Consider the following 57671-nt stretch of genomic DNA (forward strand, 5'->3'; position numbering starts at 1 on the left):
CCGCCGTCGCCCTCGACGACCGTGCGGCCGCCGTCGTCGGCAGCCTCGTCCTCGACGATGGTCACGTCGACGGTGCCGTCGCCGGTGGTGTCGAACTGGTAGAGGTCGGCCTTGCCGTCGCCCGTGGTGTCGACCATCCACACATCGGGTCTTCCGTCACCGTTGGTGTCCGCGCTCAGCAGCAGATGCTCTTCGCCCTGGGGCTCACTCGTGTCGTGTGTCATGGCGGCCTCGTGCCCAGGAACGGAACGACCTAACTTTCGGTCCGCGCCGCGGGCCACGCGGCGGGGTACGCCGCGTGGCCCGCGGAGTCCGCGTGTCCGCACCGGGTAGCCACGATTCATGTATCTGATCGATCGACGCGTCGAATCCCGCCGCCGAAAACGTCGAAGATCGGCCCAGAATTCCACCCCACCCCTCCCACCTCGCGCAACGCCACGACGGAGCCCACTCTGAGCTGCGACGATGAACACCCCTAATTGTTAGGAACGTTGACGGTCCCCATGGGCCGTGCTATCCAGATCTGGCACCACCTTGGACTAGACCTGGTTCACACCCGTGAACATGGATCAGAAAGGTCCCCCCACATGAAGATCCGGACCAAGACGCTTGCGACCGCCACCGCGGCCGGCATATCCGTCACACTCGGGCTGCTCGGCGGCAGCGCCCACGCCGCCGATCCGTCACGCGCGCCCGGCGGCAACTTCGACCTGGGCGTCTGGGAGTTGCAGGAGCCGGTCGGCTCCCCCGGCTCGCCCACCACGATCTCCTCGTCCCGGCTCCAGGGCGACAACGGCTTCCAGGACTCGTACTTCTACACCGACACCCGCGACGGCGCGATGACGTTCTGGGCGCCGGAGAAGGGGGTCACCACCCCGAACTCCAACTACGCGCGCTCCGAACTGCGGGAGATGAACCGCAACGGCAGCGCCGCCGACTGGTCGCTCAGCGGCAGCCACAAGCTGTCGGCCACCCTGCGCGTGGTGTCGGTGACGAAGAACGTCTGCGTCGGCCAGATCCACCTCGGCTCCGGCGGATCCTCGACCAAGCCGCTGATCGAGCTGTACTACCACTCCAACGGCGACATCGTCGCGGGCACCGAGAACTCCCCGTCGGGCGGCCAGACCACGCACACCGTCGGCCATGTCTCGATCGGCAAGACGTGGCAGTACACGATCGCGGTCTCCGGCGGCCACACCATCGACCTGACGGTCAACGGAAGCACGACGCACTACGCCATCCCGTCGTCCTTCAACCAGTACAAGCAGTACTTCAAGGCCGGTTCGTACAACCAGTCCTCCTCCAGCAGCACCACCAACGGCGCGCGGGTCGCCTTCTACGGGCTGACCGTGTCGCACAGCTGAACCGGCGGCCGAACGATTCACCCGTCCGGGCGCACATGGCGGACACGCCTCGGGCAAGGCGGTCGTGTGCACGGGGTCGGTCTCATGACCATCGCGCTCGGGAAAGCTGCACGCCGTGCGGTGTGGTGTCCGGCCTGGTCGGGCACCACACCAGAAATCACTTTTCGCAGCCTTCGTCCGCCTCCGGGCCGGCGGGGCGGGACGAGGGACGACGGTGGACGAGCGAAGCGGGATCAGCGATGTGGTCGTGGTCGGCGCCGGGGTGGCCGGGCTCGCCTGCGCGGCGGACCTGGCCGCGGCCGGGCTTTCGGTGCGCGTGCTGGAAGCCTCCGACGCGGTGGGCGGGCGGATGCGGACTGACCGGCGGGACGGTTTCCTCCTCGACCGGGGCTTTCAGGTGTTCAACACCTCCTACCCCCAGGTGAAGCGACGGATCGATCTCCGGGAGCTGCGCCTGCGGCCCTTCAGGGCCGGCTTCCTGCTGCACACCGGTGACGGCAGGAGGCGCTTCGCCGACCCGAGCCGCGCGCCGCGCGAATGCGGGGACCTGCTGCGCGGACGCGTCGCCCCGCCCCGCGACCTGGCCGCCCTCGGGCTGCTGAGCGCCCGTGACATGCTGCTGCCCGCCCGCGTGGTCAAGGGCGGCAGCGACACCACCACCTTGACGGCGCTCGCCGCCGCCGGGCTCTCCGAGGAGACCGTGGACTCGGTGCTGCGGCCGTTCCTGTCCGGGGTGTTCCTCGAGGACGAGCTGGAGACCTCGAGCCGTTTCTTCCACCTCGTGTGGCGCAGCATGCTGCGCGGCACGCTCTGTCTCCCCTCGGACGGGATCGGCGCGGTGCCGCGGCAGCTCGCGCGAGCGCTGCCACCGGGGGCACTGCGGCTGGAGGCCGCGGTCGACGGATGGACGGACGACGGGGTGCGGCTCGCCGACGGCGAGGAGGTCGCCGGACGCTCGGTCGTCGTCGCCACCGGCCCCGCACAGGCCGCGTCCCTGCTGCCCGAACTGGGCGCCGTCGCGACCCGTACGGTGACCACGCACTATCACGCCGTCGACGGATCGCCGCTGGGTGAGGCGTCGCTGCTCGTGGACCGCGCACGCCGGGTCCTCAACAGCTGCGTCCTCACCGATGTCGTCCCCGGTTACAGCGCCGACGGCCGGGCGCTGGTGTCCACGTCCGTGCTCGGTGCCGGGAAACCGGCGGATGTCCTGCCCGCGCTGTCCGAGATGTACGGGACGGACGCGACGGCGTGGGAGCACGTGGCCTCGTACGAGATCGCGGACGCGCTGCCGGCCATGCCGCCGCCTCTGGCGCTCTCGCGGACCGGGCGGCTGGCTCCCGGCCGGTATGTCTGCGGGGACCACCGGGCGACGGGATCGGTGCAGGGCGCACTCGCCTCCGGTGCCCGCACCGCCCGCGAGGTCCTCTCCGATCTGCGGTGAGGCCGGGACGGCCCCCGGGATCTTGAAACGCCGCCGTCGCGGTGGGACCGTGACCGAATGGATCTTGGGCTGAACGGGAAGGCCGCCTTCGTCACCGGCGGAAGTCATGGCATCGGCCTGGCGATCGCGCGGGCGCTGATCGCCGAGGGCGCGTCGGTGGTGGTGTGCGGACGCGACGAGGAACGGCTCGCGGGCTGCGGGGTGCCGGGGGTGCGGGCGGATGTGATGGACCCCGGGCAACTGGGCCGGGCGGTCGACGAGGCGGCCGAGCGGCTCGGCGGCCTCGATCTGCTGGTGGCCAACGCGGGCGGTTCCTTCGGCGGCGGGCTGCTCGATTCGACGCCCGAGGAGTGGGCGGACACCTTCGCGATCAACGCGCTGCACGCCGCGCACGCGATCCGCACCGCGGTGCCGCACTTCGAGCGGCGCGGCGGTGGCAGCGCGCTGATCGTCTCCTCGATCACCGGCTGGAAGCCGGGGCCGCGCTCGTCGTACGCCGCGGCCAAGGCCGCCGAGATCCACCTCGCGGCTGCACTGGCGCAGGAGTTGGGGCCGCGCGGCATCCGCGTCAACGCCCTCAGTCCCGGATCGGTCGAGTTCGAGGGCGGCGGCTGGGCCTGGGTGCGCGAGAACCGACCGGACGAATTCGCCCGGTTCGCCCGGGAGGACTTTCCCCGCGGCAGCCTGGTCACCCTGTCCGAGGTCGCCGACACGGCCGTCTTCGTCCTCTCCGCCAGGGGTGGCGGGATCAGCGGCGCCAACATCTGTGTGGACGCGGCTCAGGACCACCCCAGCTCCGGGAGGTTCTTCCCGGTGTAGCCCCGTACGGCGGAGCGCACCGGGGTCCGCGGGATCTGCCGTCCGTGGGCCTGTATGGGCGCGCTCGGGGAACGAGGACCGGCAGGGGCGGACCGCGTACGACCCGTTGTGACCGGTCCGAACACGACGGGGCGGTGGCGATGCCAGGAATGGTCCGTGGATTCGACCGGTACCAGCGCGAGCACAGCTGGATCGGCCTGCCGCTCGCGGTGGCGTACAAGTTCGCCGAGGACCAGGCCATGTATCTGGCGGCGCTGATCGCGTACTACGGCTTCCTCGCGGTGTTCCCCCTGCTGCTGCTCGTGGTGTCGGTCCTCGGATTCCTGCTGCACAACGACCCGGACTTCCAGGAGCGGGTGGTCAACTCCGCCCTCCACCAGTTCCCGGTGATCGGCGACCAGATCGGCGAGAACATCCGGTCCTTCCACGGCAATTCGCTGGCGGTCGTCACCGGTGTGCTCGGCGGGCTCTACGGCGCCCTCGGCGTGGCGCAGGCAGCGCAGAACGCCCTCCTGAAGGTCTGGGCCGTGCCCCGGCACCGCAGGCCCAATCCGCTCATGTCCCGGCTGCGCTCCCTGCTGGTGCTGGGAGTGTTCGGCGCGGGCCTGGCGGTCACCACCGGTCTGACGGCGCTGGCCGGTGACACCCGGGCTTTCGGTGCCCACCCGGCCGTGCTGCTGCGGGTGGTCGCGACGGTGCTGTCGACCGGGGTCAACACCGGGCTGCTGCTGTTCGCCTACCGCTATTTCAGCGCGGACACCGTGAAGCTCCGTGTGTCGGCCGGCGCGGGCCTCGGCGCCGCCGTGGCCTGGCAGCTCGTGCAGTGGGCGGGCACGTACTACGTCCGGCACGAGCTGCGCGGGGCAACCGCCACGTACGGTCTGTTCGGCATCGTCCTCGGCCTGCTCACCTGGATCTACCTGGGCGCGCTCCTGTTCGTCCTCGCCGCCGAGGTGGCGTCGGTGCGGTCCCGCCACCTGTGGCCGCGCAGCCTGCTCACACCGTTCACCGACAACGTGGTGCTGACCCCCGCGGACCGCGCGGTGTACGTCTCCTACGCCGCCACCGACGTCTTCAAGGGCTTCCAGCACGTCACCGTCCGCTTCGACCCACCCGACAAGAACTCCGATCATTGAGGTCAACTCCGCGGATGCGTACGCACATTCACCCGATGTCTCCTTGCGCGGGACGTGTCTCTTTCCATTGAAAGTGGAGTTTTTTCTTCTCCTGCACGAAACCTTGCGGTCGGGAGGCGCGCTCAGTACCGTACGGTCGCCCCTCATCCCCCACGTCCGCGGGAGCGACCCATGCGCATGCACAGCAGAGTCTTACGGAAGGCGCGGGTCATCCCACGTCTGTCCGCCGCCGTGGCCACCGTGGTCGGCCTTGCCCTGATGTCCGTCGCACCGGCGGCCGCCGCCCCGCACACCCCGGCGGCCGCCGCTCCGGCCGCCGCGAGCGCCGCGGCGGCGGGAGCGACCACGCCGTTCACGACCTACGAGGGCGAGGCCGGGACGCTCGGCGGCGGCGCGAGCACCGTCTCGCTCACCGCGGCCCCCACCACGCAGTTCTCCAGCGCCGCGCTGGAGGCGTCCGGCCACGCGTACGCGCACCTCGGCGGCACGGGCCAGTCGGTGCAGTGGACCAACACGACGGGCCACCCGATCAGCTTCGTCAACGTCCGGGCGAGCATCCCGGACTCGGCGGCGGGCGGCGGCCTCACCGGCACCCTCGACCTGTACGTGAACGGCACCTTCCGGCAGGCGCTGAATCTCAACTCCAAGCAGACCTGGGTCTACGAGGGCAACAACAACTACAACACCAGCGACAATCAGAATCCGGCCGACGGCTCGCCCCGCGTCTTCTTCGACGAGGCGCACACCTTCGTCACCGGCGACCCGATCGCGCCCGGCAGCACCTTCTCGCTGAAGAAGGACTCCGCCAACGGCGCCGCCTTCTACGACATCGACGCCGTCGACGTGGAGAATCCGCCGGCACCTGCCACCCAGCCCACGGGCTCGATCTCCATCACCAGCTGCGGCGCGGTCTCCGACAACGCCCCCACCAACGGCTCGGCGGACGGCCAGGCCGTGGACAGCGGTCCCGCCATCCAGAACTGCATCAATCAGGCGCAGGCCCAGTCCAAGACCCTGTGGATCCCGCAGGGCACCTTCTATGTGAAGGGCACGACCGGGCTGCGCGCCAACGGCATCACGATCGCCGGCGCCGGGCTCTGGTACAGCACCGTCTACCGTGATGTGCCGGTGCCCAACAGCACACCGCTGGCGGCGCTGTTCGAGCTGACCTCCTGCCACGTACAGAATTTCCACATCGACGCCAATGCGGTCAGCCGCAGCACCATCGGCGGCGACGGCGGCGCGATGGACACCACCGGCAGCAACTGGACGGCCGACGGCATCTGGACCCAGCACACCATGTCGGGCTTCTGGGCCTCGGGCACCGGCGGCAAGGTGAGCAACAGCCGGCTCACCTCGGTCTGGGCCGACGGGATCAACGTCAACAACGTCTCGCTCAACGCCGGTACGGGCAACGATCTGACCGTCACCAACAACTTCGTGCGCGGCACCGGCGACGACGCCATCGCCATCAACTCGGTGGACTACAACACCAACGGCGACGGCTCCAGGACGTACTACAACCCGATGACGCACATCACCGTCACCGGCAACACCTCGATCGCCCCCTGGGGCGGCAAGGGCATCGGCATCTACGGCGGCAGCGGCCATCTCGTCAGCGGCAACTACATCAGCGACACCGCCCGCTACATCGGCCTGGGCGCCGGGCGCTTCGGCGTCAACGGCAACGACCTGCTCTCCGCGACGGTCTCGGACAATGTCGTGGTCAGGTCCGGCGGCAACGCCTACAGCCAGGGCCAGCCGGCGCTGCACATCGGCAACGGCGGTGACGGCCAGAACACCGGCACCGTGGACCATGTGACGGTCACCGGCAACACGGTCGCCGACTCGCTCTACGACGCGGTGGGCTTCTCCACCTCCACCAACACCCAATTGCGGAACAACACCTTCACCGACCCGGGGCGCAACGGTGTGGTGATCTCGCCGCCGTTCTACCCCGCGCCCAGCGGCTCCGCCACGATCACCGGCAACACGCTGACCGGCCTGCGCCCGGGCGGCACCTCCTTCGCCAACAATTCCGCAGGCTTCAACGCCTCGGTCAGCGGCAACAGTTGGGAGACGACCACACCGCCGCCGGCCGGCCCCTACGGCGGTACGCCGGCCCCGGTCCCCGGCACCGTGCAGGCCGAGAACTACGACACCGGCGGTCGGGGCTCGGCGTACAACGTCACCTCGGTCAACGGCAACGCCAACTCCTACCGCGCCGACGGCATCGACCTGGAAGCCACCTCCGACACCGGCGGCGGCTACGACCTGGGGTGGACCGCGAGCGGGCAGTGGTTCCGCTACACCGTGACCGTGGCCAGCGCCGGTACATACACGGTGGGGCTGCGGGTGGCCGCACCGGCCGCCGTGGGTGACGCGCTGCGGCTGTCCGACGCGGCGGGCACCGACCTGAGCGGTCCCGTGGGTGTCCCGGCCACCGGCGACTGGCAGTCGTGGGCGACCGTCACCACGACCGTGACGCTGCCCGCGGGGCGGCAGACGCTGACGGTGCGCCAGGACAACGGCGGCTGGAATCTCAACCACCTGGTCTTCGCCGCGTCCGGCGGCACCACCCCGGCCACCGATCTCGCGGCCGGGCGGGCGACCGCCGAGTCCGGCCACACCCAGTCCTACGGCTCGTCGAATGTGACGGACGGCAACCGGGACAGCTACTGGGAGAGCGCCAACAACGCCTTCCCGCAGTGGGTGCAGGTCGATCTCGGTGCCGCGCGCACGGCGTCGCGGGTCGTGCTGAGGCTGCCCGCCGCCTGGGGCGCGCGGAGCCAGACGCTGGCCCTGACCGCGAGCACCGACGGATCGGCCTTCAGCACCCTCAAGGCGTCGGCCGCCTACACCTTCGATCCGGCGAGCGACAACACCGTCTCGCTCACCTTCCCGGCCACCGCCCAGCGGTACTTCCGGATCACGGTCACCGCCAACTCCGGCTGGCCGGCGGGCCAGCTCTCGGACTTCCAGGTCTGGAGCAGCTGAGCCCCGCACACGGGTGCGGCGCGGACCGGGGGTCCGCGCCGCACCCGCGCACGACGTCGTGATCCGGGCGTCACCCCGTGCCGGTCACGCGTCGCGGCGCTCCACGGGCAGGCGTTCCAGCAGGCCGCGAAGGTCGTCGGCGTGCTCCTCCTCCTGCGCCAGCAGTTCCTCGAAGACGCGCCGGGTGGTGGGGTCGCGGTCGCCCAGCCACTGCACGATCTCGGTGTAGGAGGCGATCGCGACCCGCTCGGCCACGAGGTCCTCCTCGATCATCTTCACCAGATCGGCGCTCGCGTCGTACTGCGCGTGGGAACGGCCGGTCAGGGTGTCGGGGTTGAAGTCGGGCTCGCCGCCGAGCTGCACGATGCGGGTGGCGAGCTTGTCCGCGTGCTGCTCCTCCTCCTGGGCGTGCTCCAGGAACTCCGCCGCGACAGGCTCGGAGTACATCCCGGAGGCGGTGAAGTAGTGGCGCTTGTAGCGCAGCGTGCAGACGATCTCCGTGGCCAGTGCCTCGTTGAGGACGGTGAGCACCCGCGGCAGGTCCGCGCCGTACGCGTCGGTCACCGGCCCCTTGCCGATCTCCTGCCGCGCGCGCTCGCGGATGGTTTCGATGTCGGTCAGGAAATCCGCCATGTGGGCTCCTCCATTGCGTCGTGCTCGCACGACATGGGCGGCCGCCGGCCGCCGCTTGCGTCGGTTACTCGGTTACGTGTGCCCACCGCGGCAGGGTCTACGGGTGGGCGACGGCCCGCACCATCCGGACGCAGTAATCGGGCCCGGCGGCGTGTGCCCCGTACTCGACAGGCATGTGTCACCCGGGCAGGACGGCGAGCGATCCGGACAGCACGTCCAGCGACACGCGGTGCGGCGCGTCGGGGGCCGTGGGTACGGTCACCCGCACGTCGGCCGACGTGGCGGACGTGCTCACCGCGTACGTGTCGCCGGCGCCGGCCGGCAGTCGAAGCGCCGTCGACGCGGATGTCATCCGTACGGCGAGCGACGTCGGGGGCGTGGCGAAAGCGATGTCCGCGCTTCCCGACGTCAGCACGAAAGTGGCGCGGGACGGATGGAGCGCACGCGCGGTCAAGCGGTCGGAGGCCGCGTCGACGCTCAGTCGGCCGCCGAGACCTTCGAGGTCCGTTTCACCGGAGGTCTGCCGCAGTCGCAGACCGGTTCGCTCCGGGACGACGAGGGTGAGGTCGCCGTCGCAAGCCCCTGTCGTACGGTCCGCCCCGTCGGCCCGGTCGTCCGTGCCGCACAGCACGGTGAGCGTCCGGAGCCCGTCCGTGTCGGTGACCGCGCCGCGGGTGTGTGGCACACCGCCGTCGGTACGCCGGTACGTGACCGAGATGCGGTCGGCGTCGGGATCGGCGGAGACCCGCACGCGGCCCGAGACGCCGTCGAGCACCACCTGGTCGGGGGCGTCGGCCCGGAACGCGGCTGTGGCGCCCGCGACGGCGGGCGCCACACTCTTCGGCGGATCGTCCCGGCCGGGGCGCGCGGCGTCGTGGTCCCGGGCGTGTCCGGTGATCACCAGGGTCACCACCACGGCGACCGCGATCGCCAGGACGGCGGCGGCGACGCCCGTACCGGCTCGCGGACGGCGGCCGGGCGGCGGGGGCTGCTCGCTCTGCTCCATGCCGCCCGCCTGCCCTCCCCGGTCCGTCCGAACCTCTTGCGGGCCGCCGTACCGCCGTACGCGATCGGCGGTGGCGGGACGGGCGGCGTCGCGTCGCTCGGGCGTCAGCGGGCGAGCGTGACCATGATGGTCTTGCCGCTGCCCGGCTCGCTCACCACGGTGAGCGTGCGCGCCAGGCGCTGGATCATCAGCCAGCCGAACCCGCCCGCGGCGCCGCTCCAGTCGGGCGCCCGCCCTTGGGGCAGGGTGTCGCTGGGATCCTCCACCGCGGCGCGGACGGTGTGCGCGGCCGCGCTGAGGCGCAGCTCGCACAGCGCGCCGGCGTGGCGGAACGCGTTGGTGACGAGTTCCGACACCACGATCAGCAGGTTCTGCGCTGTCCGTGCCGTCACCGGCGGGTTGAGCCCTTCGGCGAACTCCGACGCGATGACTCGCGCCTCCGCCGCGCTGGTGGGACGGCAGACGGTCACGGCGGGAGCCGGGCGCTCCGATTCCGAGGTCCCGCCGTCCATCAGGCTCTTCATGTCAATCACCTCCGAGCGGAGATCGCTCGCTCTGCGCGGTCCGGCCAGTGGTCAGCTGCGGCGCAGCATCATGACGACGAGCACGATGACGACGATCAGTACGATGGTGCCGAGGCCGATATACATGAGGTGCTCCGTGTCTGTGGTCGCTGTTTCCTGCCTTCCTCGGTGCGCTTGCCCTGCACGACGTGTTCCACGGCGATTTTTCGTCGGAGGGATGGAGCGGCGTCCGGGGGGAAGACTGGACGGACGCCGCTCGCGGTGACGGTCGGCACGAACGTCAGGACGAGGGGCTTTCGTGCGGTGCCGGGAGGAAGCCGGTGCCGACGAAGTAGCGCACATACGCCGCGATGGTCTCGTCGGAGATCGTCGGTCCGGGGACACCGAGCCGCTCCAGCTCCGCGGCCGTGCGCGACGAGTCGTAGACCGGGTGATGAAGCGCTTCCGGGATCGTCGTGTCACCGGTGCCCACCGCGGCGTCGCCGTCCGCGGCCGACGCGGTGTCCGCGCGCATGCCGAGCAGCAGCTGGGCCGCGTTCCCGGTGTCGGCGCCGATGAGTTCGAGCCACTTCTCCCCCGGGATCCGCGTCAGCTCGAATCCCGATCGGCGCAGCGCGTCGAAGACGGCCGACAGTGCGGGCGCCGCCGGGTTCGTCAGGTGGAAGTCGGTCACGGGCAGCGCCTTTTCCTGCGTGAGGCGGACGACCGCCGCACTGACATGGTCGACGGGCACCCATGACGTGCTGTCGTGGTCCGCCTCCTGGGGGACGGCGCGTGCCTGCACGCAGCCCTTCACGAACTGCCAGAGCAGATCGAGTTCCTGGCAGGCCCCGGTGACGGTGTCGCCGGCGATACGGGCCGGACGGTGCACATGGACGGGGACGCCGTGCCGGCGGGCCGACGCGGCGATCTCCTCGGCCACCCATTTGCTGCGGCCGTACCCGTTGGGCAGATCCCGGCCGGGGCCAGGCCCGGTCGTCTCGGTCACCACACGGGCCTCGCCGGGTGTCGGCGGGAACACGCTGGTCGTGGACACGTAGTGCATGACCCCGTGGGGTGCGTCCGCCACGACGCGGAGCAGCGCATGGGTGCCGAGGACGTTCGCGGCACGCAGTTTCTCGTACGGTGCGACGACGTTGACCTCGGCGCCGTTGTGCAGCACCGTGCCGACCCGGCGGCCGAGCGCGGCGAGATCCGCCTCCGTGAGACCGAGGGACGGCGCGGACAGGTCACCGAGGAGCGGCACGATCCGGTCCATGTACGAGGACCGCCACAGTCCGTAGCGCGTCATCGATGCTCGGACGCGTTCCACGGCACCGTCCGGCGCGGTCGCCCTCACCAGGCACTCCACCGGCTCGTCCGCCGTCTCCAGCAAGTCCCGCAGGAGGAAGGAGCCGAGGAATCCGGTGGCGCCGGTGAGCAGGGTCCGGCCGCCTCGGGGCCCCGCCGACGGTGGCGGAGGGATCCGCCGCCGGACGTCGCCGAGTGACCGTACGTCCTCGGCCGGGTCGATCACCGCGGTCGCGCCGGTTGGCCCACCGCTGCCGGAGGCCGCCGGCGTGTCCAGCAGACGCAGCACGTCGGCGACGGTCGACGCCGTGAACAGGTCGCGGATGGGCGGACGCACCCCGAAGCGGGTCTCGATGCCGCGGGCGAGCCGGACCATGAGCAGGGAGTGGCCGCCGAGGCCGAAGAAGTCGTCGTCCAGGCTGACCGTGGGCACGCCCAGCACGTCGGCGAACAGCTCGCACAAGGACTCTTCGCGCGGTGTGCGCGGGGCGCGCCCGGTGCCGGACGCGCCGGCCGTCGCATCGGGGGCGGGCAGCGCCTTGCGGTCGACCTTCCCGTTGGGCGTCAGCGGCAGCTCGGGGAGTACGAGGACGGCCGACGGCACCATGTGGGTGGGGAGGGTCTCGGCGAGCGACTGCCGCAGCCGGCCGGTGTCCCGCGGGAGCGCGGCGGTGTCCGTCATGGTCACGTAGCCGACGATCCTGCGGTCGCCCGACTGGTCCTCACGCGCCACCGCACACGCGGCACGTACACCCTCCTGGGCCGTCAACGCGGCCTCGATCTCACCGAGTTCGATCCGGAAGCCGCGGACCTTGACCTGTTCGTCGGCCCGGCCCACGTACTCCAGCAGCCCGTTCACATTCCAGCGGACCAGGTCACCGGTCCGGTACATCCGCGAGCCGTCCCCGGCGTACGGATCTGCCACGAAACGACCCGCCGTCAAGGCCGGACGGCCGAGGTACCCGCGGGCCACGCCCGGTCCGGACACATACAGCTCACCGACCACGCCCCGCGGCACCAACCGCAGGCCCCCGTCCAGCACATACAGCCGACTGCCGTCGACCGGCGAACCGATCGGCACGGTATGCACCGTACTGCCCGGCTTTCCGGATGGCAGCTCACCGCTCATCGAGCAGCACACCGTGATCTCCGTCGGACCGTAGCCGTTGAAGACCCGCCGGCCCTCGGCCCACCGCCGCACCAATTCCGGCGACGACGCCTCACCCGCCAACAACACCGTCGCGCCGCGCAACACCGATTCATCGGCAGGCAACGCCCCCAACACCGCGGGCGTCACCGTGAGATGAGTGATGTGCTGTGCGGTCGCCAGCTCCGCGAGGCCCGGTCCCGGGAGCAGCTCCGACGCCTCGGCCAGCACCAGCGTGGCGCCGGAGCACAGTGCCATCGCCGTCTCCCAGAAGGCCGCGTCGAAGCTCTGCGAGGCCATTTGCAGGACGGCGCTACCGGGTCCCACGCCCAGTCGTGCCATCTGGGTGCGTACCAGGTCGGCGGCGCCGCGATGACTGACGACCACGCCTTTGGGACGGCCCGTGGAGCCCGAGGTGTAGATCACATACGCCGGATGATCCACCGAGGCCGCACCCGGCAACGCGCCGACCGCCGTGCTCCAACTTGCCTCGTCGTCCAGCAAGGTGGTGGGCAGATCCGTCCCGGGCAGGCCGATCGCCGCCCCGGTGGTCGTCACCAGATGGGCGGGCCGGGCGTCCTCGACCATGAACTCCAGCCGCGCACGGGGATATGCCGGGTCCAGCGGCAGATACGCCGCGCCCGCCTTGAGCACTCCCAGCACTGCCACCGGCCACTCCACCGATCGTGGCACTGCCAGCGCCACGACCGACTCGGGGCCGACGCCCCGGCCGACCAGGTGCCGCGCCAACGCCGTTGCGCGGGAATCGAGTTCCCCGTAGGTGAGAGTCGCGCCCGTCGTGTCCCGTGCCGCCGGCGCGTCCGGCGCGCGGCTCACCTGTTCGGCGAAGAGCGCGCCGACGGTGCGGGCGGGCGCGTCCTGACGGGGGCTTCGTCCCAGCTCCAGCAGCGTGTCGCGCTCCTCGGGCGAGACCTCGGTGTAGGCGGTGAGCGGTCGGTGCGGATCGGCCACGATCCGGGCCAGCAGTCCGGCCAGCCGGTCGGCGAGGGCGACGACGGTCGCGGCGTCGAAGAGATCGGTCGCGTATTCCAGCGCCAGGTGGACGCCGCCACCTTCTGTGACCGGTCGCTCGGCGAACGAGAAGGTGAGGTCGAAGGTGCTGACACCGCCGTGATGGGTCTTCGGCGTCGCGGTGAGGCCGGGGAGTTCCAGCTGAGCGGCCTGTTGGTTCTGGAGGGCGAGCATGACCTGGAACAGCGGCGACTGGTTCTGCGTCCGGACCGGATTAAGGTCCTCCACCAGACGCTCGAACGGCAGATCCTGATGCCGGTAGGCATCGAGATCGGCCTCCCGCACCCGCCTCAGCAGTTGGGCGAACGTCGGGTCCCCCGACAGATCCGTCCGCAGCACCAACGAATTCACGAAGAACCCGACCACATCGTCCAGAGCGTCATCGGTCCGCCCCGCGATCGGCGTCCCCAACGGGATATCCGTGCCCGCACCATGCTGCGAGAGCAGCACCGCCACCGCCGCCTGCAACACCATGAACAAACTCGTCCCACTGTCCTGCGCCAACACCCGCAGCCCGTCCTGCACCCCGGCACCGAACACCACCGTGTGCAGATCACCCGCATGCGACGCCACCACCGGACGCGGACGGTCCAACGGCAACGCCAACTGCTCCGGCAGCCCCTCCAACGCCCCCCGCCAGTACCGCAGCTCCCCCTCCGCAACACCACCAGGCCCGTCCAGCAACTCCCGCTGCCACACCGCATAGTCGGCGTACTGCACCGGCAGGTCGACCCACTGCGGCGCGCCGCCCGTCACCCGGGCCCGGTACGCCACCGACAGATCCCGCAGAAGCGGGCCCAACGACCAACCGTCCGCCGCAATGTGATGCACCACCACAACCAGCGTGTGCACCACCCCCGACTCACGCACCAACCACACCCGCAACGGCAGATCGGACGCGACATCGAACGGCGTCGCCACGGCGTGTCGCACCTGCCGGTCGACGTCATCCGCGGTGGTGTCGATCAGTCGGATCTCCGGCACGGCCTCTTCGGCCGGAAGGACGACCTGGCAGGGTGCTCCGTCCACTTCGGGGGTGCGGCTGCGCAGGATCTCGTGCCGGGCGACGACGTCGGCCAGGGCCGCCCGCAGCGCGGACACGTCGAGGTGTCCGTCCAGACGGACCACCAGCGGAATGTTGTAGGTGGCGTTGGCGCCCTCCATCTGGTTGAGGAACCACAGGCGTTGCTGGGCGAACGAGAGCGGGACGCGCTCGGCGCGGGGCGCGGGGCGAAGGGGTGGGCGGGCGACGTCGGCCTCGCGGATCACCTCCGACAGCGCTGCCACGGAAGGGTGTTCGAACAGATCACGGACGGCGAGTTCGGCGCCGAGGGCGGTACGGACGCGGCTGACCAGGCGTGTAGCCAGCAGGGAGTGGCCGCCCAGGGCGAAGAAGTCGTCGTCCAGAGTGACCGTCGGCACGCCCAGCACGTCGGCGAACAGTCCGCACAGCGTCTCTTCCTGCGGTGTGCGCGGGGCGCGCCCGGTGCCGGACGCGCCGGCCGTCGCGTCGGGGGCGGGCAGCGCCCTCCGGTCGACCTTCCCGTTCGGCGTCAGCGGCAGCTCCGGCAATGCCACGACGGCCGAGGGCACCATGTGGTCCGGCAGTCTTTCCGCCAGGGCGCGCCGCAGTACGGCATCGGGCGGGGTCCGTCCGTCGTGGTCGGGGACCACGTAGGCGACCAGCCTGCGGTCGCCGGGCCGGTCCTCACGCACCACCGCACACGCGGCACGCACACCCTCCTGGGCCGTCAACGCGGCCTCGATCTCACCGAGTTCGATCCGGAAGCCACGGAGCTTGACCTGCTCGTCGGCCCGGCCCACGTACTCCAACTGCCCATCGGCGTTCCAGCGGACCAGATCACCGGTCCGGTACATCCGCGAGCCGTCCCCGGCGTACGGATCCGCCACGAAACGACTTGCGGTCAGCGCGGCACGCCCCAGATACCCGCGCGCGACACCCCGGCCCGACACGTACAGCTCCCCCACCACACCCCGCGGCACCAGCCGCAGGCCACCGTCCAGCACATACAACCGGCTCCCGTCGACCGGCGAACCGATCGGCACCGTATGCGCCGCAGCACCCGGGCCCCCGACCGACAGCACGCCGCTCATCGAGCAGCACACCGTGATCTCCGTCGGACCGTAACCATTGAAGACCCGCCGGCCCTCCGCCCACCGCCGCACCAATTCCGGCGACGACGCCTCACCCGCCAACAACACCGTCGCGCCGCGCAACACCGACTCATCGGCAGGCAACGCCCCCAACACCGCGGGCGTCACCGTCAGGTGCGTCGTGCCGTACCGGTCGGCTGTCTCGGCGAGGCCGGACTCGGGGAGCAGGTCCGCCGAGTCGGCGAAGGCCAGTGTCGCCCCGCTCAGCAGCGCGCTGGAGATCTCGGAGAACGCGGCGTCGAAGCTCGGGGACGCCATTTGCAGGACGACGCTGCCGGGACCGATCCCCAGGGTGCGGGTCTGCGCGGCGACCAGGTCGCTGATGCCGCGGTGGGTGACGACCACGCCCTTGGGACGGCCCGTGGAGCCCGAGGTGTAGATCACATACGCCGCGTGGTCCGCCGAGGCCGCGCCCGGCAACGCGCCGACCGCCGTGCTCCAACTCGCCTCGTCGTCCAGCAAGGTGGTGGGGAGGTCGACGTCCGGCAGGCGGGACGCGAGCGCACGTGTGGTGATCATGTGCGCCGGCCGGGCGTCGCCGACCATGAATTCCAGCCGCGCCCGTGGATACGCGGGGTCGAGCGGCAGATACGCCGCGCCCGCTCGCAGGACCGCCACTACGGCGACGGCCAGTTCGGCTGTCCGCGGCACCGCGAGTGCCACCACCGATTCGTGACCGACGTCCTGCTCCGCCAGGTGCCGTGCGAGCGCGCGTGCCCGCGTGTCCAGCTCACGGTACGTCAGGGACCGTCCGTCACCGTCGCGCACGGCGACGGCGGCAGGAGTCCGCTCCACCTGTTCCGCGAACAGTTCGCCGAAGGTCCGCTCCGCTGCGTTCCCGAGCGCCCCGCGGCCCTCTTCAAGCAGCGCGGCGTGCTCGTGCGCCGACACCGCCGCGTACTGGCTCAGCGGCCGGTCGGGCCGCGCCACGGCCTCGGAGAGCAGGTGTGCCAGTCGGTCGGTGAGCGCCACGACGGTCGCGCTGTCGAACAGGTCGGTGGAGAACTCCACCGCTGTGTGCAGGCCCTCGTGTCCTGGCAGCTCGGTGAAGGAGAAGGCGAGGTCGAACTTGCTGATGCCGGTGTGCTCCTGGAGCACGGTCACGACGGTGTCCGGCAGATCGAGTGCGGGTGTCCGCTGATTCTGGAGGGCGATCATCACCTGGAACAGCGGCGACTGATTGCGCGCCCGGACCGGGTTCAGGTCCTCCACCAGGCGCTCGAAGGGCAGATCCTGATGCCGGTACGCCTCCAGATCGGCCTCCCGCACCCGCCCCAGCAACTCCACGAACGTCGGGTCCCCCGACAAATCCGTCCGCAGCACCAACGAGTTCACGAAGAACCCGACCACATCGTCCAGAGCGTCATCGGTCCGCCCCGCGATCGGCGTCCCCAACGGGATGTCCGTCCCCGCGCCATGCTGCGAGAGCAACACCGCCACCGCCGCCTGCAACACCATGAACAAACTGGTGCCGGAGGCGCGGGCCAGCTCGTGCAGTCCGTGGTGGAGCGGCCCGGCCAGGACGCGGGTGTGCAGGGCGCCGTCGTGCGAGACGGTCGCCGGCCGGGGACGGTCCGTGGGAAGGGAGATCTCCGCAGGGAGATCGCGCAACGCCTCCCGCCAGTAGGCGAGTTGGTCTTCCGCTGTTCCGGCGGGTCCGTCGAGGAGGTCGCTCTGCCACAGCGCGTAGTCGGCGTACTGCACCGGCAGCCCGGCCCACTGCGGTGCGCCGCCCGCCAGCCGGGCCCGGTACGCCTCCGACAGGTCCCGCAGCAGCGGGCCCAACGACCAGCCGTCCGCGGCGATGTGGTGCACCACCAGGACCAGCGTGTGCCGCGAGGCCGTCTCCTCGAACAGCCACGCGCGCACCGGGAGGTCCACGGACACGTCGAACGGAACCCGCACGGCGTCGTGGACAGCGGTGTCGCTTCCGGGTCCGACCGTCAGCGGCACGTGGACGGACTCCGCCGGAAGGATCTCCTGGTGCGGTGTCCCGTCGGTCTCGGGGTAGCGGGTGCGCAGTGTTTCGTGCCGGGCGACGACGTCATGGAGCGCGGCGCGGAGGGCGTCGACGCGGATCGGACCGTCCAGGCGGAGGGTGACCGGGATGTTGTACGCGGAGCCGGGTCCTTCCAGCCGGTGGAGGAACCACAGGCGCTGCTGGGCGAAGGACAGCGGCAGCCGGTCCGGTCGCGGTCCGGGAACCAGGGCGGACCGCGCGCGGTCCGCGCCGGCGACGACGGCGGCGAGGCCCGCGACGGTGGGCTGTTCGAACAGGTCGCGGACCGCGACTTCGGCGTCGAGGGCCGTACGGATCCGGCCGACCAGGCGGGTTGCCAGCAGGGAGTGGCCGCCCATGGCGAAGAAGTCGTCGTCGATCGTGACCGGTAGGCCGAGGACATCGGCGAACAGGCCGCAGAGGATCTCCTCCTGGGGAGACCGCGGTGACCGCCCGGACGACGCCGTTGAGCCGGTGGCATCGGGGACCGGCAGGGACGCGCGGTCGACCTTGCCGTTGGTGGTCAGCGGCAGCTCGGGCAGGCTCACGAACAGTGAAGGCACCATGTGTTCCGGCAGAGTCCGCCGCAGCGCGGCGCTCCACCGGACGCTGTCGTCGGCGCCGTCGGCCGTGCTGACGTACGCGACCAAGCGCTGGTCACCGGGCTGGTCCTCGCGCAGCATGACGCATACCGTGCGCACCCGCTCCAGGGCGCCCAACGCCGCCTCGATCTCGCCGAGTTCGATCCGGAAACCCCGCAGCTTGACCTGTTCGTCGGCCCGGCCCACGTACTCCAGCACGCCGTCGGCGTTCCAGCGGACGAGATCGCCGGTCCGGTACATCCGCGAGCCGTCCGCGCCGTACGGGTCCGCCACGAAACGACCCGCCGTCAGCGCGGCACGCCCCAGATACCCGCGCGCCACACCGGCGCCTGACACGTACAGCTCCCCCACCACGCCACGCGGCACCAACCGCAAGCCCGCGTCCAGCACGTACACGGCGCTGTTGTCGACCGGGGAGCCGATGGGGACGGCGAGATCGGTGACGGTGTCGCCGGGACGGACGACATGGGCGACGCAACCGACGGTGCACTCGGTGGGACCGTACTCGTTGATGACGGTGGCGGCCGGATTGCGGTCGCGCCATGGTCTCAGCACGCCGCCGAGCAGTTGCTCCCCACCGACGATCAGGTCTCCGTCCAGCGCGGGACGGTCCAGGTGTTCCATCAGGGCCAGGTGGCTCGGGGTCACCTTGAGCAGGGAGAACGGCGGGGCCTCCGGCGAGAGCGGGACGTCCGCGGTGGCGGCGATGGCGTCGAGCGTGACGGCTCCCCCGCTGATCAGCGGTACGAGCACGGAGGTGACGGTCAGGTCGAACGCGATGGAGGAGTGCAGGGACGCGGTGCCCGACGCGCCGGGGTAGGTCGCGCGGGACCAGACCACGTAGTCGACGAGATTGCCGTGGGTGACGCAGACGCCCTTGGGCCGGCCGGTGGAGCCCGAGGTGTAGATCACGTACGCGGTGTGGTCGGCGGACCCGCGCGGGGTGGCCGGCCGCGTCGTGGCGACGCGTGACGGGTCGCCCTCGGGAGCGGCTTCGACTCGCCCGGCGAGGACGCGGGTCGCGGGAACACCGGTGTCCGGCAGGCGGGCCGCCACCTCGTCGCACGTCACGAGGTGGACGGGACGCGCGTCGTCGAGCATGTGGCCCAGCCGGGCCGCGGGATGGTCCGTGTCCAGGGGCAGGTACGCGGCGCCGGACTTCAGGACGGCGAGGACGGCCACCACCAGGTCGATGCCGCGCGGAAGGGCGAGTGCCACGATCCGCTCCGGCTCGGCCCCTTGTGCGCGGAGGTGGGCGGCCAGCTCGTCACTGCGCAGGTCCAGTTCCGTGTACGTCAGGGTCCGCGCGCCCGCCCGGACCGCGACCGCGTCCGGCGTCCGTTCCACCTGGGCGGCGAAGAGCACGGGATAGGTGGCGGCGGGCGGTGGCTGCCTGCGTCCGCGTCCCAGAGCGAGGAGCGCGGTGCGCTCGGACGCGGTGACGGTCTCGATCTCGCCGGCGAGCCGATGGGGGTGCGAGGCGAATGCGGTGAGCAGGGCGGTCATCCGGTCGGCGAGCGCCAGCACGTCGTCGTGCCGGAAGAGGTCGGCGCGGTAGGTGAGCGCCAAGCGGAGACCGCCCGTGGGATCGACGGTGAGGGCCAGCGGGTAATGGGTGGCGTCCGCCCCGCGGAACCCGGTGATGTTCAGATGGGGCAGGCCGTCCGATCTGCCGGGCGCGGCAACGGATTCTCCGGCGGCGTCGGGGCCGTCTGCGCCCATGGTGTCCAACGGGTAGTTCTCGAAGACCGCCAGGGTGTCGAAGAGCACGGCCTGGCCGGTGAGCGTTCTGATGTCGGTGAGTCCGAGGTGCTGGTGCTCCAGCAGGTCCGCCTGTTGCTGCTGGACGCGCGCGCACAGCTCGGCGAGGGACTCGTGAGGGCGGATGGTGACCCGTACCGGGATGGTGTTGATGAACAGGCCGATCATGGACTCGACACCGGGCAGTTCCGGCGGACGGCCGGACACCGTCGTGCCGAAGACGACGTCCCGACGTCCCGTGGCGGCCCCGAGGACCAGGGCCCAAGTGGCCTGGACGACGGAGTTGAGGGTGACGCCGTGCCGCATGGCGGCGGCCCGCAGGAGGCGTGCCGTTTCGGCCGGCAGGGCTGTCACCACGCGCTCGGGGAGGTCGTGTCCGGCCGGTGGGCGTGGACCGGCCAGCAGCGTCGGCGTGTCGAGTCCGTCCAGCGCCTGTCTCCAGGCGGATTCGGCTGCGGCCCGGTCCCGGGTGGTCAGCCAGGCCAGGTAGGACCGGAACGGGGTGACCGGCGGCAGCGGCAGTTCGTCGCCGCCGTGCGCGTACAGCTCCAGCAGTTCCTTGAACAGGATCGGCATCGACCAGCCGTCCCACAGGATGTGATGGCTCGTCAGGACGAGCCGGTGTGTCCGGTCCGGCATGCGTATCAGAGCGAGGCGGAGCAGCGGCGGATCGTCGAGCGCGAAGCGCTGCGTCCGGTCCGCGGTGAGGAAGCGGTCGAGCGCGGCGGTCGCCGCGGCGGCGTCGTGCCCGGAGAAGTCCTCCTCCAGGAAACGCGGCTCGACCTCGGCGGCGATCGCCTGCACGGGTTCGTCCATGTCCTCGTGCAGGAAGCCGGCCCGCAGGTTGGCGTGCCTGCGCAGCAGTGCGGCGGTCGCGGCCCGCAGCCGGCCGCTGTCGACAGGGCCCTCGATGGTGAGGACGACCTGGACGGCATAGACGTCGACGGCGTCGGCGTCGTAGAGCGAGTGGAAGAGCATCCCGGCCTGGAGCGGCGTCAGCGGCAGGACGTCTTCGAGCTGGAAACCGGTCACTTCTTCCCCCATTTGTCGGCCAGCCGGTCGAGCTGGGCCTGATTGATCGTCACCAGCGGTACGTCGGACGGGGTGAAGCCGCCGACGCTGTCGGTCGGGCCCGACGCGACGTGCTCCACGAGGGCGCGCAGCGCCCTGAACCAGCCGTCGGCGACCTCGCGTACGGATTCCTCGGTCAGCAGCTCGGGCACCCAGGTCCACTCGGCGGTCAGCCGCGGTCCGCCCGCGAGATCCTTGGTGTGCGCGTTGAGTTCGAGGACGTGCGCGGCGGGAGCGCCGGGGTCGTGGTGCACGGGGCCCGGCGCGTCGAGGACGGGCTGCCAGTCGTGCGGGGCGCGTGCGTCGTGCTGAGCCGGCGTGCCGGGGCCGCGCGGCTCGCCGGTCGCGGAGGACGCGGCGGTGTGCGTGCCGGAGATCCGCCCGAGGTAGTTGAAGCCGATCTGCGGTACGGTCTCGGCCGCTTGGAGCACCGGTCGGGTCGCGGGGTTGAGGTGCCTCAGCAGCCCGTAGCCGAGACCGCTGTCGGGGACGGCGCGCAGTTGCTCCTTCACCATTTTCACCGCGCGGTCGAGAGTGATGCCGGGCAGCGGTCCGCCGGCCGTGCTGAGCACCGTGCCGGGGTCAAGGCGCACCGGATAGAGGCTGGTGAACCAGCCGACGGTGCGAGCCAGGTCCACGGTCGCGTCGGCGAGCTCCGCGCGCCCGTGACCTTCGACGTGCAGGAGGATTTCGGAGCTCTGCGACACCCCGCGTCGGCCCCGCCACTCGACCACGGCCAATGCGAGGCAGCCGAGCAGCACGTCGTTGACGCCCGCCCGGTACGCCGCCGCGACGGACGACAGCAAGGGCGCGGTCCACCGCTCGGGGAGTTCCACGGTCAGGCTGCGGGTGCGCTCGGCGGTGTGCCGGGCCGGGTCCAGCGGCCCGGTCCCGAGCAGCGGATCGGGTGTGGCGAGAATGCTCTGCCAGTAAGGGAGTTCGCCCGTGCGACGGGGGCTGAGCGCGTCGTCGGTGAGGTGCCGGGCCCAGCGCCGGAAGGAGGTGCCCTCGGGAGGCAGCGGGCGCGAGGTTCCCCGGGCCGACCACGCGGTGGCGAGATCGGCGCCGATCGTGCGCCAGGACACCCCGTCGACGGCGAGGTGGTGGATCACCAGCAGCAGGCGTCCGTCGCGGTCCGGTCCGCCGTCGCACCAGACGGCCCGCAGGAGGCGTCCGTCGCGTACGGACAGCTCCCGCCGGGCGGCCTCAGCGTGCTCGGCCGGCACGGCGGCGGCGGTGGCGTTGTCCAAGGCACAGATGTCGACACGCGTCAGCGCCTCCGCCGCGGAGACGGTCCCCGGCGGGGCCACGTCGAGCGCCGGTCGCCGGGCCGCGAGCGGTGCCGGCAGCGCGGTGACGCGGTCGGCGGCCCCGGCTGCCGCGGGTGCGGTCCTCGCGTACGGTTCGGCCGCGTCGGCCGGCGGCTCCTCCGTGAGGCGCATCCGCAGCGCGCCGTGGGTGTCGAGCAACGACTGGAGGATTTCGGTGAGCTCGCCTTCGGAGAGGCCGGCCGGCGTGCGGAAGGTCATGGCCTGGTTGAAGCCGTCGATCGGTCCCGGCCGCTCCAGCAGCCAGGCGATGATCGGTGTCAGCGGTACGGATCCGGAGGCCTCTTCCGGCTCGTCGTCGGGGGTGTTCGCGACGGGGCGGGCGACCAGTGCGAGCCGTTCCGGTGTGCGGTGGACGAACACGTCCTGGGGTGTGATGTGCAGTTCGGCGCCGCGCACCCGGCTCACGACCTGGATCGACATGATGCTGTCGCCGCCGAGCTGGAAGAAGTCGTCGTCGATGGTGACGGCGGGGACACCGAGGAGGTCGCCGAATGCCTGGCAGAGCGTCTCCTCCTGCGGGGTACGCGGTGCCCGGCCGTCGGTGACGGCCTGCGCCGCCGGATCCGGTGCGGGCAGCAGCCTGCGATCGACCTTCCCGTTGGGCGTCAACGGCAGTTCCGGCACACTCACGAAGGAGGCCGGGACCATGTACTCCGGCAGGACGGCGGACAACGCCGACCTCAGCTCCGGCTCCGCCGGCGCGGCACCGGTCTCCGGAACCACGTAGGCGACGAGTCGCCGGTCGCCGGGCTGGTCCTCGCGCACCATCACATACGCGGCACGCACACCCTCCCGGCCGGTCAACGCCGCCTGGATCTCGCCGAGTTCAATACGGAAGCCGCGCAGCTTGACCTGCTCGTCCGCCCGCCCCACGTACTCCAGCAGCCCGTCCGCGTTCCACCGCACCAGGTCACCCGTCCGGTACATCCGCCCGCCGTCCTCGGCGTACGGATCCGCGACAAAACGGCCCGCCGTCAGCATCGGTCGGCCGAGGTAGCCGCGGGCGACTCCGGCGCCGGACACATACAGCTCCCCCACCACACCCCGCGGCGCCAACCGCAGACGGTTGTCCAGGACATACGCCGCCATCCCGTCCAGTGATCGCCCGATCGGCGGGACACCGCCGCCCTCGTCGTCAGTTCCCGGCACGACCCGTGCCCGGGTCGCGAAAGTGGTCGTCTCGGTCGGACCGTAGACGTGGTGCACCGCGGTGTCCGGGCACGCGGCCGCGACGCGCTGCAGCACACCGCGCGCCGCCGCCTCGCCACCCGTGCACACCATGCGAAGGCCGGCGAAGACTCCGGGGTCCGCCTCGGCCAGGGCATTGAACAGCGCCGTCGTGAGGAACGCCGCGGACAGCTTCTCCCGGTGGACGAGCCGACGCAGCGACGGCGGGTCGAGCAGGCCGGGAGGTGCGGCCACGACGCGCCCGCCGGACAGCAGCGGCACCCACATCTCGAACGTCGAGGCGTCGAAGGCGTACGCCGAGTGCATCAGCACCGACCCCGACACCCCGTCGAACAACCCGTCCCGCGCCAGCGCCAGCACATCGGCGTGCGAGACCGCCACCGCCTTCGGCTCACCCGTCGACCCCGACGTGAACATCACATACGCCAACCGACCACCGCCCGTGACGGCCGGCAGTGGGCAGGCGTTTTCCGCTCCGCCGTCGACGAGCCGGCCTCGCGGGTCGAGTTCCAGCACGGGAAGACCCGCCGCGGACGCCTCACGGATCCATGGGTGCTGCCGCTGGGCCGCGTCGACCAGCAGCACCTTCGCCCCGGCGGCGCGCACCGCTTGCGTCAGGCGCGGCGCGGGCCAGCGCCCGTCCAGCGGCACATACGCACCACCCGCGCGCACCGCCGCCAGCGACGCCACGACCGCCGGCACACCGCGGTCCATCAGTACCGCCGCGCCCGTCTCCGTTTCCACGCCGGCCCGGAGCAGGACCGCGGCGAGCTGTGCGGAAGTAATGTCGAGTTCGCGGTAGGTGAGCGCGCCGTCGGGGCCGGTCACGGCCACGGTGTCCGGATGCCTGTCCACGACCTGCTCGAACGCGGCCGGGATCGAGAGCGGCGGGACCTCGGCGGGCCCGCCCCTGCCGATGGCCAGGAGACCGGCCCGTTCGTGCTCGGTCACCAAGGAGTAGCCACTCAAGGGGAGTTCGGGAGTCACGGCGACCTGGGTGAGCAGGTGGTCGAGCCGGTCGGTGAGAGCGGTGATCGTCGTGGCGTCGAAGAGCTCCGCCGAATACTCCACGGCCAGCTGGAGGCCGCCGCCCTCGGCTGCCGGCACTTCCGTGAAGTAGAAGGTCAGGTCGAACTTGCTGATGCCGTGGTGGCGTTCCACTGTCGTCACCGTGGCGCCCGGCAGGTCGAGGGCGGGAGTGCGGTGGTTCTGGAGGGCGATCATCACCTGGAACAGCGGCGACTGGTTCTGCGTCCGGACCGGGTTCAGGTCCTCCACCAGGCGCTCGAACGGCAGATCCTGATGCCGGTACGCCTCCAGATCCGTCTCCCGCACCCGCTCCAACAGTTCCGCGAACGTCGGGTCCCCTGACAGATCGGTGCGCAGCACCAACGAGTTCACGAAGAACCCGACCACATCGTCCAGGGCGTCATCGGTCCGCCCAGCGATCGGCGTCCCCAACGGAATGTCCGTCCCCGCACCGTGCTGCGACAACAGCACCGCCACCGCCGCCTGCAACACCATGAACAAACTGGTCCCACTGCGCTGCGCCAGCCCGCGCAACGCTCCCTGGAGTGCCGGAGCTGTTCGGGACATGTGGGCACCACCGCGGTGCGCGGTGACGGCGGGACGCGGGCGGTCCCAGGGCAGCGCGATCTGTTCCGGCAGGTCCCGCAACGCCTCGCGCCAGTAGGCGAGTTGTGCGTCGCCGACGCCGTCCGGACCGTCCAGGAGATCGCGCTGCCACAACGTGTAGTCCGCGTACTGCACCGGCAGGTCGGCCCACCGCGCGACCTCGTTCGTCGTCCGCGCGTGGTAGGCCGAGGCCAGGTCGCGCAGCAGCGGTTCCAGGGACCAGCCGTCGGCCGCGATGTGGTGGACCACCAGGACCAGGGTGTGCGCCGATGCCGACTCGCGGAAGAGCCACGCCCGTAACGGCAGGTCCGCCGACACATCGAAGCGGCTGAGCATCGCCTCCCGGATACCGGTGTCGAGCCAGGTGCCGTGGTCCGCCCGCGAGGTGGCCGCGTCGCGCTCGGGCGCCTGACGGATCATCAGTTCCACCGCGGTCTCGTGCGGCGGGCGTATGTCCTGGCGCGGCGAGCCGTCGACGTCCGGGAACACCGTGCGTAGCGACTCGTGCCGCGCGACCACATCCCCGAGGGCCGCCTGGAGCGCGTCGGCGTCCACGGGGCCGTCGATCCGCTGGACCAACGGAATGTTGTAGGTGGCGTTCGCGCCTTCGAAACGGTTGAGGAACCACAGGCGCCGCTGGGCGAAGGACAGCGGGATGTGCTCAGGGCGGTCGTACGGCCGCGGCTGCGGTCGACCGCTTCCGGCACGGTGGAGCACCCGGGCCAGAGCGGCGGGGGTGCGGTGTTCGAAGACGTCGCGAACGGGGAGTTCGACGCCCAGGACCGTACGGAGCCGGCTGACGAGCCGGGTCGCCAGCAGTGAGTGGCCGCCGAGGTGGAAGAAGTCGTCGTCGATGGTGACGGCGGGGACACCGAGGAGGTCGCCGAACGCCTGGCAGAGCGTCTCCTCCTGCGGAGTACGCGGTGCCCGGCCGTCCGTGACGGCCTGCGCCGCCGGATCCGGTGCGGGCAGCAGCCTGCGATCGACCTTCCCGTTGGGCGTCAACGGCAGTTCCGGCACGACGACCAGGGCGGACGGCACCATGTACTCCGGAAGCACCGCGGCCAGGTCCGACCGGATGTCCTGGGGGTCGGGTGCGCCGTCGGCCTCCATGACGAGGTAGCCGACGAGTCGCCGGTCTCCGGGCCGGTCCTCGCGCACCATCACATACGCGGCACGCACACCCTCCCGGCCGGTCAACGCCGCCTGGATCTCGCCGAGTTCAATACGGAAGCCGCGGAGCTTGACCTGCTCGTCCGCCCGGCCCACGTACTCCAACTGCCCATCGGCGTTCCACCGCACCAGATCACCGGTCCGGTACATCCGCCCGCCGTCCCCGGCGTACGGATCCGCGACGAACCGGCCCGCCGTCAGCACCGGACGGCCGAGGTAACCGCGGGCCACACCGGCGCCGGACACGTACAGCTCCCCCACCACACCCCGCGGCACCAACCGCAGACGGTTGTCCAGAACGTACGCCGCCATCCCGTCCAGCGCCCGCCCGATCGGCGGGACACCGCCGCCCTCGTCGTCAGTTCCCGGCACGACCCGTGCCCGGGTCGCGAAGGTGGTCGTCTCGGTGGGCCCGTAGACGTTGTGCAGCGCGGTGTCCGGGCACGCGGCCGCGACGCGCTGCAGTACGCCGGGCGTGGCGGCCTCGCCGCCCGTGCACACCATGCCAAGTCCGGTGAAGACTCCGGGGTCCGCCTCGGCCAGTACGTTGAACAGCGCTGTCGTCAGGAAGGCCGAGGTGAGCTTCTCCTCGGAGATCAGCCGCTTCAAGGTCGATGCTTCCAGGACGCCAGGGGGTGCCACGCGTACGTGTCCGCCGGACAGCAGCGGGGCCCACATCTCGTACGTCGAGGCGTCGAAGGCGTACGCCGAGTGCATCAGCACCGACCCCGACACCCCGTCGAACAACCCGTCCCGCGCCAACGCGATCACATCGGCGTGCGAGACCGCCACCGCCTTCGGCTCACCCGTCGACCCCGACGTGAACATCACATACGCCAACCGCCTGCTACCGACCACCGGGGGAAGGGGGCCCACAGCCTGCGGCGCGCCGTCCGTGACATGCCCGGCACAGTCCAGTTCCAGGACGGGCAGACCCGCGTCGGCGGCTTCCCGGACACAGGGGTGCTGCCGATGGGCGGCGTCGACCAGCAGAGCCCTCACGTCCGCCGCCCGCATCGCCTGCGTGAGCCGCGCGCCCGGCCACCGTCCGTCCAGCGGCACATACGCACCGCCGGCACGCACCGCGGCCAGTGAGGCCACCACGATGGCGGCGCGCCGGTCCATCAGTACGGCGACGCCCGACTCCGGTGTGACGCCCTGCCCGACGAGTGCGGCGGCGAGCCCGGCCGCGGCCGCGTCCAGCTCTCCGTAGGTCAGTGTGGTCGCGTCGTCCCTCACCGCGACGGCGTCCGGTCGCCGGGTGACCTGTTCGCCGAACACGTCGAGGAGCGTCCGGTCCGGGACGGGCAGTGGTCCACCGCGTCCGAGGTCGAGGAGACGGCCGCGCTCCGCGCCGCCGATCGCGTCTAGGGCGCTCAGCGGGCGGTCCGGGTCCGCGACGATCCGTGCGAGGAGATCGCCGAGCCGGCCGGTGAGGGCGGCCACTGTCGCGGCGTCGAAGATCTCCGTGGAGAACTCCACCGCGGTGTTCAGGCCGCCGCCCTCCGCCGCGGAGATCTCCGTGAAGAAGAACGTCAGGTCGAACTTGCTGACTCCGTTGTGCCGTTGGGACACCTCGGCCGCCAGTCCTGGAAGGTCCAGCGAGGCGACCGCGTGGTTCTGGAGGGCGAGCATGACCTGGAACAGCGGCGACTGGTTCTGTGTCCGGACCGGGTTCAGGTCTTCCACCAGGCGCTCGAACGGCAGGTCCTGATGCCGGTACGCCTCCAGATCGGTCTCCCGCACCCGCTCCAACAGTTGGGCGAACGTCGGGTCCCCCGACAGATCCGTCCGCAGCACCAACGAATTCACGAAGAACCCGACGACATCGTCCAGCGCGTCATCGGTCCGCCCAGCGATCGGCGTCCCCAACGGGATATCCGTCCCCGCACCGTGCTGCGACAACAACACCGCCACCGCCGCCTGCAACACCATGAACAAACTCGTCCCGCTGTCCTGCGCCAACGCCCGCAGCCCGTCCTGTACCCCGGCGCCGAACACCACCGTGTGCAGATCACCCGCATGCGAGGCCACCACCGGACGCGGACGGTCCAACGGCAACGCGACCTGCTCCGGCAGCCCCTCCAACGCCTCCCGCCAGTACCGCAGCTCCCCCTCCGCGACACCCTCCGGCCCGTCCAGCAACTCCCGCTGCCACACCGCATAATCCGCGTACTGCACCGGCAGCCCGGCCCGCCCCGGAGCCTCACCCACCAGCCGCGCCCCGTACGCCACCGACAGATCCCGCAACAACGGACCCAACGACCAACCGTCCGCCGCAATGTGATGCACCACCACAACCAGCGTGTGCACCACCCCCGACTCACGCACCAACCACACCCGCAACGGCAGGTCCGCGGATACGTCGAACGGCGTCCCGATCATCCGTCGCACGGCGTCCTCGACGGCGTCGGCGTCGACCGTCACGACGGTGAGCTCGGGTACGGCTTCCTCCGCGGCCACGACGACTTGGCGCGGCATGCCCTCACTGTCGAGGAAGCGCGTCCGCAGGGATTCGTGGCGGGTGACGACGTCCGCCAGGGCCGCGCGGAGGGCCGCGACGTCGAGCGGTCCGTCCAGCCGGACGGTGATCGGGACGTTGTAGGTGGCGTCGCCGCCCTCCATCCGGTTGAGGAACCAGAGTCGCTGCTGCGCGAAGGACAGCGGCAGGGTCTCGGGTCGGGCGACGGGGACGACACCGCCACGTGCGGCGCCCGCCCGGCCGGCGACCTGGGCCAGTTCGGCGACGGTCCTGTGCTGGAAGACATCACGGACCGCCAGTTCCACACCGAGCACCGACCTGACGCGCCCGATTAGTCGCGTGGCGAGCAGGGAATGGCCGCCGAGCCGGAAGAAGTCGTCGTCCACGGTGATCGTGGGCAGGCCGAGCAGTTCGCCGAAGAGGTCGCAGAGTGTCTGCTCGTAGGCGTTGCGGGGGGCGCGGCCGGCAGCCGACAGGTGCGGGGACGGGTCGGGGGCCGGTAGCGCCTTCCGGTCGACCTTGCCGTTCGGCGTGCGGGGAAGCGCGGACAGCCGCACGTACGCGGACGGCACCATGTGGTCCGGCAGGGTCGAGCGCAGCGCCCGGTCCGTCTCCTCCGGTTCGACCGGCCGTCCGTCGTGGTCGGGGACGACGTACGCGACCAGCCTGCGGTCACCGGGCCGGTCCTCACGCACCACCGCACACGCGGCACTCACACCCTCCAGGGCACCCAACGCCGCCTCGACCTCGCCGAGTTCGATCCGGAAACCGCGCAGCTTGACCTGCTCGTCCGCCCGGCCCACGTACTCCAACTGCCCGTCCGCGTTCCAGCGGACCAGATCACCGGTCCGATACATCCGCAAGCCGTCCCCCGCAAACGGATCGGCGACGAACCGGCCTGCCGTGAGCGCCGGACGGCCGAGGTAGCCGCGGGCGACTCCGGCGCCGGACACGTACAGCTCCCCCACCACACCCCGCGGCACCAACCGCAAGCCGCCGTCCAGCACATACAACCGGCTCCCGTCGACCGGCGAACCGATCGGCACCGGGCTGTCGGGGATGTCCTCGGTCAGCGGCCGGCTGATCGTGGCGCAGACCGTTGTCTCCGTCGGTCCGTACGCGTCGTGCAGGATGCGGCCGGGGGCCCACCGCCGGACGAGCTCGGGGGTGGACGCCTCGCCCGCGAGCACGATGCGCACGCCGGCGAGCGCCTCCGCGCCGTACGGTGTCGCACTGAGTACCGAGGGGGTCAGGGTCAGATGTGTGATCCGCTCCTTCGCGGCGAGGTCCACCAGACCGGGTCCCGGCAACAGCTGTGCCGCGTCGACCAGCACCAGCGTGGCACCCGAGCACAGGGCCATCGCCGTCTCCCAGAACGCCGCGTCGAAGCTCTGCGACGCCATCTGGAGCACCCGGCTGCCCGCGCCCACCTCCAGCCGCGCGATCTGCGTGGCCACCAGGGACGCCACACCACGGTGCGTGACCATCACCCCCTTGGGCCGCCCCGTCGAGCCCGAGGTGTAGATCAGGTACGCCGGGTCGTCCGTGCCGCATGCCACCGCTACCGATCCGCTCGGTCGCCCCGGCTCCGGTTCCTCGTCCAGCAGTGTCACCGGCAGGCCGACGTGCGGCAGCCCGGCCAGGAGTCCCGTCGTCGTGATCAGCCGGACCGGACGGGCGTCCTCGACCATGAACTCCAGCCGCGCCCGCGGATATGCGGGGTCCAGCGGCAGATACGCCGCGCCCGCCATCACCACGCCCAGTACGGCGACCGGCCAGTCCACCGACCGTGGCACCGCAAGCGCCACCACCGATCCGCGTCCCACACCGTGGCTGGTCAGCCGGTGCGCGAGCGCGCGCGCCCGCGCGGACAGTTCGGCGTACGTCAGTGACGCGCCCGACGCCTCGCGCACCGCGATCGCGTCCGGTGTCCGCACCGCCTGGTCGCCGAACATGTCGGGGAGTGTTCGCCCGCCGCCTGCCGCCACCGGGCCCGTTCCGAGTGCGAGCACCTCCGCACGGGCGACGGTCGAGAGGCCGTCGAGTGCGACGACCGGTGTGTCGGGGCGTGCCCGGGACAAGGCTGTCAGCAACGCCGCGATCGCGTCGTGGTGGGGCGCGAGGTCCTGTGCCGGGTAGAGGTCGGGGTTCGCGTCGAAGCCGAGCAGCGGCCCGGTGTCCTCGCCGCGTTCCGAGACGAAGTAGCTCAGCTCGTCGACGGGTGCGGTCGAGAGTATGCGCGATGCGGCGGGCGTTCCGCCGAAGGTCAGGTCGTACGTGTACGGCATCACATTGACGACGAGGCTGGTCAGCGGTGCCGCGTCCCCGGTGGCCCGGAGTTCCCGCAGGAGGTGTTCCCGGGAGAACCGCCGGTGCCGCAGGGCGCCGCGCATCTGCTCGGCGACGTCGCCGAGCAGTTCCGTGACGGTCGTGCGCGCGGTGATCGTGACCCGCAGCGGCACGACGGAGGCGGTCATGCCGACCGTGTCGCGCAGCGCGTTGGCGCGGCCCGTCGTGGTCAGACCGAGGGTCACCTGCTCCGTGCCGGTGGCACGGTGGACGTGCAGCGCGACCGCGGCGACGGCGGCAGCCGTCCATGTGGTGCGGCAGGCGCGGCTGAGCGTACGCAGGCCGTCCAGAACGCCGTTGTCGAGGTGACCGCCGGTCAGAGGGCCGGCGGCCGTGACCGCGGGAGGGACGGCGGCACGCTTTCGCCGGGGCAGGAGCGGTTCGGCGACGGTGAGTTGCGGGAATTTCCCGGTCCAGTAGGCGCGGTCGCTGTCGAACTGCGGCGACTGCCCGTACTGGGCGTCGTCCTCGACGAGCCTGCGGAATTCCGGCGGTGCGGCTTCCGCGGGCCCGTCCTTCGGCGAACCGTTGTAGTGCGCGGCCACGCGCTGGTGGAGCAGGGCGATGCTCAACCCGTCGATCACCAGGTGGTGGTAGCGCGCGTACCAGATCCAGTGCGCGTCCGCGATCCTCAGCAGCGCGTGGCGGAAAAGGCTCTCGGGTCTGCCGAGGTCGCTCGGCGTGGCCAGGTCGCCGGCGATGTGTGCCTCCGCGGACGCGCGCGGATCGGACCGGGCGCGCAGGTCGATGACGTCCGGCGGCACCGCACGCGGGGTGAGCGGGCGTTGACGTGGCTCGTCCGCGACAGTGAGGACTTCGACGTGCAGTGCGGCGCACTCCTCGACGGCCGCCGCGACGGCTGCGCGGAACCGCTCTTCGTCGATGGGTCCTGCCAGTTCGAAGCACTCCCCGATGTTGTATTTCGGGCTCTGCGGATCCAGATGCTGGCCGAACCACACGCCACGCTGGGCGTCGGTCAGCGGAAGCGTCCCGGTGATGTTTTCGGGCATGGCGAAGCCACCCATCTGTTCGGCCCGTGGGGCGGGTGAGGAAGGTCGGGCCACTTCGCGCAGAGTGCGGCGGGGGCCCGTGGCAGGAGCGTTCTTACGGTGGTCGGGGCACGGTCGACGCGGCACGGGCCCCGGGTGGCGAGAAAACGCCGATCCGTGCCGGATGTGCCGCGTCGGGGAGAAGCGTCCGTGCCGCAGGTCAGCCGGGTGTGCGGTGGATGTATGTCATCGCGTGTCCGCCGGGCCGCCGACCGCTGTCGCCGGTGTCAGCCGTCGGCGTGTTCCATGGCGGCGACGAGACTGGCCGGCCGCATGTCAGTCCAGTTCTTCTCGACGAAAGTCACGCAGTCGGCGTGCGGACTCTCGGAGAGGGCCACGTCCCAGCCCTTGGGGACCGGGATACCCACCGGCCACATCGAATACTGCCGTTCGTCATTCACGAGAACGAGAAATCTGCCGTCCTCGTCGTCGAAGGGATTCTCCATGCTGATGCCGTCCTCCGTCGCTGCTATGGAAACCATCGGAAGAAATCACTTTCCGGACACGGGGAGTCACAGTACAGGAGTCGTTCGAACGGGAAGGAGAATCAGCCGATTCGCAGAATGTGGCCGATTAGCACCGCTGGCGCCTCCTCGCCGCGATCAGCAGGCATTAGTGATGGCATACAGGGTAAACACGCGCTCCCCGCCGAGGACCGACTCGTCGACATCCTGCGACGACGCGCCTCATCAGCGGCTTTATATTTATTTGAAAGACATACCACTGTGACGCGACGAATATATCCATGGCCACGGCTCAACCTGTCGTCACTTCACCATCGTGCCCGAGTCGGCGACGCCCGGCCGATGGGAGCAAAAGCAGCCAACCTCCCGCGCGATCGCGCCGGATCCGCTCGGCACTTCGCCATTTTCGCCGGGCATATGCCGTCGAACGCATGAATTATTTCCCGCGCGACCGGCCTTCACCTGCGGGAAAAAGCCCTGCTCCGGGCGGGTTACGCACATCGTTCACGGCAGGGATTCCGTGAACGCGCTCGATCGCACCGGGGGCGCACAGGGGGCGCGGATAGCGCATGAATGTCGCGCCCCTCATTATTCGTGACCCGAATCATCGCCCGGCCCGAGCCCGCATATACGCCCGCCGCTCTCATCCTGACCAGGCCGACTACGCACACGTCAGGACCGGCTCCTCCGGCGGATCACGTGCCCGCCGCGCTCCGGCCCCCGTGCGCCGGGGCCGGAGCGCGGCAAGGAGGCCGTCACAGACCGGTGACGGCGCTCGTCGCGCTGATCTCGTGGACGAGGGTGATCTCCCGCCGCTCGCCCGGGGCGAGGTGCTGGACGTAGCGGACGATGCCGTCCGCGTCGATCCCGTCGGGCGCCGGGCGGCAGCGGTCCTGCAGTGTGCGCACCTCGACGGCGGAGACCTCGGAGACGGGCACCCGTTCGCGGATCACGACCTCCCGCGCCGCGCCGTCGCCCGGATCGTCGAGCCGGGAGACGAAGAGCCGGACCTCGCGGGTGATCACCGTGCGCTGGTTTATCCCGGCGAGGCCGGTGGTGTCGCGGTGTTCCTCGGTGTGCCGGACCACGCGGAAGGTGTCCTGGCTGCCGAAGGAGAGCCGGACCTCCTCCCCCGTGCCGGCGAAGGTCATCGTGGCGCGGCCGGTGTAACCGCTGTCGCGCACCAGGTCGACGGGGCCGGCGAGCAGGACGTGGCCCGCGGTGTTGGCGAAGCGCGCGGTAGTCACCACCAGCGGCGACAGTTCGGGCGCGCAACCGTCCTCGGTGGTGCAGTCCGCGGTGAACGCGGACAGGTGGACGCGGTGCGGGCGCCGGTCGGAGGGAATGCTGACCGGGCGGGGCGCGGACAGGACGCGGACGGCGCCGCCGTCGTGCAGACCGGGCAGCGGGCCCGCGGCGCCCCCGGCGTCGGCGGGCGAGTCGCCGCCGACGGTGGCGATGTCCTCCTCGCGCAGGTCGACCTCGACGGTGCGCCGCTCCTCGCTGGTGCGGTCGCGCAGCGTCAGGACGTCGTCCGACAGGGCCGGCGGCGCGGCGGCCAGGGTGGGGCGCGCGGTGGACAGCGACAGGCGTACGCCGTTCCAGTCCTCGCCGGTGTCCTGCCAGACGAAGGCGTCGGTCTCCAGCAGCACGCTGTCGCGTCCGGCGGCGAGGGTCGCGCGGTAGGCGGGGCGCCACAGGGCGCAGGGCACGAGATTGACCACCCGGATCTCGGCGGGTGCGGCCTGCTCGGCCTCCACGACGAGTTCCACGTAGGCGGTGAGTACGGGTGCTTCGTGCTCGGTGGCCGCCAGCGCCCCTCGTGCGGTGCGCAGTTCCTCTTCGAGGTCGTGCATCCGGCGGCGCAGGCGGTGGAGTTCGCCGATGCGGGTCTCGGCGTCCTCGTCCACGCGTTCCAGCCGGTCGGCCCAGCGTTCGGGGTCGGCGTCGCCGGCCCCGGCGCCCTGCACGATGTCGCGGTGCAGATCGGCCTTGGCCTGGCGGACGACGGCGAGGCTGCTCTCCAGCCGCTGGTGGAGCTGACGGGCCTGGAGCATCTCCCGTTCCAGGGAGTCCACTTCGCGGCGCAGCTCGGACGTCTCGGGTCCGGGGCGGCCGGGCGGCGCAGGGGTGTAGACGCGGACGACACGGGCGTCGACGACGCGCGGTCCGCCGGCCGCGTCCGGCTCTTCCCCGGTGTCCGCCGCCCGGATCTCGGCGCGCAGCGACCGGTCGACGGTCAGCGGGGTGACCGGGCCGATCCGCAACCGCTGGACTCCCGCGGTCAGTTGCGCGCTGCCGACGCGTTCGATCTGCGCGCGGTCCTCCAGGCAGGTCACGGCCGTGACGGGGAAGGGGAGCGCGTCCGGCTCCGCGGGGGCGCCGGCGGCACCGGTGTCCGGGGTGGTGGTCATGGCTCACTTCCTCCGGTTTCCGCCGACGACCGACTTGCCCGCGGGGAGGCGGATCTCGAAGCCTCCCGTGAGGGTCGTGGTCCTGCCGGGTGCCAGTTCGACGTGCCAGACGCGCGCGCCGCGGACATAGGTGCCGTCCTGCCCGGTGAGCGGCTCGTCAGGTTCCTTCCAGGCGGGCTTCGCCCGGTGCTCCTCGATGCGGACGTCCTTGTCGGTGGAGACGGGGACGCGTTCGCGCACTTCCAGCACCACCGGGTACGGCAGCCGGTTGGCGACCTCGATCTCCACGGAGTGGTCGAGCACCGTCGTGCCGCCGCGCAGACCCGCGGTGGACTCGCGCATATGGGTGCGCCTGGCGACCTGGACGCTCTCGGCGACCCCGACACCGACGGCCTGCCGCTGTCCGGGGGCGAGCGTGGGCAGGGCCGCGGTGAGGACGAAGTCGCCGTCCACCATGACGTCGGCGGGCCCGGCAAGCAGGGCGTGCGGCGAGGTGTTGGTGATCAGGACGGTGCCGAACACCGCCGTGTCCACGGCCGGGACACACACGTGCACCGACTCGGTCGTGACGGGCACCTCGCCGACCGGCACGATGTGCCAGCCGCCGTCGGCCGTGACGTCCACGGGCGCGGCGGTGTCGAAGCGGTAGTCGAAGGATCCGGCGGAGGTGCGGACGTCGACCGCCTGCGCGGGCCGGGCCAGCCGGGTCACGGATTCGGCCCTGCGCCGGTATTCGGCGACGACCGGCGCGATCCCGGCGGATTCCGGGCGCAGGGTGCCGCGCTCCGCGCCGGCGTCGGGACCGGCGACGGTCAGCCTGCCGTAGTCGAGCAGGTCGGCCGAGGGCGCGGCCGGCGGCGGCACGGAGGGCGCGGAAGCGGCGGCTTTCGGCCGCGCGCCGCCCGGCGCCATCGGCATGGCCCGGCTGCGCATGCGCTCGTGGGCGGGGGCCGCGGGCGCGGCCGCGGCGAGCGGCATCGGCGGCGGCGGCGCGGCGCCCGGCGCGGGCGGCGGCGGTGGTACGGGGCCGCCGGCGAAGGTGTCCTGCGCGAAGGAGCCGCCATAGCCGAAGGACTCCTCGTCCGCGTCGGCCGCGAACCCGCCGACCGCCGCCGCGCCGGCGGCGGGCCACAGCTCCTCGCCCGCGGGCCGCCCGGCGGCGGCGCTGTCGTAACCGGTGAACAACTCGGCAAGCCCTGGCGGCGGTTCGCGCCAGCCCAGGGGGCGTGCCTCGTCCTGGGCCCGGCCGATCCGCAGCGAGCGCAATTCCGGCAGGTCGGAGCGGCGCAGCAGGTCGGCGGTGGACAGCCCCAGGCGGACGCCCGTCCAGTCCTCGCCGGTGCGCTGGGCGACACTGGCCCGGAGCACCAGGGTGCCCCGGCCGCTGTCGCCGTCGAGGCGGAGCTGGTACGTGGGCAGCCAACAGGCGCCGGGGACGTGGTATTCGATGTCGAGGTCGATCCCGGCACCGGTGGGCGCATCCGCGTCTTCCGCGGCTTCCGCCGCGGTCGCGGTCGCGGCCACGGCCGGTGCCTGTGCCTGTGCCTGTGCCGTCAGGGTCACGACGGCTGCCACGACCGGGTCGGTGCGCTCACCGCTGTTCGCGCTCGACAGCCGGTACACCCGGTCGCGCAGGACGTCCACATCGTGGTCGGCGACGGCGAGCCGGTCCTCGGTGGTCCGCAAACGCTCGTGCAGCGTGCCGAGCCGGGCGTCGACGAAGCTCGCCAGGGCGAGGAAGGACTCCACGGGTGCCCAGCGCGGCGGGTCCCCTCGGCGGGGCTGCGGCGGCTCCGCGCGCAGCGCGGCCACTTCCTCGATCTCGCTCTCCAGCCGGGCCTTGCGGTCCTGGAGCCTGGCCTGCTGGTCCTCGGCGTCCTCCAGATCCAGCCGCAGGGCCGGCAGTTGCTCACCGCGGTGCACGGCGGCGCCGACGTCGAGACGTACGTCGGTGACGCGCAGTCCTTCGGGACAGTTCACCACCCGGCCGCGCAGGGACTGTTCGTACAGCGTGGGCGGGAGGCCGCCGATCCGCACGGTGGTCTCGGTGTCGCCGGCCGGTACGGTGATCCGCGCCCTGCGGGTGACGACCGCGCCCGCGGCGTGCACCACGACCGATGTCACCTCCGACGGTGCGGCGGGCGGTGTGTCCGCCCCGCCGGCGTCGTCCCGCGCGACTGTGCCCACTGCGCCCTCCCCCACTGTCGGTCCCGCCGGGATCACCCCGGCCCGGACTCGTCCGTACCCTAGCCGAGCCGCGGTGGGCCCGCCGCCGGACGGTCCGGCGCACCGGGCGGCGGGACGCGGGCCGGGTTGGCGCGGTGCGCGCGGCCGGGGCTTAACCGGCGGTTAAGGGCGCCTTATCGGCTCCTCCGGCCGATCGGCGTCGCCGCAGTTCGGGCACGTCACGGGGGTGCGGGCGGTCTCTTCCGCGGTTGGCCGGGCGGGCGGCCGTGCGTAGCATCGGGGCCCGTCGGCGGCGGCCGTCGTTCCCCTGAGAGCGCTTCCCGCCGCGGCCCCACCCCCGACGCCGTCGGCCGGGCCGCCGCCGACCCGTGTCCGGCGCCCCACCCGGACGCGACCCGTGTCCGACGCCCCTTCGGACGCGCCCCCACACCCCCACAGACAAGGTACGTACGCACATGGCAGCACACCGCGCTCGCAGATGGTCGCTCGGCGGACTGGTCCTGCTGGTCGCCGCCGCGCTCGTGACCGCCGTCCTGGTGTCGACGACCGGGCCCGCGTCGTCGAAGGCGAACGCCGCGACGGGCCGGCAGACCTGGTCCGACGAATTCGACGGCGCCGCCGGCAGCACCCCCGACCCCGCCAAGTGGACGCACGAGACCGGCGGTTCAGGCAACGGCAACCACGAGCTGCAGTACTACACCGACAGCACCTCCAACGCCGCGCTGGACGGCGCCGGTCATCTGGTGATCACCGCCCGGCCGAATTCCGACGCCAATCTGTCCTGCTGGTACGGGCCGTGCAAGTACACCTCGGCCCGGCTCAACACCGCCTCGACCTTCACCCAGGCGTACGGGCACTTCGAGGCCCGGATCAAGATCCCGCGCGGGCAGGGCGTGTGGCCGGCCTTCTGGATGCTGGGCGACAACATCGGCAGCGTCGGCTGGCCGACCAGCGGCGAGCTGGACGTGATGGAGAACATCGGCAAGGAACCGGGCACGGTGCACGGCACGATCCACGGCCCCGGCTACTCCGGCGCGGGCGGTCTCGGCGCCGGTTACACGCTGCCGGGCGGCGCGACCTTCGCCGACGACTTCCACACCTTCGGCGTCGACTGGAGCCCGAGCGCCATCACCTGGTCGGTGGACGGCACGGTCTACGAGACGCGGACCCCGTCGGACGCCGCCGGCCACACCTGGGTGTTCGACCACCCCTTCTTCCTGATCCTCAATCTCGCGGTCGGCGGCGACTGGCCGGGCTCGCCCGACGGGTCCACCTCGCTGCCGCAGACGATGACGGTCGACTACGTACGGGCGTCGGCGTGGGACAGCGGTTCCGGCGAAGGCGGCTCCGGTGGTTCGGGCAGCACCGGTGGCTCCGGCGGTTCCGACCGTGTGGGCGCCATCACCGGCATCGGCGGGATGTGCCTGGACGTGGCGGGCGGCTCGGCGGCCGACCGTACGCCGGTCCAACTGCACAACTGCACCGGCAATGTGGCGCAGCAGTGGACGCTCGGCGCCGACGGCACCGTGCGGGCGCTCGGCAAGTGCCTGGACGTCGACGGTGGTTCGACGGCGGACGGCGCGGTCGTCCAGCTCTACACCTGCAACGGCACCCGGGCGCAGTTGTGGAAGTACACCGCGGCGCACGACCTCACCAACACCGGCGCGGACAAGTGCCTGGACGCCAAGGGCAATTCGGCGGCGGACGGCACCCGGATGCAGATCTGGACGTGCGGCGGCGGCGCCAATCAGAAGTGGAACGCCGGCTGACGCGAGGGCCGGGCCGGGCCCGTACCCGCACCGTCAGACCGACGGCGCGCGGGTACGGGCCCGGCGGCGGTGCAGCGGTCCGCGTTTCGGGGGCGGCGAGGCGAGGCCGAAGCGGACGGCGACGCGGGCGCCGCCCATCGGGCCGCGGTCGATCGTCAGCGCGCCGCGGGTCGCGGTGGCGGCGCGGCGGGCGATGTCCAGGCCGAGGCCGGTGGACGCGGTGCTGGCGCCGCGCACCAGGGCGTCGTCGGGGTCGGCGATGCCGGGGCCGGCGTCCTCGACGGTGAGTGTCACCGACTGGGCGGCGCGCACCAGCCGCAGCGCGAAGGCGGTACCGGGCGCGGTGTGCCGGAAGACATTGCCGACCAGGGCGTCGATGACGGCGGCCAGATCGTCCTCGGGCAGGTCGATCGGGGCGTCCTCCGCGGTGATCTCCACTTGGCAGGGGCGGCCCTGCTGTGCGGCGAGGGTGGTCCAGAATCCGGCGCGGCGCCGGACGATCTCGGTGGCCGCGCTGAGCACCTGATCACGGACCGGGAGGTCGGGGGCGCCCATGTGGCCGACCGCGAGCGGCGTGCGGGCCGCGGTGATGACGGCGTGCAGTTCGGACTCCAGCTGGTCGACCGCGGCGGCCACCGGGGCGGCGTCGGGGCCGGCGCCCATCCGTTCGGTGGCCAGGTGCAGCGCGGTCAGGGGCGTTCTGAGCCGGTGCGAGAGGTCGGCGACCAGTTCCCTTTCGACGGCGAGGAGTTCGAGCATCCGCTCGGCCATCGCGTTGAACGCCTGTCCGGCCTCGCGCAGTTCGGGCGGGCCCATGGGGTCGACCCGCGATTCCAGGTCGCCGCGGCCGAGGGCGTTGGCGGCCGAGGACAGATTGCGCGAGGACCGTACGACGCGCGAGCCGAGGCGGTCGGCGACCAGCACGGAGCCGACGACCAGGCCGACGGCGAGCAGCGCCATCACGGTGAGGGAGGCCGTGACGCCGCGTTCGAGTTCGGACTGCGGGACGAATTCCTCGACGACCGCGACCCGGCCCTGCGGCAGGACCACCGGCTGGAGGTAGACCCAGCCGCCGCCCGGCAGATTCCGGGCCAGTGACTCGCCGTCGCGCTGGGCGCGTCGCAGCAGGTCCGGCGGGGCGTGGCCGGAGCCGATCGACCGGCCGCCGGGCTGGTGGACGGCGAGGTTCCCCGACGGGTCGAGGCCGGCGACGGCCTGCCGTACGGCGGTGGCGTCGTCGGTGAGGGTGAGGACGGGGGCGAGGGCGGCGGCGCGCTGCTCCGCGGCGGTGATCGCCTGGGTGCGGGCCTCGGAGCGCACCAGCAGTCCGAGCGGGATCAGGAAGGACAGCGCCACCATCGAGGTGACGGCCAGGGCGACCCGGGCGAGGGTCCGTCTCACCGCGGGGTCACCAGTTTGATGCCGACGCCGCGTACGGTGCGCAGCAGGCCGGGCGCCGCGGCGCTCTCGCCGAGTTTGCGGCGCAGCGCGGACAGGTGGACGTCTATCGTCTGGTCCTCGACGTACGGGTCGCGCCAGACCTCGGTGAGGATTTGCCGTTTGGAGACGACGGTGTCGGCGTTGGCGGCGAGGAAGGCCAGCAGGTCGAATTCGCGGCGGGTCAGCGGGACTTCGCGGCCCCGCAGATGGACGGTGCGCGGTCCGGGGTCGATGCGCAGCGGGCCGAGGGTCACCGGTTCGCGCAGGGCGGTCGCGCCGGTCCGGTTCTCGTGGCCGGCCGAGCGGCGCAGTACGGCGCCGAGGCGGGCGGTGAGCTGTCCGCCGGAGAACGGTTTGACGAGGTAGTCGTCGGCGCCCGCGTTGAGCAGCCGGATGATCTCGGCCTCGTCGTCCCTCGCGGTGACGATCAGCACCGGGACGCGTGAGATGCCGCGGATCATCCGCAGCGCGTCGCCGCCGTCCAGGTCGGGCAGCCCGAGATCGAGTATCACCGCGTCGAGCGGGCTCCTGGTGGCTTCCCGCAGGCCGCTGAACCCGTCGGCGGCGCTGCGCACTTCGTGCCCGTCCCGGCTCAGTATCCCGATCAGTTCGGCACGTATGCCGGGATCGTCTTCTACGACAAGGACGCTCGCCATGCGGCACACCGTAACGGATCGGCCATGATGGGCCGGTGCCCCGGTCCTTCCGTCATTTTCTGATCTGGCTGTCGTGCACGGTCCTCACCGTCACCGCGGTGTCGCTGACCGTGCGCTTCGTGGTGGGTTCCACGGCGCCGCTGCCGCCGAGCGCGCGGGACGTGGCCGCCGGGATCGTCACCGACTCGCCGAGTTCCGTGGTGATCGGCGCGCCGACGGCGACGCCGAGGCCGCCGACGCACAGCCGCAAGCCCACCGTGTCGCCGTCCGCCACCCGGCCGGCCACGACGGCGCCCGCGGACCGGACCACGACGCCGGCGCCCCCGGCGCCGAGCAGCCACCGGCCGCCGGACTGCTCGGGCGGCGCCGGGACGCACAGCTTCGAGTCGACCGGCGGCCAGGTGTCGGTGCGCTTCGGCGCGGACGCGGTGTGCCTGGTCTCGGCGGTGCCCGCGATCGGCTTCACGACGAGCACGAAGCAGAGCTCCCCCGACACCCTCACGATCACCTTCACCGGCTCGCGGCACCGTTCGGAACTGACGGCCACGGTACGGCCGCAGGCGAAGGAGGTCACCAAGGAAGTGTCCTGGTGAGCGGGGTGGCTCAGCGGAATCTGTGGCTTTCCTTAGGGGAACGTGAAGTTGGGCCGTGAGGGCGGACCCGGTCTTCCGCGGCGCCTAGTGTCGTGCTCGCCGGACCGCTCCTGATCCGCAGGACAGGACCTGGTCCCCCACGACACGTCTCCCCCACTTCGAGGTGCCAGCGATGAGTTCGTCCCGCCGTGCCCACAGCCGCAATTCCGCCCACGGCCAGCACCGGGCGCGGCGCAAGCCGCGGATACGGCTGGCGGTGACCGGAGCGGCGGCCCTGGCCGCGCTCGGTGGCGGCACCGCCTTCGCCTGCTTCGGGGGCCCGCACCAGGCGCCGCCGGCCGCCGGGCACGACGAGGCGGGCGGCACCACCGCGTCGGACGGGCACGGCTGGGGCCGCAGGCCGGCCGGTTTCCGGCCGACCGCGCCCGCCACCGCCTCCTCCACGCACCGCCCGCACCACCCCGGGCAGCACAGCCCGACGCCGACCGCGAAGCCGACCGGAAGCCCCACCGCCGCGCCCACCAAGCCCGCGCCGACCCCGACCGCGACAACCACCAGGCCGGCGCCTCCCGCGACCACCGCCCCGACCGCGCCGAGCAGCGACGACGCGGTGCAGCAGGTGCTCGACCTGATCAACCGCAATCGCGCCGCCCAGGGCCTGGCCCCGTACACACTGCTCGCCGGCCTCAACAAGAGTGCCGCCGCGCACAATCAGGTGATGGCCTCCGGTTGCGGCCTGTCGCACCAGTGCCCGGGCGAGCCGGCCTTCGGCGACCGTGAGACGGCCGCCGGGGTGCACTGGATGTCGGCGGGCGAGAACATCGGCGAGGGCGGCGGCGTCGGCTCGTCCGCGTCGGAGATCGCCAAGAGCGCGGTCGGCCTCACCCAGATGATGCTGGACGAGAAGGCGCCGAACGACGGGCACCGCCGCAACATCCTCAGCAGCGGTTTCACGCACATCGGGATCGATGTCTACCGGGACGCCAACGGCACCGTGTGGATGACCCAGGACTTCGCCAACTGACCGCTTCCGCCCGGCACTTAGCTCTTTGATCCCGCCCGGCGCCGCGTACCCCACCTCCGCGGCGCGTTCCCGACGGCCGGGGCCGACCTCCCCCCGGCCCCGGCCGTCGGATGTCCGGGGGATCGGATGTCCCGGCCCGCACGTACGTGACAGGCGGGCCGCCGTCAGCCGGGCTGCGGGTCCTGCCGCAGGGCCGCCGCCAGCGCGGTCGGGCCGTGGGCGGTGGAGCCGCGGGTGTACGCGGCGGTGTACGCCTGGTCGCCGAGCGCGGCGCGGGCGGTCTCCTCGCACCGCTCGCGGACCAGTTGGAGTTCCGGGGCGCCGCGCTGCGGGTGGCCGACGCTGCGCCAGTAGGCGCCGCCGGTGCCGTAGACGGAGGCGGCCTGTTCGGCGCGGCCCTCGGCGGCCAGGGCGGCGGCCAGCAGGTCGAGGCCGAGGGCGACCCCGAAGGCGTCACCGATCAGCCGCTTGCTCTCCAGCATGGTGCGGGCGTAGCCGACGGCCTCGGCGGGGGCGCCGGAGAAGAGCGCCACCAGGGAGAGCTGGTAGTCCAGATAGGACCGGGTCCACACCTCGCCGGTGCGTACACAGTGTTCGCGCAGTTCCAGGGAGCGGGCGCGGCCTTCGTCGAAGTGGCCGAGCGCGGTCAGGGACAGCACTTCGACGAGGGTGCAGCGCAGCCGGTCGGGCGAGTCGAAGGCGAAGCCGGGCGCGGGACCGAGTGCGGCCCGCACCGCGTCGAGTGCCTTCTGCGGTTCGCCGCGCAGCATGCCGAGCAGTCCGGTCAGACAGGCCGCGGCGATCCGGTCGTCGGTGTCGCCGCGTTCGCGCGCGGCCGTCGCCACCTCGTCGCTGATCCGGGCGGCGAGGTCGTACTCGCCCTGGAGGGTGACGGTGGCGCCGAGTCCGGTGAGGGCGCGGGTGCGGGCGGCGTCGGATTCGGTGTGCGCGGCCAGGGCCTGTTCCAGATAGGTGCGGGCTTCCTTGAGGTGACCGCAGCAGGTCCAGAAGTAGACCAGCAGTCCGGCCAGTTCGGCGGCGCGGGCCGGGTCGTGGGCGAGCCAGTGGTCGAGGGCCGCGCACAGGTCGGCATGGCTGTCCTCGACCAGCCGGTAGCCGCGCAGTTGCTCGTGTCCCGACCAGTGGGAGTCGGCCCAGCGGGCGAGGCCGGTGAAGTGCTCGGCGTGGCGCCGGGAGACGGCCGCGTGCTCGTCCAGCTCGTGCAGCCGCTCGTCGCCGTATTCGCGGATGGTGTCGAGCATCCGGTAGCGGGCGCCGGTGGCCTCCGCGGTCCCGTGCCCGGTCGCGGGGGCGGTGACGCGGACCACGGACTGGGCGACGAGCCGGTCCAGGGTCGGCGCCACGTCCGCGGCGGGCAGCGGGCCGCCGGCGGCGACCGCTTCGGCGGCGGCGAGGTCGAAGGCGCCGCGCAGCACGCTGAGCCGCGCCCACAGCAATCGCTCCTGCGGGGTGCACAGTTCGTGGCTCCAGCCGATCGCGGTGCGCAGTGTCCGGTGCCGGTGCGGCCAGACGAAGCCGGCCCGGGACAGTACGTCGAAGCGCGGTCCGAGGCGGTCGGCGACGTCGGCGACGGGCGCGGGTCCGACCTGGGCGGCGGCCAGTTCGATGGCGAGCGGTATGCCTTCGAGGCGGTGGCAGATCCGCTCGGCGGCTTCGCGGGCGCCGGGCTCCTCCAGCGGGCCGGGGCCGAGCCGGCCGGCGACCCGCTGGTCGAACAGGGCCAGCGCGTCGGGTCCGCCCGGCGGCAGCGGTTCGACGTCGATGCTCTCCTCGGCCGCCAGGCCGAGCGGCCGGCGGCTGGTGGCCAGCACGGTCAGACCGGGCGCGGCCGCCAGCAGTTCCTCGACGAGCGGGGCGCAGGCGTCGGTCAGGTGCTCGCAGGAGTCGAGGACAAGCAGCAGCCGTTGGTCCGCGAGCCATGCGCACAGCGCCTCGACGGGCATGCGCGGCGAGTGGTCGGCCAGGTCGACGGCGTCGCTGACGGTGGCGAGCAGCAGATGGGGGCCGTCGAGGGTGGCGAGGTCGGCCCACCAGGTGCCGTCGGGGAAGCGGGAGCCGGCGGCCTCGGCATCAGCAGCGACACCGGCACCAGCACCAGCACCGGCACCGGGAGCGGGAGCGGGAGCGTCGTCAGGACCGGTATCGGCGGCGATCGCCTGGTCCGCCCCGGCGGCCGAAGCCCCGGCAGCGGCCGCAGAACCGATTCTTCGGGGCGCGCCGTGTCCCACGTCCAGGGCCGTGCGTCTGCTCTCGCCCGCGCGACCGCTCTGCTCCGGGACGGCGTGTGCCGCGTCCACGGCGACCTGGCCGACCGAGGCGCGGGCCGCGGCGCGCTGCGCGAGCCGGGTCTTGCCGACGCCGCCGGGCCCGGTGAGGGTGATCAGCCGGTGGTGGGCCAACGCGAGGTCCAACCGGGCGAGTTCCGCCGAGCGGCCGACGAAACTCGATGTCTCATGTGGGATGTGCCCCTTCATGACCACAGCCTGACACCGTACGACCGCGGAGGGGCACGAACCGTCGAGATCACCGGTACGGCCTGCTCCGCTGTGCTCACTCCTCGTCGTAGGCCGACAGCAGCGCGACCGCCTGTTCGCGGCGGGCGAGGCGGCGCCCGGCGGCCTTGGAGCGGGCCGCGGCAAGTGTCGCGAGCGCGTGGGCGACCGCGGTGACGGCGGTCGGCGAGTCCGCGTAGGAGGTGCTGGCCGTGACGGCGGTCAGGCAGATGTCGGCGCGGGCCGCGAGCGGGCCGCCCGCGTCGTCGGTGATCGCGATGACGGTGGCCCCGAGGTCGGCGAAGGCGCCGGTCAGCCGCAGCGTCGCGGAGTCGTAGCGGCGCAGTGCGAAGGCCACCAGCACGTCCTGCGGGCCCGAGTCGGTGAGGGCCTCGATCTCGCGTCCGGCCGACCCGCCGACGAGCGCGACCTGGCCGAGGACCGCGGCCAGGTCGGTGGCGAGCAGATGCGCGAAGGCGTGGCTGCGGCGATGCCCGGTGACCCAGCGGCGGCGGCCGGCCAGCAGGGCGTCGGCGGCCAGTGAGAGGGCGCCGCTGTCGTGGAGTTCGCTCAGCGTGGTGGCGACGTTGTCCGACTCGCGCACGGTCATCCGGGGCAGCAGCCCGGCGCGGGCGGCCGGGCTCAGCCGGGCGGCGAAGCGCGCGGCGGGGCTGCGCAGTTCGTCGTTGAGCTTGTCGGCGACCCGGGCCTGGAGTTCGGCGAGGTCGCGGAAGCCCGCCGTGGTGAGCAGCCGGTGCAGGTCGCGGCGGGTGGCGCCGCTCTGTTCGAGCAGCACGTCGTGGCGGCGGAGCACCGAGTGCGGGTAGCCGGCCATCAGGACGTCGTAGAGGGCCTGTTCACCGTCGCCGAGGTCCTGGGCCGCGTCCGACAGCAGCGCGAGCGGATCGGACCACGTGGAGACATGACTGCACATCGCTCAGCCCTCCCGGCTCTGTGGTGCGGCGTGACCGCCGCGGCCGCGGTGGTCGCCGTGGGTGCTCCGGCGGCGAACCGGGTCCGCCGCACCCCTCCAACAACCGCGCAAAGCATGATATTTACTGACGTCAACCGGAAGCGGATCCGCCACACGCCTGCCAGCAGGGGGCCGTACGTCATGACCGAACAGCGCGGGAGCAGCGTCTCGGCGGTACGGCTGGGCCGCAGGCTGCGGATGAGCCGGCGGCGGCTGGGCCTGACCCAGGACGCGGTGAGCGGCAGGACCGGCCTGTCCAAGAGCTTCCTCAGCCAGTTGGAGTCGGGCCGGGCCAATCCCACGCTGGAGTCGCTGCACCGGCTGGCCGAGGCGGTGGAGACACCGCTGTCGGTACTGCTCGGCGGCCCGGCCGGTGGCGCCGCGCCCCGTACCCCGGCCGCGCTCAGCACCACCTACCGGCCGGCCCGCGACAGCCGGGAGTGGGGCGCGGGCGAGGGCCGGACGTATCCGCTGACCTCGCCGGGGGCCCGCCGTTTCGAGACGGTGCTGGCGGAGGGCACGCCCGCGCATCACGCCTTCGCCACCAGTCACCCCGGCGAGGAGCTGTGCCATGTGCTGGGCGGGCGGCTGCGCGCGGAGATCGGCGACGAGCGGTTCGCGCTGGCCGCGGGCGACACCCTGCACTACGACAGCGGTCTGCCGCACCGCCTGGTCGCGCTGACGCCGGGCACCCGCTTCCTGCTCCAGGTGGCGGGCCCTCCGGCGGCCTGAGCCCGGCCTCGGACGCTTTGTCATGGCCCATCACCGTACGCAGCCGCCCGGCGGTGGGCGACGGACGTGATGTCGGCACATGACTTCCGCTGTTCGACGTTACGTCGAGGTGTTCCGGGACGGGTGGGGCGGAGGTTCGCCCGGCGCCCCCCGTGAGCGAGCCGGTTCGGCGGTCAGGAGCCCGGCGGTTCCGCCGTCACCAGCGCGGCGGTTCCCCCGGTACCGGCGGCGGCAGCGCGGTGCCTTCCGGGTGCAGCAGATAGGCCACTCCCCCGCCGCCGTCACCGGACAGCCAGACCCGTTCAAAGGCGGCGCGCGGGTAGACCCGGCGCACGCCCGCGTCGGTGGCGGCCAGCGGGTCGTTGACGACGACGTCGCCGCTGCTGGTGAAGCCGCGCACCACCATGATGTTGCCGGCCGCGGACTGCCCGGCGCCCGACAGTTCGCTGCTGCGGAAGGACAAGGTGGTCGCGATCGGCAGGCCCGCGCTGATGAAGCGCTCGACGTCGGTGAGCGCGGGCAGCCGGACGACGGCGCCGCGCAGGCCGTAGCGGGCGGGGTAGGCGGCGTTGAACGCCCAGTTGCCGCAGCCCTTGTAGCCGTAGTCGTAGACCTGCCGGGCCGTGAAGTCGACCTGCGGGGCCGGGTCGTCGGGGTCCAGCCAGGTCAGGTCGGCGGCGCCGGGGCCGCGGCCGAAGAACTCCACGAGCATCGCGGTGCAGGCGGGGCCCGCCCATGCCTCGCCGCCGCCGTCCCACTGCGGGCAGTGCCCGATGTGGGCGCCCTGCGAGCGGGCCGGCACATCGAGGACGGTGCCCCAGGCGCCGCCGGGCCCGCTGACCGCGGGTGTCGCGCCGACCGGCGGCCGGGACGCCACGGCCCGGACGCCGCGCAGCGCGACGTCGACGTCCGCGCCCGCCTCCCTGGTCAGCACGACCTGGAGCCGGCAGGCGGTCACGCCGTTCCCGACCGCGGTGAAGGTGTCGGCGTCCACATGGCCCTGGCTGTCGCTCTGGCCCGGCACGGTGGCCCGGTGCACGACCGCGTCGCCGGACGACCAGTGCCCCATCACGTACCAGCCGGACTCGTGGCCGCCGGTGTCGCGGATCCGCAGCCGTACGGTGATGCGGGCGCCGTCGGGCGCGTCGGCGGTCCAGGACGGGACGATGTCGGTGGCGGCGAACGGCATGGCGGCCCACGGAGAGGTCCAGCTGCCGTACTCCCAGTCCAGCGAGCCGTGGCCGAAGGGGTCGGCGTAGGTCTCCCGGCCGACGGGTGCGGTCAGCCGCAGCGCGCCGCCGCTCCAGGCGGTGCCCGCGGCCTGCCCGGCGGCGAAGGCGGCCTCGTCGTCCCAGCGGTGCAGCACCGCGGCGAGCCGCCCCTCGGCGGCGGCGAGGCGCTGTTCGTTGCCTGTCACGGTGTCCCTGCCGCTCGGTCGCTCCGGTTGCTGCGCCGCCTACGGTACCCGCTCCGACCTGCTGCGACGTGCGCGGTCCCCGCTCTCACCGCAGCACTCGCAGCGCGTGGGGCGGTTGCTTCGCCGGGGGCGGGAGTGATGTGTCCGGCCCGCCGGGGACGATCGTGCCGAGCACCCGGGGGCCGCGGGCGCCGGTGCAGGACGGCAGGGTCGAGGGCAGTCCGTGGGCGGTGTGCCAGCCGAGGATCGCGAAGGCGATGGCCTCCTTGGCGTCGGCGGGCAGACCGGCCTCGTCGGAGGGCGTGAGCCGGACGCCGGGCAGCAATATGGCCAACTCCGCCATCAGCAGCGGATTGCGCACCCCGCCGCCGGACACCAGCAGGGTGTCGATCCGGTGTGCGCGGACCTCGGCGGCGACGGTCCTCGCGGTCAGTTCTGTCAGGGTGCGCAGCACATCCGCGTCGGCCACGCCCGGGTGCCGGGCGAGGTGGGCGTCGAGGTAGCCGGAGTGGAACAACTCCTTGCCGGTGCTCTTGGGCGGTTCCCGCCGGTAGTACGGCTCGGCGAGCAGGTCGGCCAGCAGCCCCGGGTGGGTGCGGCCGGTCGCGGCGAACGCGCCGTCGCGGTCGTAGGGGCGGCCGGTCGCGGCGAGGGCGGCGGCGTCGATGAGGGCGTTGGCGGGGCCGGTGTCGTAGGCGAGCGGACGCGGGCCGCCGGTGGTGAGGTTGGCGATGCCACCGAGATTGAGGGCGCCGGGGCGGCCGGGCAGCCCGGCGAGCAGCAGGCTGTCGGGGTACGAGACCAGCGGGGCGCCCTGCCCGCCGGCCGCGATGTCGCGGGCGCGCAGGTCGGCGACGACGGAGACGCCGAGGCGTTCGGCGATCCAGGCGGGCTGGCCCAGTTGCAGGGTGCCGTGCGCCTGGCGGTCCTCGACCCAGTGGAAGACGGTCTGTCCGTGCGAGCACACCAGGTCCACCGGGCCCCCGGCGGCGACGGCCGCGGCCGCGGCGTCGGCGAAGGCCCGGCCGATCGCGGTGTCGAGGCGGCAGACCTCGTCCATGCCGGTCCTGCCGGGCGGCAGCGCCGCCGCGATCCGGTCCCGCAGCTCCGTCGCGTACGGCACGGCCGCGGTGTGCCGCACCTCGGCCTCCAGCACGCCGTCGGACATGCGCAGGTCCACGATCGCGGTGTCGATGGCGTCGTGGGACGTCCCGCTGATCATTCCCAGCACTCTCAACCCGTCTCCCGCCTCTCCTGTGCCTGGTCCTGGTCGTACTCCTGCACCTGTCCCTGTGCCTGTCCGCGTGGTGCGCGCGTCCGGTGCCGCTCCGGCCGGACGACGGTAGGCGCGGCGGGTCCGCGAAAGCGATCGGCCGGCCAGGAGTTCACTGCTGGTGGAGACGGGCCGGTCGGCGCCGCGCTCCGGTCGTCGGCCACCGGTCAGGTGCCGAGCAGCAGATCGACGGCGGCGCGGGCGGAGGCGAGGGAGGGACCGTAGGTGTCGAGCCGCCAGCCGGCTTCCGGCCCGGGGCCCGGCAGACCCATTTCCACGATGCCCGCGTCGGGCCGGCGGGCCAGCAGCCGCGCCACGGCATCGGCGATCCACGGGTGCCGGGCGGCGTCCCGTACGACGAGGACGAGCGGCCGGTCGGGGTGGGCGAGGACCACGTCGAAGTGGGCGTCGTCGCAGGAGTCCGGGTCCAGGGTGAGCGCGACGGTGCCGGGCAGGCGCGCGGCGACCAGGTCGGCGATGCCCCAGGGGGTACGGCGGCCGACGGCGATCGACCGCGGCACGTCGAAGGTCACCACGACGGGCCGGCCGGCGAGCAGCGGTGTGCCCGGCGCACGGCCGGGTGCGCGCAGGTCCAGTGCGCGTGCGGCGGCGTCGGCGCCCAGGGGTGCGTCGGGCGCGCCGGGCCGGCCGGCGGCCGGGGGTGCGAGCGCGACGGCCGGCACCCGGGCGGCGGCCTCGGTGAGCCGCTCCTCGCCGAGACTGCCGTCCCGTACCGCCGCCACGAGGGCGTCGCGCACGGCGAGGACGGTGTCCTCGTCGGTGTGGCGCGCCCCGAGGCAGAGCAGGTCGGCGCCCGCGGCGACGGCGCGGACGGCCAGCTCCGGCAGGCCCCGGCCGCGGGCGACCGCGCCCATTTCCAGGGCGTCGGTGACCACCGCGCCGCGAAAGCCCAGGTGTTCGCGGAGCAGCCCGGTGATCAGCGTGGGGCTGAGGCTGGCGGGCCGGTCCGGGTCGAGCGCGGGCAGCAGCAGGTGTCCGGCCATGACCGTACGGACGCCGGCGGCGATCGCGGCGCGGAAGGGCAGCAGTTCGCGCCGGTCGAGGAGGTCCTGGTCGACCCGGAGGACGGGCAGGTCGTGGTGGGAGTCCAGGGCGGTGTCGCCGTGGCCCGGGAAGTGCTTGGCGCAGGCGGCGACCCCGGCCGACTGGAGTCCCGTGACGTACGCGGCGGTGTGCTCGGCGACGTCGGCGGCGTCGGTGCCGAAGGAGCGGATGCCGATGACCGGGTTCCTCGGGTCGGACGTGACGTCGGCGGTGGGCGCGTAGGCGAGGGTGATGCCGGCGCCGGCCAGGAAGGCGCCCGCCTCCGCCGCGACGGCGCGGGTCAGCGCGGGGTCGCCGATCCGGCCGAGCGCGCCGTTGCCGGGCCAGCTGCTGCCGGTCGCGGACTCCAGCCGGGTGACGGCGCCGCCCTCCTCGTCGGCGGCGATCACCGCGTGCGGGGCTTCTGCGCGCAGGGCCGCGGTCAGCCGCGCGGTGGTGACCGGGTCGGGGGTGTTGCGGGCGAACAGGCAGACGCCGCCGAGTCCTTGGGCGAGCTGCCGGCGCACCCAGTCGGGCGGCGCTGTGCCGTCGAAGGGTGGCTGGATCACGGCGAGGGCGTGCCGCCGGAGCTGCTCGGACACTCGTGGCTCCTCCGTGTCGGTGGGCGCGGGCCGCGGGCGCGTCCGCGGGACCGGCGCGGGCCGTCGCGGAGCGGTGCGCCCGGATCGCACCGCACGGTAGCCCGGCACGGTCGGCCGCACCAAGCGCCGCGCGGCGCCGAATCCGCAGCTCAAGCGGGCTTGTTCAGCAGCAGTGAACTTTGCCCGGCGTGATTGCCGTCAGGCCCGGCGGGCTGCCAGCCTCCCGCCAATCCGGGAGTCCGGTTCGGCCGGCAGAGCCCAGCACAGAGAGCAGGAATCACGCCATGCGACGCCAGTTCCGCACCACCGCCGCCCTCGCCGCCCTGCTCATCGCCGGCGCGGCCGCCTGTGACTCGGGGGGCGGTTCGTCGTCCCAGAAGCCGCAGGACTCCAGCGCCTCGGGCACCCTCACCGTCTGGCTCCAGGTGGACGCGCAGGATCTGTGGCCGAAGTCGGTCAGCGCGGCGACCGCCGAGTTCAACAAGAAGTTCCCCAAGGTCAAGGTGTCCGTGCAGTACCAGGCGTGGGCCGACCACCTGACGAAGTTCGACGCCTCGGCGCAGGCCGACAAGGTGCCGGACGTGATCGAGATGGGCAACAGCGAGACCGCCCAGTACATGGAGGCGGGCGCCTTCACCGACCTCACCTCGCAGAAGGCCACCTTCGACGGCAGCGCCAAGTGGCAGAAGGGGCTCAGCGACGCCTGTACCAGCGACGGCAAGCTGTACTGCGTCCCTTACTACGGCGGTACGCGCGCGGTCGTCTACCGCAAGGACCTGTTCGAGGCGGCGGGCATCACCAAGCCGCCGGCCACCTGGAAGGAACTCCAGGCCGACATCGGCACCCTGATGGCCAAGCACAAGGGCGACAAGGGCTTCTCCGCGTTCTTCATGCCGGGCCAGCACCCGTACGGTTCGCTGCCGTTCGTGTACGACAACGGCGGGCAGATCGCCGAGAAGGGCTCCGACGGCAAGTGGAAGTCGGACCTGAGCACGCCCGCGGCGATCCAGGGGCTGAAGAACTGGAAGTCGCTGATCGACGCCGGTATGCGCGGCGACCGTACCGGTGACGACCTCGGCGCGGTGCCGGCGCTGGTGGCGGGCAAGGCCGCGATGAGCTTCTCCACCAACGCCCAGCTCGTGCAGACCTACGGCACTGCCAAGGGCGACCCGAAGCTCAAGGGCAAGGTCGGCTCCTTCCCGATGCCGAGCCCCACCAAGGAGGGCTCCTTCGTGCCGCCGTACATGGGCGGTTCCGTGCTGGCGGTGACGGCCAAGAGCAAGCAGCAGACGATGGCCACCGAGTGGATCAGGGACTTCACCTCCACCGCGCGCGAGAAGGAGTTCCTGGCGGGCGGCTTCCTGGCCAACACCCTCGACCTGACCTCCAGCGACCCCGAGCGGGCCGGTTACTTCGTCGGTCTGGAGGACAGCTGGAACGTGCCGGCGGCCAAGAACTGGGCGCAGGTCGAGAAGGACCTGACGATCAAGCAGATGCTGGCGGACATCGCGACCGGGAAGCTCAGCGTCGAGGCGGCCACCGCCAAGTACGGCAAGAAGATGGAGGAGACCCTCAACGCCTCCTGACCCGTTTCCCCGGCCCGGTGGTGACCTCGCTCCCCCGCCGGGCCGGACCTCTTCTCGTACGGACGGATCGACCGAGATGACGACGCTCACCCCGCGGCGGGCCACGTCCCGCACGGCGGACCCCCGGCCGGCCCGCCGGCGGACGGACCGCACCCCGTATCTGCTGATCGCACCGTCGCTGGTGGTGCTGCTCGGCGTGCTCGCCTACCCGCTGGTGAAGGTGGTGATCCTCTCCACCCAGAAGTGGGGGGTGGCGCAGATCTTCAGCGCGTCGGGCGCGCCGTCCTTCGTCGGCGCCGACAACTACTCGAAGCTGCTGGGCGATTCGGAGTTCTGGACGGTCCTGCTGCGCACGGTGGTGCTCACCGTGGCGATGGTCGGGCTGTCGATGACGATCGGTTTCGGTGTGGCGCTGCTGATGCGGCGGGTGCCGGACTGGTGCCGGCGCGGTATCACCTTCGCCCTGGTGATGGCCTGGGCGGTGCCCACCTTCATCTCCACCGAGGTCTTCCGGTGGATGACCGAGTACAACTCCGGTGTCGTCAACTGGGCGCTGGGCATGCAGCCGCACAACTGGTACTCCGACGCCACGCAGGGCCTGACGGTGGCGACGGCGGTCGTGGTGTGGGGCGCGGTGCCGCTGATCGCCATCACCCTCTACGCCGGGCTGATGCAGATACCCGCCGAACTGGTGGAGGCCGCGCGGATGGACGGCGCGGGTGCCTGGAAGGTGCTGCGGCACATCACGATGCCGGTACTGCGCCCGCTGCTGGCGATGCTGACGACGCTGTCGGTGATCTGGGACTTCCAGGTCTTCAACCAGATCTGGATCCTGCGCAACGGCGCGCCGGCCTCCGACTACTACACGCTCGGGATCTACGCGTACATCAAGGCGTACGCCGGGCACGACTACGGGCTGGCCTCGGCGACCGCGGTGCTGACCGTCGTCGCGCTCGTCGGCGTGATGGTCGTCTATCTGCGGCAGATCGCGAAGATCGGAGACGTCAGTTGAGTACCGGTGCCCTCAAGTCCGTGGGGTCGGCGGCCGCGCGGCCGGCAGCCTCCGCCGTCCGTACCTCGCGTGCGGGGCGGATGCGGGCGGCGGCGACGAGCGTGTGGACGGCGCTCGGGATCGTCGTCATCGCGGTGTGGATCTTCCCCGTCTACTGGATGGCGACCACCGCCTTCAAGTCTGGGCCGGCGATGGCGGCCGACCCGCCGCAGCTGTGGCCGCACTCACCGACGCTGGTGCACTTCCGCAAGGTCGTCGACGATCCGCTGTTCTGGGACGCGGTGACCAACAGCGCGCTGGTCACCGCGATCACCGTGCCGGCCGCCGTGCTCGTGGCCTTCGGTTCTGCGCTGGCGATCGCGCGCTTCCGCTTCCGCGGGCGCGGGCTGTACGTCACCGCGGTGATGCTGGTGCAGATGGTGCCGCACGTGGCCCTGGTCGTACCGGTGTTCCTCACGCTCAGCGACGTCGGCCTGTCGGACTCGGTGCCGGGCCTGGTCGTCACCTATCTGGCGTTCATCCTGCCCTTCGCGGTGTGGACGCTGCGCGGCTTCATCGCGGCGGTGCCCAAGGATCTGGAGGAGGCCGCGATGACCGACGGCTGCACGCGGATGGGCGCCTTCCGGCACATCATCCTGCCGCTGACGCTGCCCGGTCTGATCGCGACCTCGGTCTACTCGATGATCCTGGCCTGGAACGAGTATCTGTTCGCGTATTTCATCATCGCCAGCCCGCACAAGTACACGGTGCCGCTGTGGCTGACGCACTTCGTGACGAGCGAGGGCACCGACTACGGGGCGCTGATGGCCGGTTCGGTGATCGTGTCGGTGCCGGTGGTGGTCTTCTTCATGCTGGTGCAGCGCCATCTGGCGGCGGGGCTCACGGCGGGGGCGGTCAAGGGCTGAGCGCACCGGCGGTCATGGGCCGAGCGCCGGTGCGGTCGAGGTCTTGGCACGGTCGCGGTCGACGGCCGAGCGCGGGGGCGGTCCGCCGGTCCGCCCCCGCGGCGGTCGACACGGCCGGGAAATTCCTGGACCATGCCGCGCATGCCCCTCACCGTCCGCGATCTTCTGGCGATCCCCTCCCTGCGGCTGACGCTGGTCGCGGGCAGCGCGGGTCTCGGCCGTGTCGTGGAGGCCGCGCACGCCTCGGAGATGCTGCGGCCCGCCGCGTGGCTGGAGGGCGGCGAGGCGGTGATGACGACCGGGCTGCTGCTCGCGGCTCCGGATGCCGGGACGGCCGCGGAGTGCGCCGCCTACGCCGAGGACGTCGAGCGCGGCGGCGGCGCCGCGCTGATCGTCGGGCTCGGTCCCGCGCTGCCGCTGCGGGAACTGCCGCCCGCCCTGGCGACGGCGGCCGAGCGGCTCGGTCTGCCGCTGCTGACCGCGCCGGAGCGCACCCCGTTCGTCGCGATCACCAAAGCGGTGTTCGGCGCCCGCGCCGCCGAGGAGCGGCGGACGCTGGAGCGCACGTTGCGCACCCAGCGGCGGCTGACCGCGGCCACGGCGTCCGGCGGCGGTCTGGACGCGCTGCTGCGGGCCTGGCAGGAGGCCACCGGCACCGGGGTGGTGGTGTGCGACGCGCTGGGCCGGCTGCTCGGCGCGGCGGGCACCGACGGCGCCGCGGCCCTGGCGGAGGCCACCGAACTGCTGGACGTGGTGGCGCTACGGGGTCTGCGGGGCAGCGCCGACGGCGACCTCGCCTCCGGGCGGGTGCAGGTGCAGCCGCTGGGCGCGTCCCATTTGCGCGGCTTCATGCTGCTGCTGGGGGCGGGCAGCGCCGAGTCTCGGCTGCTGGGCAGTGTGCTGGTGTCCCTGCTGTCGGTGGAGCTGGAGCGGCGGCACCTGGCGGACGAGCCGCAGCGGCGGCGCCGGGCGCGGATGCTGGACCGGCTGTTCTCGCCCGAACTGCCGCCCGACCAGGCCCGTACGCTGCTGGCCTCGGCCGGTGTGGCGGCCGAGGCCGTCCGCGTACTGGCGGTGGCGGCGGAGGCGGAGCCCGCGGACCTGGCGGCCGATCTGGCGCTGGCGGTGCCCGGCGGTCTGGTGCGGGTGGCCGGTGACGCCGTGGAGGTGGTGGTCGGCGAGGCGGTGGACGTGGAGGGCATCCTGCGGCGGTTCGCGCCGGGGCAGCCGGCCGGGATCGGGCCCGCGGTACTGCCGCAGCACGCCGCCCTGTCGCTGCGGCAGGCCAGGGCCCTGCTGCCGACCAGCCGTGAGCTGGGCCGTCCGGTGACGGCGACGGAGGCGGGTTCCGTACGGCTGCTGTTGAGTCTCGGCAGCCCCGTCCTGCTGGCCGCGTTCGCCGATACGGTGCTGGCGCCGCTGGACGCGCGGGACCCGGACGGTGTGCTCACCGAGACGCTGCGGGTCTGGCTGGAGACCAACGGTTCATGGGCGGAGACCGCGGCTCTGCTCGGGCTGCACCGGCACACCGTGCAGAGCAGGATCGAGAAGGTCGCGCACCTGACCTCGCGCCGCCTGGACCGCACCGAGGACCGGGTCGATCTGTGGCTGGCGCTGCGCTCGCGCGAGTCCGCCCCGCCGCACGGCCCCTGATCCACGGGCCGGTGCGGCGGGGCGGACGCCGTGCCGGGAGCGGTCAGCCGGTGAACCAGGGGTTGCCGCCGCCGAGCGACCAGACCGACACCTTGGTGACGCCCAGCGAGGTCAGCACCGCGAGCTTGGCGTCGAGCGCCGTGCTGTCGACGTAGTCGTAGAGTTTGCCGCCGGACACCCAGCGGATCTCGCCGGAGGACGGGTCGCGGCGCGCGGCCACGGTGGCCGGGTCGGTGGAGAAGCCGGGGCTGTGCTTCATGTCGCTGTACTGGATGTTGCCCGTGACCGCGTCCAGGTCGCAGGGGTCGGGCGCGCTGATGCCGTACGAGGGCAGGGCGATGACCAGCCGGGACGGGTCGGGGACCTTGCTCTGCGCGTAGCGCGTGACCTGGCGCAGCCAGTCGAGCGGGGTGATCGGCAGGCAGCGGTCGCCGGACGCGGTGTCGAACTCCTCGTCGTACGCCATGATGTCGAGTTCGTCGACGCCGGTGGCGCTGACGTCGGCGTAGTCGTAGAAGTCGGCGTCCTCAGTCATGGCGGGGGCGTCGACCACGAGCTTCTTGCCCTGCGCGTGCAGGGCGGTGGCGAGCTGCGTGAGGAACGTCTTGTAATTGCGGAGGTCGGCCGCGCTCCAGGACCAGTAGTCCTCCATGTCGACGTCCACGCCACTGAGTTGCTTGTCGACCACGAACGAGGTGAGCTGCGACACGGCGTTGCCGCGATTGGTGCTGCTGCTCACCAGGGCGTGCACATCGGCGGTGGTCATGGCGGAGACGGTCGGGTACTGGAAGGCCGAATGGGCCTTGAGGTCGGCGACGTTGGCGGCGCTGTAGGTGTTGCAGCTGCCGTCGGCGGCGGATTCGAGGGTGACCTTGCCCTTGCCGTTCACGCTCCAGTACTCGGGCTTGAGCGCACCGTTCTTGACCCGGTTGTCCGCGTATTCGGCCGGCGCGGTGCAGGTGGAGTCGCCGGAACCGCCGGGGTAGAGCCAGGTCTGGAACTGGACGCCGGTGGCGGCGTGCCGGGCGGTGGCCGCCGGGTGGTGCGCGGCGGCCGACCGCCGGTCCTTGCCGGCCGGGCCGTGGTGCGGGGCGCCGTCGGTCGTCATGGCGCCGGCCGTCATGGCACCGGCCAGCGCCGCTGAACAGGCAGCGGCAGTGGCGAGGATGATGAGCCTGCGACGAAGCATGTCCGTCCCTTCGGATGG

30 protein-coding genes (1 of these 30 running past the window's edge) are annotated in these 57671 nt (G+C 72.4%); 12 read left to right on the plus strand and 18 right to left on the minus strand.

Annotated elements, in window-relative coordinates; translation table 11 throughout:
- Positions 1 to 224 carry the 5' portion of a hypothetical protein gene (locus tag BM076_RS18190; RefSeq protein ID WP_093714646.1) on the minus strand. It extends 19 nt beyond the left edge of the window, so 224 of the gene's 243 nt are visible here — the first part of the coding sequence; it begins with the start codon at positions 222 to 224; its stop codon lies beyond the left edge, outside the window.
- 363 nt (positions 225 to 587) lie between these two features.
- On the opposite strand from BM076_RS18190, the gene BM076_RS18195 reads away from it, so the two are divergent.
- The 5 genes from BM076_RS18195 (at position 588) to BM076_RS18215 (ending at position 7760) form a co-directional block, all read left to right on the plus strand.
- A complete protein-coding gene (locus tag BM076_RS18195; RefSeq protein ID WP_093714647.1) occupies positions 588 to 1364 on the plus strand; it encodes a polysaccharide lyase family 7 protein in 777 nt (258 codons plus the stop codon).
- Positions 1365 to 1578: 214 nt separating this feature from the next.
- Complete coding sequence (locus BM076_RS18200; protein ID WP_093714648.1) at positions 1579 to 2808, plus strand: NAD(P)/FAD-dependent oxidoreductase; 1230 nt, start codon at positions 1579 to 1581, stop codon at positions 2806 to 2808.
- Positions 2809 to 2865: 57 nt separating this feature from the next.
- Positions 2866 to 3627, plus strand: a complete 762-nt coding sequence (locus tag BM076_RS18205; protein ID WP_093714649.1) for an SDR family NAD(P)-dependent oxidoreductase — start codon at positions 2866 to 2868, stop codon at positions 3625 to 3627.
- Between the two features lie 140 nt (positions 3628 to 3767).
- Positions 3768 to 4763 carry a YihY/virulence factor BrkB family protein gene (locus tag BM076_RS18210; RefSeq protein WP_245796145.1) on the plus strand — a complete coding sequence of 332 codons (996 nt, stop codon included), beginning with the start codon at positions 3768 to 3770 and terminating at the stop codon, positions 4761 to 4763.
- A 177-nt stretch (positions 4764 to 4940) separates the two neighbouring features.
- Complete coding sequence (locus BM076_RS18215; RefSeq protein WP_218160081.1) at positions 4941 to 7760, plus strand: discoidin domain-containing protein; 2820 nt, start codon at positions 4941 to 4943, stop codon at positions 7758 to 7760.
- 84 nt (positions 7761 to 7844) lie between these two features.
- Here the strand turns inward: BM076_RS18215 and BM076_RS18220 are convergent, their stop codons facing one another.
- The 8 genes from BM076_RS18220 to BM076_RS18255 form a co-directional block, all read right to left on the minus strand.
- Complete coding sequence (locus tag BM076_RS18220) at positions 7845 to 8393, minus strand: ferritin-like domain-containing protein (RefSeq protein WP_093714652.1); 549 nt, start codon at positions 8391 to 8393, stop codon at positions 7845 to 7847.
- Positions 8394 to 8571: 178 nt separating this feature from the next.
- Entirely contained in the window at positions 8572 to 9399 is an 828-nt protein-coding gene (locus BM076_RS18225; protein ID WP_093714653.1) for a hypothetical protein, read from the minus strand.
- Positions 9400 to 9503: 104 nt separating this feature from the next.
- Entirely contained in the window at positions 9504 to 9923 is a 420-nt protein-coding gene (locus BM076_RS18230; RefSeq protein ID WP_245796131.1) for an ATP-binding protein, read from the minus strand.
- 280 nt (positions 9924 to 10203) lie between these two features.
- Positions 10204 to 20961, minus strand: coding sequence for a non-ribosomal peptide synthetase (locus BM076_RS18235; protein WP_177246498.1), 10758 nt, complete (start codon positions 20959 to 20961; stop codon positions 10204 to 10206).
- Positions 20958 to 32168, minus strand: coding sequence for a non-ribosomal peptide synthetase (locus BM076_RS18240; RefSeq protein WP_177246499.1), 11211 nt, complete (start codon positions 32166 to 32168; stop codon positions 20958 to 20960). Before BM076_RS18240 ends, BM076_RS18235 begins: the two co-directional genes overlap by 4 nt.
- Before the next feature lie 266 nt (positions 32169 to 32434).
- A complete protein-coding gene (locus BM076_RS18245) occupies positions 32435 to 32653 on the minus strand; it encodes an MbtH family protein (protein WP_093714656.1) in 219 nt (72 codons plus the stop codon).
- Between the two features lie 773 nt (positions 32654 to 33426).
- Positions 33427 to 35085 (minus strand): DUF4139 domain-containing protein, encoded by a 1659-nt coding sequence (locus BM076_RS18250; protein WP_093714657.1) that lies wholly within the window; start codon positions 35083 to 35085, stop codon positions 33427 to 33429.
- Between the two features lie 3 nt (positions 35086 to 35088).
- Positions 35089 to 37272 carry a DUF4139 domain-containing protein gene (locus BM076_RS18255; RefSeq protein WP_245796132.1) on the minus strand — a complete coding sequence of 728 codons (2184 nt, stop codon included), beginning with the start codon at positions 37270 to 37272 and terminating at the stop codon, positions 35089 to 35091.
- A gap of 455 nt (positions 37273 to 37727) precedes the next feature.
- Between BM076_RS18255 and BM076_RS18260 the strand changes: the two genes are divergently transcribed.
- The gene (locus BM076_RS18260) at positions 37728 to 39041 is read left to right on the plus strand and encodes a glycoside hydrolase family 16 protein (protein ID WP_093714658.1); all 1314 of its coding nucleotides are present in this window, start codon (positions 37728 to 37730) and stop codon (positions 39039 to 39041) included.
- 33 nt (positions 39042 to 39074) lie between these two features.
- Here BM076_RS18260 and BM076_RS18265 read toward each other — a convergent pair whose 3' ends face one another.
- The 3 genes from BM076_RS18265 to BM076_RS36675 are packed head-to-tail and all read right to left on the minus strand — an operon-like array spanning position 39075 to position 41711.
- Complete coding sequence (locus BM076_RS18265; RefSeq protein WP_093714659.1) at positions 39075 to 40442, minus strand: HAMP domain-containing sensor histidine kinase; 1368 nt, start codon at positions 40440 to 40442, stop codon at positions 39075 to 39077.
- Positions 40439 to 41137, minus strand: a complete 699-nt coding sequence (locus BM076_RS18270) for a response regulator transcription factor (RefSeq protein ID WP_093714660.1) — start codon at positions 41135 to 41137, stop codon at positions 40439 to 40441. The genes BM076_RS18265 and BM076_RS18270 overlap by 4 nt, the downstream gene beginning before the upstream one ends.
- A 52-nt stretch (positions 41138 to 41189) precedes the next feature.
- The gene (locus BM076_RS36675) at positions 41190 to 41711 is read right to left on the minus strand and encodes a hypothetical protein (RefSeq protein WP_177246500.1); all 522 of its coding nucleotides are present in this window, start codon (positions 41709 to 41711) and stop codon (positions 41190 to 41192) included.
- Positions 41712 to 41902: 191 nt separating this feature from the next.
- Between BM076_RS36675 and BM076_RS18285 the strand changes: the two genes are divergently transcribed.
- Positions 41903 to 42754 carry a CAP domain-containing protein gene (locus BM076_RS18285; protein WP_093714663.1) on the plus strand — a complete coding sequence of 284 codons (852 nt, stop codon included), beginning with the start codon at positions 41903 to 41905 and terminating at the stop codon, positions 42752 to 42754.
- Positions 42755 to 42918: 164 nt separating this feature from the next.
- Here the strand turns inward: BM076_RS18285 and BM076_RS18290 are convergent, their stop codons facing one another.
- On the minus strand, positions 42919 to 45249 hold the full coding sequence (locus BM076_RS18290; protein ID WP_143120588.1) for an ATP-binding protein: 2331 nt from the start codon (positions 45247 to 45249) through the stop codon (positions 42919 to 42921).
- A 76-nt stretch (positions 45250 to 45325) separates the two neighbouring features.
- The gene (locus tag BM076_RS18295; protein WP_093714665.1) at positions 45326 to 46201 is read right to left on the minus strand and encodes a MurR/RpiR family transcriptional regulator; all 876 of its coding nucleotides are present in this window, start codon (positions 46199 to 46201) and stop codon (positions 45326 to 45328) included.
- Between the two features lie 180 nt (positions 46202 to 46381).
- On the opposite strand from BM076_RS18295, the gene BM076_RS18300 reads away from it, so the two are divergent.
- Positions 46382 to 46972, plus strand: coding sequence for a helix-turn-helix domain-containing protein (locus BM076_RS18300; protein WP_177246501.1), 591 nt, complete (start codon positions 46382 to 46384; stop codon positions 46970 to 46972).
- 196 nt (positions 46973 to 47168) lie between these two features.
- On the opposite strand, the gene BM076_RS18305 is transcribed toward BM076_RS18300, so the two are convergent.
- The 3 genes from BM076_RS18305 to BM076_RS18315 form a co-directional block, all read right to left on the minus strand.
- Complete coding sequence (locus BM076_RS18305; protein ID WP_093714667.1) at positions 47169 to 48389, minus strand: C39 family peptidase; 1221 nt, start codon at positions 48387 to 48389, stop codon at positions 47169 to 47171.
- An 85-nt stretch (positions 48390 to 48474) separates the two neighbouring features.
- Entirely contained in the window at positions 48475 to 49626 is a 1152-nt protein-coding gene (locus BM076_RS18310; protein WP_093714668.1) for an anhydro-N-acetylmuramic acid kinase, read from the minus strand.
- Between the two features lie 203 nt (positions 49627 to 49829).
- Positions 49830 to 51308: a glycoside hydrolase family 3 protein gene (locus BM076_RS18315; protein ID WP_093714669.1), complete on the minus strand. Its 1479-nt coding sequence runs from the start codon at positions 51306 to 51308 to the stop codon at positions 49830 to 49832.
- A gap of 284 nt (positions 51309 to 51592) precedes the next feature.
- Here BM076_RS18315 and BM076_RS18320 point away from each other — a divergent pair, with 284 nt between their 5' ends.
- The 4 genes from BM076_RS18320 (at position 51593) to BM076_RS18335 (ending at position 56464) form a co-directional block, all read left to right on the plus strand.
- The gene (locus tag BM076_RS18320) at positions 51593 to 52894 is read left to right on the plus strand and encodes an extracellular solute-binding protein (protein ID WP_093714670.1); all 1302 of its coding nucleotides are present in this window, start codon (positions 51593 to 51595) and stop codon (positions 52892 to 52894) included.
- A gap of 76 nt (positions 52895 to 52970) precedes the next feature.
- Positions 52971 to 53906, plus strand: coding sequence for a carbohydrate ABC transporter permease (locus BM076_RS18325; RefSeq protein ID WP_093714671.1), 936 nt, complete (start codon positions 52971 to 52973; stop codon positions 53904 to 53906).
- A complete protein-coding gene (locus tag BM076_RS18330; RefSeq protein WP_245796133.1) occupies positions 53903 to 54811 on the plus strand; it encodes a carbohydrate ABC transporter permease in 909 nt (302 codons plus the stop codon). Before BM076_RS18325 ends, BM076_RS18330 begins: the two co-directional genes overlap by 4 nt.
- A gap of 141 nt (positions 54812 to 54952) precedes the next feature.
- A complete protein-coding gene (locus BM076_RS18335; RefSeq protein ID WP_093714673.1) occupies positions 54953 to 56464 on the plus strand; it encodes a PucR family transcriptional regulator in 1512 nt (503 codons plus the stop codon).
- 43 nt (positions 56465 to 56507) lie between these two features.
- Here the strand turns inward: BM076_RS18335 and BM076_RS18340 are convergent, their stop codons facing one another.
- Positions 56508 to 57653 (minus strand): glycosyl hydrolase family 18 protein, encoded by a 1146-nt coding sequence (locus BM076_RS18340; protein ID WP_245796134.1) that lies wholly within the window; start codon positions 57651 to 57653, stop codon positions 56508 to 56510.
- Positions 57654 to 57671 lie beyond the last annotated feature (18 nt).

Origin of the sequence: Actinacidiphila alni, assembly GCF_900112845.1 — a bacterium.
GTDB classification, from domain to species: Bacteria; Actinomycetota; Actinomycetes; order Streptomycetales; family Streptomycetaceae; genus Actinacidiphila; species Actinacidiphila alni.

Bases quoted from the DNA above. Each gene is read 5' to 3' on its own strand.
- BM076_RS18195 (WP_093714647.1), top strand. From the start codon at position 588: ATGAAGATCCGGACCAAGACGCTTGCGACCGCCACCGCGGCCGGCATA.
- BM076_RS18205 (WP_093714649.1), top strand. From the start codon at position 2,866: ATGGATCTTGGGCTGAACGGGAAGGCCGCCTTCGTCACCGGCGGAAGT.
- BM076_RS18210 (WP_245796145.1), top strand. From the start codon at position 3,768: ATGCCAGGAATGGTCCGTGGATTCGACCGGTACCAGCGCGAGCACAGC.
- BM076_RS18215 (WP_218160081.1), top strand. From the start codon at position 4,941: ATGCACAGCAGAGTCTTACGGAAGGCGCGGGTCATCCCACGTCTGTCC.
- BM076_RS18220 (WP_093714652.1), bottom strand. From the start codon at position 8,393: ATGGCGGATTTCCTGACCGACATCGAAACCATCCGCGAGCGCGCGCGG.
- BM076_RS18225 (WP_093714653.1), bottom strand. From the start codon at position 9,399: ATGGAGCAGAGCGAGCAGCCCCCGCCGCCCGGCCGCCGTCCGCGAGCC.
- BM076_RS18230 (WP_245796131.1), bottom strand. From the start codon at position 9,923: ATGAAGAGCCTGATGGACGGCGGGACCTCGGAATCGGAGCGCCCGGCT.
- BM076_RS18240 (WP_177246499.1), bottom strand. From the start codon at position 32,168: ATGCCCGAAAACATCACCGGGACGCTTCCGCTGACCGACGCCCAGCGT.
- BM076_RS18245 (WP_093714656.1), bottom strand. From the start codon at position 32,653: ATGGAGAATCCCTTCGACGACGAGGACGGCAGATTTCTCGTTCTCGTG.
- BM076_RS18250 (WP_093714657.1), bottom strand. From the start codon at position 35,085: ATGACCACCACCCCGGACACCGGTGCCGCCGGCGCCCCCGCGGAGCCG.
- BM076_RS18260 (WP_093714658.1), top strand. From the start codon at position 37,728: ATGGCAGCACACCGCGCTCGCAGATGGTCGCTCGGCGGACTGGTCCTG.
- BM076_RS18270 (WP_093714660.1), bottom strand. From the start codon at position 41,137: ATGGCGAGCGTCCTTGTCGTAGAAGACGATCCCGGCATACGTGCCGAA.
- BM076_RS18285 (WP_093714663.1), top strand. From the start codon at position 41,903: ATGAGTTCGTCCCGCCGTGCCCACAGCCGCAATTCCGCCCACGGCCAG.
- BM076_RS18290 (WP_143120588.1), bottom strand. From the start codon at position 45,249: ATGAAGGGGCACATCCCACATGAGACATCGAGTTTCGTCGGCCGCTCG.
- BM076_RS18295 (WP_093714665.1), bottom strand. From the start codon at position 46,201: ATGTGCAGTCATGTCTCCACGTGGTCCGATCCGCTCGCGCTGCTGTCG.
- BM076_RS18300 (WP_177246501.1), top strand. From the start codon at position 46,382: ATGACCGAACAGCGCGGGAGCAGCGTCTCGGCGGTACGGCTGGGCCGC.
- BM076_RS18320 (WP_093714670.1), top strand. From the start codon at position 51,593: ATGCGACGCCAGTTCCGCACCACCGCCGCCCTCGCCGCCCTGCTCATC.
- BM076_RS18325 (WP_093714671.1), top strand. From the start codon at position 52,971: ATGACGACGCTCACCCCGCGGCGGGCCACGTCCCGCACGGCGGACCCC.
- BM076_RS18335 (WP_093714673.1), top strand. From the start codon at position 54,953: ATGCCCCTCACCGTCCGCGATCTTCTGGCGATCCCCTCCCTGCGGCTG.
- BM076_RS18340 (WP_245796134.1), bottom strand. From the start codon at position 57,653: ATGCTTCGTCGCAGGCTCATCATCCTCGCCACTGCCGCTGCCTGTTCA.